The 56307-nt window shown below is 73.5% G+C and carries 50 protein-coding genes and 1 pseudogene (2 of these 51 cut by a window edge); 28 read left to right on the top strand and 23 right to left on the bottom strand.

Annotated features, from left to right (window positions below):
- From ACIBEA_RS03035 to ACIBEA_RS03025, 3 genes are all read right to left on the bottom strand, one after another.
- A protein-coding gene (locus ACIBEA_RS03035; RefSeq protein WP_399257275.1) for a beta-ketoacyl-[acyl-carrier-protein] synthase family protein crosses the window boundary here: on the bottom strand, positions 1-208 show its start. It extends 1064 nt beyond the left edge of the window; 208 of the gene's 1272 nt are visible here — the first part of the coding sequence; its start codon is at positions 206-208; its stop codon lies off the left edge, out of view.
- The gene (locus tag ACIBEA_RS03030) at positions 205-672 is read right to left on the bottom strand and encodes a cupin domain-containing protein (protein WP_399257273.1); all 468 of its coding nucleotides are present in this window, start codon (positions 670-672) and stop codon (positions 205-207) included. The genes ACIBEA_RS03035 and ACIBEA_RS03030 overlap by 4 nt, the downstream gene beginning before the upstream one ends.
- A gap of 155 nt (positions 673-827) precedes the next feature.
- On the bottom strand, positions 828-1934 hold the full coding sequence (locus tag ACIBEA_RS03025; protein ID WP_399257271.1) for a SchA/CurD-like domain-containing protein: 1107 nt from the start codon (positions 1932-1934) through the stop codon (positions 828-830).
- A 221-nt stretch (positions 1935-2155) separates the two neighbouring features.
- Here ACIBEA_RS03025 and ACIBEA_RS03020 point away from each other — a divergent pair, with 221 nt between their 5' ends.
- Positions 2156-3805, top strand: coding sequence for an FAD-dependent oxidoreductase (locus ACIBEA_RS03020; RefSeq protein ID WP_399257269.1), 1650 nt, complete (start codon positions 2156-2158; stop codon positions 3803-3805).
- A 62-nt stretch (positions 3806-3867) separates the two neighbouring features.
- Here ACIBEA_RS03020 and ACIBEA_RS03015 read toward each other — a convergent pair whose 3' ends face one another.
- Positions 3868-4098, bottom strand: a complete 231-nt coding sequence (locus ACIBEA_RS03015; protein WP_399257267.1) for an acyl-CoA carboxylase subunit epsilon — start codon at positions 4096-4098, stop codon at positions 3868-3870.
- A 163-nt stretch (positions 4099-4261) separates the two neighbouring features.
- Positions 4262-5065: a carbonic anhydrase gene (locus ACIBEA_RS03010; RefSeq protein ID WP_399257265.1), complete on the bottom strand. Its 804-nt coding sequence runs from the start codon at positions 5063-5065 to the stop codon at positions 4262-4264.
- Positions 5066-5307: 242 nt separating this feature from the next.
- On the opposite strand from ACIBEA_RS03010, the gene ACIBEA_RS03005 reads away from it, so the two are divergent.
- Positions 5308-7299 carry a galactose oxidase-like domain-containing protein gene (locus tag ACIBEA_RS03005; protein WP_399257263.1) on the top strand — a complete coding sequence of 664 codons (1992 nt, stop codon included), beginning with the start codon at positions 5308-5310 and terminating at the stop codon, positions 7297-7299.
- A gap of 86 nt (positions 7300-7385) precedes the next feature.
- On the top strand, positions 7386-9191 hold the full coding sequence (locus ACIBEA_RS03000; RefSeq protein ID WP_399257261.1) for a glycoside hydrolase family 15 protein: 1806 nt from the start codon (positions 7386-7388) through the stop codon (positions 9189-9191).
- A gap of 121 nt (positions 9192-9312) precedes the next feature.
- On the opposite strand, the gene ACIBEA_RS02995 is transcribed toward ACIBEA_RS03000, so the two are convergent.
- Entirely contained in the window at positions 9313-10686 is a 1374-nt protein-coding gene (locus tag ACIBEA_RS02995) for a hypothetical protein (protein WP_399257259.1), read from the bottom strand.
- A 497-nt stretch (positions 10687-11183) separates the two neighbouring features.
- Here ACIBEA_RS02995 and ACIBEA_RS02990 point away from each other — a divergent pair, with 497 nt between their 5' ends.
- The 3 genes and pseudogenes from ACIBEA_RS02990 to ACIBEA_RS02980 all read left to right on the top strand — a co-directional run bounded on the left by ACIBEA_RS02990 (position 11184) and on the right by ACIBEA_RS02980 (position 14613).
- Positions 11184-12473, top strand: coding sequence for a hypothetical protein (locus ACIBEA_RS02990; protein ID WP_399257257.1), 1290 nt, complete (start codon positions 11184-11186; stop codon positions 12471-12473).
- A gap of 187 nt (positions 12474-12660) precedes the next feature.
- Positions 12661-13543 (top strand): annotated as a pseudogene (locus tag ACIBEA_RS02985) (glycoside hydrolase family 19 protein); the annotation flags it as partial.
- Positions 13544-13944: 401 nt separating this feature from the next.
- Positions 13945-14613, top strand: a complete 669-nt coding sequence (locus ACIBEA_RS02980; RefSeq protein ID WP_399257255.1) for a hypothetical protein — start codon at positions 13945-13947, stop codon at positions 14611-14613.
- 51 nt (positions 14614-14664) lie between these two features.
- Here the strand turns inward: ACIBEA_RS02980 and cynS are convergent, their stop codons facing one another.
- Positions 14665-15135 carry a cyanase gene (gene cynS / locus ACIBEA_RS02975; protein ID WP_399257253.1) on the bottom strand — a complete coding sequence of 157 codons (471 nt, stop codon included), beginning with the start codon at positions 15133-15135 and terminating at the stop codon, positions 14665-14667.
- A gap of 44 nt (positions 15136-15179) precedes the next feature.
- Positions 15180-15797 carry a carbonic anhydrase gene (locus ACIBEA_RS02970; RefSeq protein WP_399257251.1) on the bottom strand — a complete coding sequence of 206 codons (618 nt, stop codon included), beginning with the start codon at positions 15795-15797 and terminating at the stop codon, positions 15180-15182.
- A 146-nt stretch (positions 15798-15943) separates the two neighbouring features.
- On the opposite strand from ACIBEA_RS02970, the gene cynR reads away from it, so the two are divergent.
- The 10 genes from cynR to ACIBEA_RS02920 all read left to right on the top strand — a co-directional run bounded on the left by cynR (position 15944) and on the right by ACIBEA_RS02920 (position 27491).
- Complete coding sequence (cynR, locus tag ACIBEA_RS02965) at positions 15944-16870, top strand: transcriptional regulator CynR (RefSeq protein WP_399257249.1); 927 nt, start codon at positions 15944-15946, stop codon at positions 16868-16870.
- Positions 16871-16978: 108 nt separating this feature from the next.
- Entirely contained in the window at positions 16979-17824 is an 846-nt protein-coding gene (locus tag ACIBEA_RS02960) for a methyltransferase domain-containing protein (RefSeq protein ID WP_399257247.1), read from the top strand.
- A gap of 273 nt (positions 17825-18097) precedes the next feature.
- The gene (upp, locus tag ACIBEA_RS02955; RefSeq protein ID WP_399257245.1) at positions 18098-18766 is read left to right on the top strand and encodes a uracil phosphoribosyltransferase; all 669 of its coding nucleotides are present in this window, start codon (positions 18098-18100) and stop codon (positions 18764-18766) included.
- On the top strand, positions 18763-19719 hold the full coding sequence (locus ACIBEA_RS02950) for an EamA family transporter (RefSeq protein ID WP_399257243.1): 957 nt from the start codon (positions 18763-18765) through the stop codon (positions 19717-19719). The genes upp and ACIBEA_RS02950 overlap by 4 nt, the downstream gene beginning before the upstream one ends.
- The gene (locus ACIBEA_RS02945; RefSeq protein ID WP_399257241.1) at positions 19716-23705 is read left to right on the top strand and encodes an amino acid adenylation domain-containing protein; all 3990 of its coding nucleotides are present in this window, start codon (positions 19716-19718) and stop codon (positions 23703-23705) included. Before ACIBEA_RS02950 ends, ACIBEA_RS02945 begins: the two co-directional genes overlap by 4 nt.
- A gap of 85 nt (positions 23706-23790) precedes the next feature.
- Positions 23791-24024 carry a hypothetical protein gene (locus ACIBEA_RS02940; protein WP_399257239.1) on the top strand — a complete coding sequence of 78 codons (234 nt, stop codon included), beginning with the start codon at positions 23791-23793 and terminating at the stop codon, positions 24022-24024.
- Positions 24021-24974, top strand: a complete 954-nt coding sequence (locus ACIBEA_RS02935) for a pseudouridine-5'-phosphate glycosidase (RefSeq protein WP_399257237.1) — start codon at positions 24021-24023, stop codon at positions 24972-24974. Before ACIBEA_RS02940 ends, ACIBEA_RS02935 begins: the two co-directional genes overlap by 4 nt.
- Positions 24971-25636, top strand: coding sequence for an HAD family hydrolase (locus ACIBEA_RS02930; protein WP_399257235.1), 666 nt, complete (start codon positions 24971-24973; stop codon positions 25634-25636). The genes ACIBEA_RS02935 and ACIBEA_RS02930 overlap by 4 nt, the downstream gene beginning before the upstream one ends.
- A 95-nt stretch (positions 25637-25731) precedes the next feature.
- Complete coding sequence (locus ACIBEA_RS02925) at positions 25732-26712, top strand: GlxA family transcriptional regulator (protein WP_399257233.1); 981 nt, start codon at positions 25732-25734, stop codon at positions 26710-26712.
- Positions 26713-26858: 146 nt separating this feature from the next.
- A complete protein-coding gene (locus tag ACIBEA_RS02920) occupies positions 26859-27491 on the top strand; it encodes an isochorismatase family protein (RefSeq protein WP_399257231.1) in 633 nt (210 codons plus the stop codon).
- A 92-nt stretch (positions 27492-27583) separates the two neighbouring features.
- Here ACIBEA_RS02920 and ACIBEA_RS02915 read toward each other — a convergent pair whose 3' ends face one another.
- Positions 27584-28447, bottom strand: a complete 864-nt coding sequence (locus ACIBEA_RS02915) for an NADPH-dependent F420 reductase (protein WP_399257229.1) — start codon at positions 28445-28447, stop codon at positions 27584-27586.
- On the opposite strand from ACIBEA_RS02915, the gene ACIBEA_RS02910 reads away from it, so the two are divergent.
- A complete protein-coding gene (locus tag ACIBEA_RS02910) occupies positions 28446-29594 on the top strand; it encodes a glycosyl hydrolase family 18 protein (protein ID WP_399257227.1) in 1149 nt (382 codons plus the stop codon). The genes ACIBEA_RS02915 and ACIBEA_RS02910 overlap by 2 nt on opposite strands.
- Positions 29595-29671: 77 nt before the next feature.
- Here ACIBEA_RS02910 and ACIBEA_RS02905 read toward each other — a convergent pair whose 3' ends face one another.
- Positions 29672-30901 (bottom strand): hypothetical protein, encoded by a 1230-nt coding sequence (locus tag ACIBEA_RS02905; RefSeq protein ID WP_399257226.1) that lies wholly within the window; start codon positions 30899-30901, stop codon positions 29672-29674.
- A 133-nt stretch (positions 30902-31034) separates the two neighbouring features.
- Here ACIBEA_RS02905 and ACIBEA_RS02900 point away from each other — a divergent pair, with 133 nt between their 5' ends.
- Positions 31035-31433, top strand: coding sequence for a hypothetical protein (locus tag ACIBEA_RS02900; protein ID WP_399257224.1), 399 nt, complete (start codon positions 31035-31037; stop codon positions 31431-31433).
- A gap of 94 nt (positions 31434-31527) precedes the next feature.
- Positions 31528-32157 carry an NPCBM/NEW2 domain-containing protein gene (locus tag ACIBEA_RS02895; RefSeq protein WP_399257222.1) on the top strand — a complete coding sequence of 210 codons (630 nt, stop codon included), beginning with the start codon at positions 31528-31530 and terminating at the stop codon, positions 32155-32157.
- A gap of 69 nt (positions 32158-32226) precedes the next feature.
- Here the strand turns inward: ACIBEA_RS02895 and ACIBEA_RS02890 are convergent, their stop codons facing one another.
- Positions 32227-32685 (bottom strand): MarR family winged helix-turn-helix transcriptional regulator, encoded by a 459-nt coding sequence (locus tag ACIBEA_RS02890; RefSeq protein ID WP_399257220.1) that lies wholly within the window; start codon positions 32683-32685, stop codon positions 32227-32229.
- 138 nt (positions 32686-32823) lie between these two features.
- Here ACIBEA_RS02890 and ACIBEA_RS02885 point away from each other — a divergent pair, with 138 nt between their 5' ends.
- On the top strand, positions 32824-33378 hold the full coding sequence (locus tag ACIBEA_RS02885) for a DoxX family protein (RefSeq protein ID WP_399257218.1): 555 nt from the start codon (positions 32824-32826) through the stop codon (positions 33376-33378).
- Positions 33379-33388: 10 nt separating this feature from the next.
- On the opposite strand, the gene ACIBEA_RS02880 is transcribed toward ACIBEA_RS02885, so the two are convergent.
- From ACIBEA_RS02880 to ACIBEA_RS02870, 3 genes are all read right to left on the bottom strand, one after another.
- The gene (locus ACIBEA_RS02880) at positions 33389-34450 is read right to left on the bottom strand and encodes a GNAT family N-acetyltransferase (RefSeq protein WP_399257216.1); all 1062 of its coding nucleotides are present in this window, start codon (positions 34448-34450) and stop codon (positions 33389-33391) included.
- A 94-nt stretch (positions 34451-34544) separates the two neighbouring features.
- Positions 34545-37313, bottom strand: a complete 2769-nt coding sequence (locus ACIBEA_RS02875; protein WP_399257214.1) for an AAA family ATPase — start codon at positions 37311-37313, stop codon at positions 34545-34547.
- Positions 37314-37570: 257 nt separating this feature from the next.
- Complete coding sequence (locus ACIBEA_RS02870) at positions 37571-39352, bottom strand: S8 family serine peptidase (protein ID WP_399257911.1); 1782 nt, start codon at positions 39350-39352, stop codon at positions 37571-37573.
- A gap of 570 nt (positions 39353-39922) precedes the next feature.
- Between ACIBEA_RS02870 and ACIBEA_RS02865 the strand changes: the two genes are divergently transcribed.
- From ACIBEA_RS02865 to ACIBEA_RS02840, 6 genes are all read left to right on the top strand, one after another.
- On the top strand, positions 39923-40957 hold the full coding sequence (locus ACIBEA_RS02865) for a DUF1996 domain-containing protein (protein WP_399257212.1): 1035 nt from the start codon (positions 39923-39925) through the stop codon (positions 40955-40957).
- Between the two features lie 106 nt (positions 40958-41063).
- Positions 41064-41690, top strand: a complete 627-nt coding sequence (locus tag ACIBEA_RS02860) for a sigma-70 family RNA polymerase sigma factor (protein WP_399257210.1) — start codon at positions 41064-41066, stop codon at positions 41688-41690.
- The gene (locus ACIBEA_RS02855; RefSeq protein ID WP_399257208.1) at positions 41687-42421 is read left to right on the top strand and encodes an anti-sigma factor family protein; all 735 of its coding nucleotides are present in this window, start codon (positions 41687-41689) and stop codon (positions 42419-42421) included. The genes ACIBEA_RS02860 and ACIBEA_RS02855 overlap by 4 nt, the downstream gene beginning before the upstream one ends.
- Positions 42422-42640: 219 nt before the next feature.
- Positions 42641-43573: an SCO0930 family lipoprotein gene (locus tag ACIBEA_RS02850; protein ID WP_399257206.1), complete on the top strand. Its 933-nt coding sequence runs from the start codon at positions 42641-42643 to the stop codon at positions 43571-43573.
- Between the two features lie 124 nt (positions 43574-43697).
- Positions 43698-43907, top strand: coding sequence for a DUF5302 domain-containing protein (locus ACIBEA_RS02845; protein ID WP_399257205.1), 210 nt, complete (start codon positions 43698-43700; stop codon positions 43905-43907).
- Positions 43908-44141: 234 nt separating this feature from the next.
- A complete protein-coding gene (locus ACIBEA_RS02840) occupies positions 44142-44636 on the top strand; it encodes a hypothetical protein (protein WP_399257202.1) in 495 nt (164 codons plus the stop codon).
- Positions 44637-44648: 12 nt separating this feature from the next.
- On the opposite strand, the gene ACIBEA_RS02835 is transcribed toward ACIBEA_RS02840, so the two are convergent.
- Together ACIBEA_RS02835 and ACIBEA_RS02830 are read right to left on the bottom strand one after the other, a co-directional pair.
- On the bottom strand, positions 44649-45356 hold the full coding sequence (locus ACIBEA_RS02835; RefSeq protein WP_399257199.1) for a hypothetical protein: 708 nt from the start codon (positions 45354-45356) through the stop codon (positions 44649-44651).
- Positions 45353-46090 (bottom strand): DUF1838 family protein, encoded by a 738-nt coding sequence (locus ACIBEA_RS02830; protein ID WP_399257196.1) that lies wholly within the window; start codon positions 46088-46090, stop codon positions 45353-45355. Before ACIBEA_RS02830 ends, ACIBEA_RS02835 begins: the two co-directional genes overlap by 4 nt.
- A gap of 169 nt (positions 46091-46259) precedes the next feature.
- Here ACIBEA_RS02830 and ACIBEA_RS02825 point away from each other — a divergent pair, with 169 nt between their 5' ends.
- Positions 46260-46787 carry a hypothetical protein gene (locus tag ACIBEA_RS02825; protein ID WP_399257194.1) on the top strand — a complete coding sequence of 176 codons (528 nt, stop codon included), beginning with the start codon at positions 46260-46262 and terminating at the stop codon, positions 46785-46787.
- Positions 46788-47073: 286 nt separating this feature from the next.
- Here the strand turns inward: ACIBEA_RS02825 and ACIBEA_RS02820 are convergent, their stop codons facing one another.
- A complete protein-coding gene (locus ACIBEA_RS02820; protein WP_385772531.1) occupies positions 47074-47295 on the bottom strand; it encodes a hypothetical protein in 222 nt (73 codons plus the stop codon).
- Between the two features lie 250 nt (positions 47296-47545).
- Between ACIBEA_RS02820 and ACIBEA_RS02815 the strand changes: the two genes are divergently transcribed.
- Positions 47546-48616, top strand: coding sequence for an RNA ligase (ATP) (locus ACIBEA_RS02815; protein WP_399257190.1), 1071 nt, complete (start codon positions 47546-47548; stop codon positions 48614-48616).
- Here the strand turns inward: ACIBEA_RS02815 and ACIBEA_RS02810 are convergent, their stop codons facing one another.
- From ACIBEA_RS02810 to ACIBEA_RS02785, 6 genes are all read right to left on the bottom strand, one after another.
- Positions 48617-49903 carry an SUKH-4 family immunity protein gene (locus ACIBEA_RS02810; protein WP_399257189.1) on the bottom strand — a complete coding sequence of 429 codons (1287 nt, stop codon included), beginning with the start codon at positions 49901-49903 and terminating at the stop codon, positions 48617-48619.
- A gap of 141 nt (positions 49904-50044) precedes the next feature.
- Entirely contained in the window at positions 50045-50836 is a 792-nt protein-coding gene (locus ACIBEA_RS02805; RefSeq protein ID WP_399257187.1) for a BTAD domain-containing putative transcriptional regulator, read from the bottom strand.
- Positions 50837-50949: 113 nt separating this feature from the next.
- Entirely contained in the window at positions 50950-52434 is a 1485-nt protein-coding gene (locus tag ACIBEA_RS02800) for a hypothetical protein (RefSeq protein WP_399257185.1), read from the bottom strand.
- The gene (locus tag ACIBEA_RS02795) at positions 52431-53894 is read right to left on the bottom strand and encodes a hypothetical protein (RefSeq protein ID WP_399257183.1); all 1464 of its coding nucleotides are present in this window, start codon (positions 53892-53894) and stop codon (positions 52431-52433) included. Before ACIBEA_RS02795 ends, ACIBEA_RS02800 begins: the two co-directional genes overlap by 4 nt.
- Positions 53891-55987: an ATP-binding protein gene (locus tag ACIBEA_RS02790; RefSeq protein ID WP_399257180.1), complete on the bottom strand. Its 2097-nt coding sequence runs from the start codon at positions 55985-55987 to the stop codon at positions 53891-53893. The genes ACIBEA_RS02795 and ACIBEA_RS02790 overlap by 4 nt, the downstream gene beginning before the upstream one ends.
- On the bottom strand, positions 55980-56307 hold the 3' portion of the coding sequence (locus ACIBEA_RS02785; protein ID WP_399257178.1) for a hypothetical protein. Its footprint extends 1475 nt past the window's final position; the window shows 328 of its 1803 coding nt (coding positions 1476-1803); its start codon lies beyond the right edge, outside the window; it ends in the stop codon at positions 55980-55982. Before ACIBEA_RS02785 ends, ACIBEA_RS02790 begins: the two co-directional genes overlap by 8 nt.

The raw sequence follows: 56307 nt of genomic DNA, 5'->3' as shown, positions 1-56307 counted from the left end.
GGGCCGCCGTGTCCTCGTCCAGGCCGTGCGCGGCGGGGTCGAAGTCCACCTCCGCGGCGATCCGGGAGCGGAATCCGGCCGGGTCGAAGAGGGTGATGCCCCGGGTCGCCGTGCGGCCGTGGGACAGCAGGTCCCAGAAGGCGGCCGTGCCGATGCCGCCGGGCGCGACGACGCCGACTCCGGTGACGGCCACCCGGCGGCGGGTCACGACACCACTCCCGTGCGGTCCGGCGGACGATCCCATTCGACGGCCGTCGTATGGGCCGACGCGTGCGCCGACGCGTGCGGGGATTCCTCGGTGTCGACGTGGCCCAGCTCCGGCCGGGGGGCGAGCGGGCCGAGGTGGAAGACCATCCGGGCCTCGGTGTCGCCGACGTTGCGGAAGCGGTGGCGCACGTCGAGGGGAACGAGCAGCCCCTGGTCGGTGCGCAGCGGGTGGGTCTCGCCGTCGAGGTCGACCTCCAGGTGCCCGGCGACCACGTACACGAACTCCTCGGAGTACGGGTGGTAGTGCTCGGCGATGGATTCACCGGGGGCCATCACGGCCAGGCCCATGAAACCGCTGGTGCAGCCCACCGAGGTCGGTGTGAGCACGGCTCGCACATCTCCTCCCCGCCGGGTGTTGGGCTGCGTCTGGCTGAGGTCGACGATGCGTGGGCGTTCTCTGGTCATGGCGGACTTCCTCCGGGCGGAGACGGAGCCTGCACGAGGCTGTCGTCGCTGGGGGCGGGTGGGGTGGAGCCGTGGAGCGGGTGTGGCGGGGGAGCGGGGAGGTGGAGCCGGGGGTGGTGCGGGGTCGGCCTGGCGCGGGCGGCGCCCCGGCCGGATCAGGACCGCGCGGGTGCGTGCCGGTCCGTGATCAGCTTCATGGGGTGGGGCGCGGCCGGGAAGTGGCCGGCCGGGCCCGCGAGCAGCCGGGCGAGGACCGCCGCCTTGCGCGGCCCTTCGATGCCGACGGCCGCCGCGGGGCGGGCTTCGGGCGGTCCGCTCACGTCCAGGAGGCGTACCACGACGTCGTCGCGCTGGAAGATGCTGCTGCTGCGCACCGCTCCGCCGGGGCGCCGGGCCGCGGCCTCGTCCTGTTGGGAGAGGAACCGGGCCAGGGCGGGCCCGCAGCCCGGCTTGCCGGGGTAGAGGACGGCGTGCCGGTGGACCTCGGCCGGGCCGGCCTCCCCGTCGCGGGCGGCGATGTGGTGGACCGCGGGGAGAGCGGCGCGCATGAAGAACATCCGGGCCGATTCGGGGTCGGCCAGGTCCCGGTCCTGTTCCAGGTAGGGGTTCAGGGCCTCTTCCACGGCACGGACCTCGGGCTGTTCGGACACGTGGCGCAGCGCCGCCATGAGGTCGCCCTGGACCTCGACCGTACGCACCACCCGGTTGCCGTGCATGAAGAGGGAGGTGCGGCACAGCCGCGTGTGGTCGTCGACGCGGGCGGCCGGGGAGGCGTAGGAGGAGAGGATCTCCGCCACGGCCGCCTCGCTGCCCGGCTTGACCGTGAAGGTGAGGCCGTGGCGGACGATGCCGGCGCCGAGCCGGGGCGCGGGCTGGAGCCGGGCCCGGACCTCGGGGGCCGCGGGGGCGTCGTAGCGCTTGCCGGTCTCGCGCAGGACCGTGAACTTCAGCGGTCGCATGGCGCGGGCGCAGGCGCCCAGCGGGCGGACCTGTTCGGCGTGCTCCTCGCTGTTGACCCAGGCGAGGTACTGCGGTGCGCTCTCCCACTCGCTGGTGATGAGCCATTGGGAGGGGTTCTCGAAGGACTGGCACAGCTGGTCGCCGAGGTGGCCCGGGACGGACGCGATGTCGTGCCGGAGCTGTTCGTACGCCTCGAAGAACCGCTGCTGGGTGCCTTCGTGGAGGTCCATCAGCAGGACGACCCGGAGCATCGAGCCGTCGAAGGCGGACTGTGACACCCGTTCGGCCAGGGTGTGGGTCATCTACTCACTCCTTCGTGAGGGCGTGCGGGCCAACGCGTTTCCGATGCGGGGGGTCCGCTGTCCCTCATGGTCATCCGGACCGGGACGAATCGCCACAACTCACAATCAAGCGGGTGACAAGCGGCGAATCGCCCGGGCTCTGTGACCGATCGGGGGCATAAAGGAGTTCACTCCCCCGCACGATCCGCAGGATCCGCACAGAAACCAGGAGCCCCTTGCCGATGGAAGAGAACCCCGATGTCCGCGTACCGGTCCTCGTCGTGGGCGGCTCCCTCGTGGGCCTGTCCACCTCGCTGTTCCTGAGCCGCCACGGGATCAGGCACCTGCTCGTCGAGAAGCACGCCGGTACGTCCGAGCACCCGCGCGGACGCGGGATCAACGCCCGGACCATGGAGCTGTTCCGCACGGCCGGCGCGGAACCCGCCATCCGGCGGGCCGCGGCCGCCCTGGCGGGCAACAACGGCATCCTGCAGACGGAATCGCTCACCGGCGACCAGCACAACTGGCTGGTCAAGGAGGTCGACCCGGGTGGGGCTCTGGCCCGCTTCAGCCCCACCGGCTGGTGCCTGTGCAGCCAGAACAACATCGAGCCCGAACTCGCCGCGCAGAGCCGGGCGCAGGGCGCCGACGTGCGGTTCTCCACCGAGCTGATGAGCTTCGACCAGGACGAGAACGGCGTGGACGCCCTGGTGAAGGACCGGGAGACCGGCGAGCACATCCGGGTGCGCGCCGACTTCCTGATCGCGGCGGACGGCCCGCGCAGCCCCGTCCGGGAGGCCCTGCGCATCCCCCAGACGGGTGGCGGCGAGCTGTTCCACAACGTCAGCATCACCTTCCGGTCCCATCAGCTGACCGAGGTGCTGGGCGACCTGCGCTTCATCGTCTGCTACCTGATCCGCCCGGGCGCGGACGGTGCGCTGCTACCGGTGGACAACGACACGCTGTGGGTCTTCCACGCCCCGTGGCACCCGGACCAGGGCGAGACCCTGGAGGACTTCACCGACGAGCGGTGCGTGCGCCAGATCCGCGAGGCGATCGGCGTCCCGGACCTGGACGTCGCGATCGGCGGGAAGGCACCCTGGCACGCGGCCGAACGGGTGGCGGTGCGGTACTCCTCCGGACGGGTGTTCCTGGCCGGGGACGCCGCCCACGAGATGTGCCCGACGGGCGCCTTCGGCTCCAACACCGGCATCCAGGACGCCCACAACCTGGCGTGGAAGATCGCGGCGGTGCTCGACGGTTCGGCCGGCATCGAACTGCTGGACACCTACGAGGCCGAACGGCTCCCGGTGGCCAGGGCCACCAGTGAGCGGGCGTCGGCGCGTTCGGCCGAGCACAGCCACCCGGGCTTCGCGCCGCCGCCGACGATGGGCAGCGGCCCCAAGAGCGGGGTGCTGCCGACCGCCATGGGGTACTGCTACCCGGTCGGCGCGGTCGTCGGCGGCGACCAGGACCGTCCGGTCATCCCGGACGGTCTGCGCCTGAAGGGCGACGTCGGCACGCGGGCCCCGCACATGTGGGTGACCCGGGCCGGGCAGCGCCTCTCCACGCTGGACCTGTACGAGCGGTCCTTCGTGCTGCTGACCTCCCCGGGCACCCCGTGGGCGGCGGCCGCCGGGAAGGTGGCGCGGCGCAGCGGCGCGCGCCTGGACTCCTACACGGTCGGGTCAGCCGGGTCGGGGGCCGACCTGGTGCAGGCGGACGACGCCGACTGGACCGAGGTGCACGAGCTGCCCGCCGGGGGCGCCGTACTGGTCCGCCCGGACGGGTTCGTGGCCTGGCGCACGGACGGCGGCGCGGGGGCACCGGAGTCCGGCGCTCCGGAGGCGGTCCTGCTCGACGTGCTGTCGAAGGTGCTCCGCACCGGCTGAGGCGGGAGCGGTCCGGGACCGGTCCGCGGGACCGGTCCCGGGCCTGTCCACGGGCCTGCGGGTCAGCCGCAGGCCCAGCACCCCGCCCAGCATCCGTGGGCACGCGGCGCCTGATGCCGGTGGCGGGGTGCCCGGGCGGGCCGGGCGGGGCCCCGGGCTTCGCGGACGGCGTGCGAGGCACGGCCCACGAGGCAGGCCACCACGACCGCGATCGCGGCCAGCTCCTCGGGTTCGGCGGTGCCGCGGTGGACCCGCAGCAGGCTCGATATCGGCGCGTCTGACTGCATCGACATGGCCTCTCATCAGGAGAGTTCACCGTGTCGGGCCGAGTGGCCCTGACGCTCACGACGCTACGAGCACCCCATCGCCTTGTCGTGCCGGGCGGCCCCGTCCACACCCATCCGGGCGACACGCCCGACGCCGGGGGCGATCCGCCGCGGCGCCGGGCGGCGCGGCTCAGGAGAGGGTGCGCACCCGCTGGTCGCGCAGCTCGTAGCGGGCCGCGACCACGGCCAGCCTGCCGGTGGCCACCCGTCGGGCCAGGTCGGGTTCCGCCGCCAACCGCTGCCGGGTGCGCCGGGCCTGCGCGTCGATGGTCGCGTCGACGCGGGCGGCGCCCTCCCGGGTGCGGTCGATGGCGGGTCGGATCTGGTCGGCCAGGTACTGGATGTGCGTCGGCAGCGGCTCGCCGCTCTCGTCGGCGTGCACGGCGGCGCCGACGGCCCCGCACGACTGGTGCCCCAGCACCAGCACCAGGGGGACGTCCAGTTCGAGCACCCCGTAGGCGACGCTCCCGAGCACCGCCTCGTCCAGCACCTCGCCCGCCGAGCGCACGGTCAGCAGGTCGCCGAGGCCCTGGTCGAAGACCAGTTCCGGCGGAACCCGGGAGTCCACGCAGCCGAGGACCACGGCGAAGGGATGCTGGCCCGCCACGAGCTGGAGCCGCACGGAGGGCGTCTCGTGCGGGTGCTCCTGGCGCTGCGCGGCCCAGCGCCGGTTGCCGGCCGCCAGGCGGCGCAGCGCCTCCTGCGGGGTGGTGGGGCGGGGCCCGGCCTCGGAGCGGTCCCCGGTCGCGGGGGCGGCCGAGGCGGGGAAGGCGGAGCCCAGGGCGAGGACGGATCCGGCGGCGGCCGTTCCGGCCACGGCGGTGCGCAGCAGGGCACGGCGGCTCGGCGGGGCGGGAGCGGGGGCGGGTATGACCGGGGCGGATATGACCGGAGCGGGTGCGACCAGGGCGGACGCCCGTCTGTTCGAATGCATGGCGGGACGCTAAGCCGTGGTCCGCCGTACCGGACCGACTACCGGGCGGTATTGGCGTGATCAGCCCGGGACTCGGCGCGATCGAGACCGCCGTCCCAAGGGCTGGACGGCCCAACCCCCGTGCCGCGCGCGCGGCACGCCCAGCAGGACACCCGTTTTCTCCTACTATGGGCGGCGACTCGGCCCGAGGGTGCGGGAGATCACCCGGTGGCGTCCCCTCCCCTCTCGCGTCCAGGAGCCCCATGCCCCGCGCACACCGGTCCGCCGCACGCTCCGCCGCTTTGCCCTCCGCCGCCTCGCCGGCCGCCTCCACCACCGCACGTTCCACCACCGCACGTTCCGCCGCCGCGTCCGCCGCCCGGTCGGCCCGCGCGGGCCTGGTCGCCCTGTCCGCCGTCGCCGCCCTGGCCGCCACGGCGACGGCCCATGCCCCCGCCACGGCCGCTCCCCGGGGCGCCGGGACCCCGCCGGCCGTCGCCCACCGGCACGACGACGGCGCGGCGGACCCCGCCCGGTCCGGGCCGGTACCGGACGCCGGTGAGGTCGCCCTGCTCGGCGAGGAGCACGCCCGGGAGCACGCCCGCCGGCGCCTCGCCGTCGGGAACACCGGCGCCGCCGAGTACCCGCAGGCCAAGCGCACCGCGAGCCTGGAAGCGCTGCGCACCTCCCAACGGACGGCCAACGCCTCCTTCGACGCCGCCACGTCCGGCCGCTTCACCGACTACTTCCCCTCCCCCGACTTCGGGGTCCACGTCGCGCAGTTGCCGACGGGCAAGGTGCTCCTCTTCTCCTTCGAGCGCGTCGGCACCGACCCCACCAAGGAGACCGGTCCCACCGACCGGATCGGCCGGACGAACGCCGGCCGCGCCTACCTCTGGGACCCGGCCAAGGGCACCGGAGCCCGCGCCTTCAAGAAGGTCGAGCCGCCGACCGTCCTGATGCCCGACGGCACCTACGCGCCCCGGCCCGCCCCGTTCTTCTGCGCCGGGCACGCCTTCCTACCCAACGGCATGGTCGCCGTGTTCGGCGGCAACGTGGGCGGCAAGGGCGGCACCGGCGCCAAGCTGTCCTTCGTCTTCGACCCGTGGACCGAGACCTGGTTCCGCAACCGCGACATGTCCGTGGGGCGCTGGTACCCCTCGGTGGTGACGGGCGCGGACGGCCGCCAGCTCGTCATGTCCGGCCAGTCGGAGCGCGGTACGGGCACGCCCACCCCCGTCGTGGAGCGCTTCCCCGCGCGCTCGCGTCCCGTGCCGTGGCGCACGTACGACATCCCCACCGACCTGCCGGTGGAGCGGTTCGGGGCGGACGCGCCCTTCCGCAACGACTACCCGCACCTCTTCTCGCTGCGGGACGGCATGATCTACGGGCTCGGGCGCGACGCGGACCAGCAGTGGCTCTTCGACCCGGTCAAGGAGACCCGCGCCGACCTGGCCCGGCGGCCCGCCGACTTCCGCGGTTACGGCTCGGCCGTACCACTGCCCGCCGGCTTCCGCGGCCCCGACTCGGTCCTCGTGCTCGGCGGCGACCCGCACGACCCGAACACCTACCGGCTCGCGGGCGGCGCGTGGACCACCGAGGAGCCGCGGGCCTTCGGCCGGACCCAGGACGACACGCTGATCCTGCCCGACGCCACCCTCCTCACGGTCAACGGAGCCCTGGACACCCGGGACTACGGCCACGGGCCCTTCAACCCGGAGGCGGACCTCAAGTACCGGCAGATCGAGACCCGCGGGGCGGACGGCCGTTGGCGGCTCGGGCCGGCCCAGCGCCTCCCCCGCGGCTACCACTCCAACGCACTCGTGCTGCCGGACGGCCGGGTCATGGTCACCGGCGACGAACTCCAGCAGATCGCCAACGACCCGGACGTCCGCGACGGCATGGACGGCAGCATCGAACTCTACGAACCCGCCTACCTGCACCGGGGCGCACGGCCCGCGCTCGACCGGGTGCCGGCCGGGAACCTCGGCTACGACACGGAGTTCCGGGTGGGCACCAGCACGCCCGGCGAGGTCCGGCGCGCGGTGCTCCTCGCCCCCACGACCGTCACCCACTCCGTGAACACCAGCCAGCGCCACCTCGAACTGCGCATCGTCGAGGTCCGGGGCGACACGGTCCGCCTGCGCACGCCCCCCGGCGCCGCCGACGCCCCTCCCGGCCACTACATGCTCTTCGTGCTCAATGCCCGGGGCGTCCCGAGCACCGCCCGCTGGATCACCCTGGGCACCCGCTGACCGACGGACGTCCCCGTTCCGGGGTACCGCGATCTCACCCCCGGTCAGCCCGCTTAGCCCGTTGATCACGGGGGAACACGAATCGCGTGAACCAACGCATCGAGGACTACGCGCTGATCGGCGACCTGATGACCACGGCCCTGGTCGGCAGGGACGGATCCATCGACTGGCTGTGCCTGCCCCGCTTCGACTCTGGCGCCTGCTTCGCGGCGCTCCTGGGGGACGAGGAGAACGGCCACTGGCGGATCGCACCGGCCGTCGCACCGGCCGGGACCGGATGCACCCGCCGGAGCTACGTGGGCGACTCGCTCGTGCTCGAATCGATCTGGGAGACCGACGAGGGCACCGTCAAGGTCACCGACTTCATGCCGCAGCGCGATGTCGCCCCCGATGTCGTGCGCATCGTCGAGGGGCTCTCCGGCGCGGTGCCCATGGCGGCCACGATCCGGCTGCGCTTCGACTACGGCGCCGTCGTGCCCTGGGTGCGCCGCAGCGACGGCCACCGGGTCGCGGTGGCCGGACCCGACTCGACGTGGCTGCGCAGCGAGCCGCCGGTGGAGACCTGGGGCGAGGACAAGAGCACCCGCTCGGAGTTCACCGTAGAGGCCGGCGAACGGGTGGCCTTCGTGCTGACCTGGCACGCCTCGCACGAACCGCGCCCCGACCTCATCGACCCGTACGAGGCGCTGGAACAGAGCCTGGAGGACTGGCGGGCCTGGTCCGAGCAGTGCCTGTACGACGGCCCCTACCGCGAGGCCGTCATGCGCTCGCTGATCACGCTCAAGGCCCTGACCTACGCGCCCACCGGCGGGATCGTCGCCGCGCCCACCACCTCCCTGCCGGAGGAGATCGGCGGGGTGCGCAACTGGGACTACCGCTACTGCTGGCTGCGCGACTCGACCCTCACCCTCGGGTCGCTGCTCCAGACCGGCTTCCTCGACGAGGCGCGGGCCTGGCGCGAGTGGCTGCTGCGGGCGGTCGCGGGCGATCCGGCCGACCTCCAGATCATGTACGGGATCGCGGGCGAGCGCCGGATCCCGGAGACGGACCTGCCGTGGCTGGCCGGGTACGAGTCGTCCGCGCCGGTACGGGTCGGCAACGCGGCGGTCGACCAGCTCCAGCTCGACGTGTACGGGGAGGTCATCGACTCCCTCTACCTGGCCCGCACCGCGGGGCTGCCCGCGGAGCCGCACGCCTGGCAGATCAACGTGGCGCTGCTGCGCTTCGTGGCGGACAACTGGCACCGGCCCGACGAGGGCCTGTGGGAGGTGCGCGGTCCGCGCCGGCACTTCGTGCACTCCAAGGTGATGGCGTGGGTGGCCGCCGACCGGGCGGTGCGCACCCTGGAGGCGAACCCGGAGATCGAGGGCAACATCGAGCGCTGGCGCACGATGCGCGACGAGGTCCACCGCGACGTGTGCGAGAAGGGCTTCGATCCGGTGCGGGGCACCTTCACCCAGTCCTACGGCTCCACCGAGCTCGATGCGGCGACCCTGCTGATCCCGCGGGTCGGGTTCCTGCCGCCGGACGATCCGCGGGTCATCGGCACGGTGGACGCGGTCCGTCGCGAGCTGGGCCACGGCGGGCTCGTGCGGCGCTACTCGACGGAGGGACCGACCGTGGACGGGCTGCCGGGGGCCGAGGGGACCTTCCTGGCCTGCTCGTTCTGGCTGGCCGACGCCCTGCTGATGACGGGGCGGGAGAAGGAGGCGCGCGAACTCTTCGAGCGGCTGCTGGAACTGCGCAACGACGTGGGACTGCTGGCCGAGGAGTACGACCCGGTGGGCGGGCGCCAACTCGGCAACTTCCCACAGGCGTTCAGTCACATCGGGCTGGTGGGCACGGCCCTCGCCCTCGGCGGCAGTTGGCCGGTGACGGCCGGCGGGCAGTAGGGTCCGCTCGCGGTTTCACCGACGCGGGCCGCCGGGTTCCATCATCCGCTCGTGGTGGAACCCGGCCTGCCGGTCTCAGAAGGCCACCGGGCGAGGTAGGGCGACGCCCACGGTCAGGGCATCAGCCGACGTTCACCCAGAACGGGTCGGCGGACGGGCCCGACGGAGTCTGGGAACCGCCCCCGGACAGCGTGGGCTGGTACCGCAGGATGCGGTCGTTCACATAGAACTCACCCAGCCTGTTACCGGCCGAACCGTTGTGCGATTTGTCGACCCACCGTACCGAGAAGTCATGGTCGGGGTCCGCGGCACCCTCCCAGGTACTGCCGAAGGGGTACTCGTCGCACTCCTGGTCGGGTGCGATCGTCGCGGGTAGCCCGGTGGCGGGGGTGTAGTACAGCGCCCACGGGTTGCCCTGCGTGGTGTTCTGCCCGCAGCCGGACCTCTTCCAGCTCTCGTTCGACCTGCCGAACTGGCCGTCCCGGTCGACACGGTGCAACGGCTCGGCGCGGTTGGAAGGGTCGGCCGACCACTTGCCGGGGATGTTCTTGGGGTGCGACTCCTTGGGGTAGGTGGAGTCCGGGGTGTTCTGCGCGTCGCGGATGTGCCGTGCCACCTGCCCGTTCTTGCTGTCGTCGGCGTTGTAGGTGAGGAACGGCAGGGCGCCGCGGTAGATGCAGGCGTAGGGGTATCGGTAGTTGCGCAGGTTGAAGTAGTCGGCCGAGTCGCAGCGGATACCGATCGGGGGGCCCTCACCGCGCCCGGTGCCCTGCTCGTATCCCGGGCTCGCGCCGTTCATGTAGAGACGCCACTGGTGGAAGGCGACCTTGTCCGGGCCCTCGCCACCCATGGAGGAGACGTCCCAGTAGACCCAGTCGGGGAAGTTGCTCCACTGGGCCCATTCCATCTTCGCCGGAGACCGCCCGACGCCGCACGTGGCACTGGTGGGCTGATTGGCACCCGGCACGCATTCGGGGGTGACCTCCAGCTTCAGGTTCGGGGCGACGGTCCGCTTCTCCAAGGGGTTCCATCCCTCGTATTTGACCTGACCGGTTTTGGCGCGGAAGAAGACGCGGGTGGCGCGGGTGTCGTTGTAGCCGATGGCGGCGACCTGGAACTTGATCGAGTTGGTGCCCTTCAGGACGGGCTTGCCGTCCACCCTCTTGTAGTACATGTTCTTGAATTCGTATTCCTGGCACCACTTGAACCGGTTGTAGACGCGGCCGCGGGGTTCTTGGGCATCCGAGGAACCGAGACAGTCGTTCAGCCACTCGGTGCCCGCGGGGTTGTCGGGGGATATCGGCATCTCCGCCGTCCCCTTGCCGTCACTGCTGGGCCGAGCACCGTCGCCGGGCTTGGCCGTGTACTCGATGCCCGGGGCCGACGCGGGGGGCTCGGGGCTTGCGGCGGCGGCCGATAAGGAGCCCAGGGCGAGCAGGGCTGCGGTGAGGGCGAGTGCGGCTATAGCCGCCAGTATTCGACTGGCACGTTTCAAAGGTGGTCCCCCCTGTTTTTTCGGTGATATGTGAATCCAACGAGCTTCTGCTCTCCCATGGTTGATAAGCCCGTTCCCGCTGGCGCGCAATCATGCAAGGCGCCACGGCAGCCGAAGGCCCTCGTTTTCGGAATGCGCAAAATGGCCGAATACCGTGATGGCTCGGTGGCAGTCGGCCGCGCCGACGGACGATGAATCCGTTCTGGCAGCCGCTGGCCGTCGAGGCGGCCAGCGGAATCACGACCGAGACAGCCCATCTGTGCGACGGCGGTGGCGGATCATAGCTCCGCGGATGAAATCCTGATGAAATCCGGCAGGTCAAGACTGCCCAACAGTCAATGAAAGGCACTGAGTTCCGTCTCGGAACGGCTGGTTCCGTCATCGTCACCGCATCGCCGCCGACGCTAAATTCGCCTCAATCGACCACCGCTCCCCACCACATATCGGGCAGGGTTCCGACCCGGGGCTTCATCGCGCCCGGCCAACGAAAGGGCATGATGAGCCACTCAAGAATTTCCGGCCGCCGGGCCAAAGGGCTGATCGCCCTCATCACAACCGCCGCATCGACGCTCGCCGCCACAATTGCCGTGGCCGGCCCCGCCGCCGCCGCCCAGGGAGCCACCCCCGCCGCCAACGCCGGCGCCGTTCAGGCCGGGCAGTCCTGCACGGCGGCCGACCTGGGCAAGCGCCACCCGTTCATCAAGTCGACCGAAGTCGTCCCGACGATCACCCACTTCAAGGGCTGGTTCGTCACCGCGGGCTCGACCGGCTACCAGAACGTCACCACCAGCACCCAGACCACCATCTCGGTCTCCGTCGGCCTCAACGGCGAGATCAAGGGCGATTTCGCCGTCGAGGCCCTCGGCAGCGTCGGCGCGATGCTGGGCCTGAACGTACAGGTGAACTACTCCTCCACCAGCAGCGAGTCGACCTCGGTCAGCTGGAACTTCAACGACCCCGGCTACTACGGCGTCTACAAGGGCACCAAGAAGGTCACCGGCACCTACGGAAGCCTCAACTGCAACCGCGCCCAACAGGGCGACGGCAGCTGGGCGCTGAAGTGGATCGAGGGGCCCGACAGCGGCAGCTACACCACCTACACCACCCTCGAAGAGGGCGCGGTGCGCTGCGAGGACAAGGTGCCCGCCAACAGCATCATGCGCAAGGCGCAGGGTCTCCTGGACTGCGAGACCCCGCCCCGGGCCGGACACGCACCGGGGCCGGTGGCCTCCGCCAAGGCCACCGCGGCCAGGAACGCGGCAGCGAAGGACACGGCGAAGGGCGCAGCGGGCACGGCGGCCACCGCGCGGACCAGTGCGCCCGCCACGCGGGCCGCCCTGAACTGCCAGTCCGACGTCTACCGGATCCACGTCCCCGGCAAGGCCCTGAACTGGAGCGCACCGGCCCTGGCCAACGACGGCGTCCGGCTGCGCGAATCCAACTGGACCAGCGCCCACCTGGACAACTGGCGGCTGTGCAACGTGACGGAGCGCAACGGGGTGATCGAGGCGTCCCTGTGGAACTGGGGCAACGGCGGGTGCGCGACCATCCCGGCCAACATCGCCAACCAGGAGCAGGCCTACCTCACAACGGCCGCTTGCGGGGAGGACGACCTCCAGCGGTTCTACATCTATCGCGACGTACCTGGCGGCTCGAAGGTCGGCCTGCAGAACAAGTACACCGGCTCGATGCTGGGCCACGACCGGTACGCGGACGGGGAGTTGATCCGTCAGTACTCCAGCGGCAGGCCGGACGGTACGGGTACGTACGACCTGGTGAGGGTCTGACCCCTCCCCGCCGGAGGCGGTCCCTCTGACGGGGGGATCGTCGGGGGCGCACATACGCCGAAGCTGGTCTAGACCTTGACAGGTCCAGACCAGCTTCGCTTGAGTGGCAGTAGTCGCCCCCCACGGCAATTCCCCCCACCCAAGGAGCAGTTCCGTGATCCGTGCGCTACGTCGCCGCTCCCTCGCCCTGGCTTCCGCCGCGGCCGTGACCGCCGCCCTCGCCATCGCCCTGCCCGCCACCCCCGCCGCCGCGGCCGCCGCGTGCGCGGGTCCGTGGGCCTCCTCCGCCGTGTACACGAACGGGATGGCCACCTCGTACGGCGGTCACAACTGGCAGGCCAAGTGGTGGACGCAGGGCGAGACCCCCGGAACCACCGGCCAGTGGGGCGTCTGGTCCGACCAGGGCGCCTGCGGCGGCGGTCAGGACCCGGACCCGGGCCCCGGGCCGGGCCCGTCCGGATTCGTGGTCTCCGAGGCGCAGTTCAACCAGATGTTCCCGAACCGGAACCCGTTCTACACGTACAACGGCCTGGTCGCGGCGCTGTCGGCCTACCCGGGCTTCACGCACACCGGTGACGTCACCACCCAGCGCCGCGAAGCCGCCGCCTTCCTGGCCAACGTCGCCCACGAGACGGGCGGGCTGGTGTACATCGTCGAGCAGAACACGGCCAACTACCCGCACTACTGCGACGCGTCCCAGCCCTACGGCTGTCCGGCCGGACAGGCCGCCTACTACGGCCGCGGTCCCATCCAGCTCAGCTGGAACTTCAACTACAAGGCGGCGGGCGACGCCCTGGGCATCAACCTGCTCGCGAACCCGTACCTGGTCGAGCAGGACCCGGCGGTGGCCATGAAGACGGCCCTTTGGTACTGGAACACCCAGAATGGCCCGGGCACGATGACCGCCCACACCGCCATGGTCAACGGCGCGGGCTTCGGCGAGACGATCCGGTCCATCAACGGCTCGCTGGAGTGCAACGGGGGCAACCCCGCGCAGGTCCAGAGCCGCGTGGACAAATACCGTTCCTTCCCGCTCTCCGGGGGCGACCCCCGGGGCCACCCAGTCCCCGGCCCCCCGCGCCCCCCCCGCCGGGCGCCGGGGGGGGGGCCGCCCCCCCCCCGGGGGGGGCCCGCCCCGCGCGGCGGGCAGCGGGGCGGACCGACCGCTCACACGACTTCCGGCCAATCGCACCGGAGCGCTGTCCTCCCCCGGGGCGGGTGCTTACGATCACCGGCACCGAGCGGCCCCGGGGAGGCTGAGTCGATGTCAGGGCAGTGGCAGCAACACGGAGGGGGCCGGCAGCCCCACCACCCGGGCCGGCAGCCAGGCCAGCACCCCGGCCGGCACCCCGGCTGGCAGCCGCCCCCGCGATGGCCCCCGTCCTCCGGAACGTATCTGCGGGAGGCGTCGCGGATCCTGGCGAGCACCTGGCGCCCCCTGTTGGGGGCGCTGCTCCTGGCAGAGCTCGCGATGTTCGTCGTGGTCGTGGCCGGGTCCATCGGCGTCCGCGAACTGACCCACCTCCCGGCCAGCGGCATGAGCCGGCAGTCCGCCGACCTCGTATCGCTCACGATCAGCGTCTCGCTGATCCTCTACATGTTCACGGGCGTCCCCGACGCTCTGGCCGCCACCTTGTCCGAGCGGCGGACCCGAAACCAGCCGATCACCGTGCGCGGGCTCCTGCGAGAGGGCGTACCCCGGATGATCGGCTCGGGCAGTGGCTCGGTGCCGCCCGTGGTGCTCGCGTGCGTTCCGCCCCTGGCCGTCCTGCTCTGGGTCCTTTTCGTCTTCGTTCCGGCGGTCAAGACGTACGAGGGCCTCGGCGCGGTACGCGCCATGGGCCGTTCGGCGACCCTGGTCAAGGGAGCCTGGGGGCACGTGTTCAGGACGCGGGTGCTCGCCGTGGTGGTCACGTACGGCGTGTGGATGGCGGCCATGTCGGTCCTGACCCTGTCCGGTGCGCTGCTGGGCCTGGACGTGAGCGGCGACGTCGGCGAACTGTCGCCCCTGGGCATCGGATTCGTGGTCGTGGTGATGCTCGTGGGCTTCGTAACGCTCATGTTCCAGTCCGCCTACGCCGAGCTGGTCATCGTCGAGATGTACAAGGCACTGCGCAGCCGCCACCCGCCCGTGGCCTGACCCGCGACACCTCGACCCGGGGCACGCCGGCCGGCCCATCGCACCGGCCGCTCAGAAGGGCTTGGTGGGGAGGTACTTGCCGTCGAGGGTGATGACGGCGCGCTCGCCGCCGTCCGGGTCGGCGACCTTCTTGACGTCGAGCCGGAAGTTGATCGCGCTGATGATGCCGTCACCGAACTGCTCGTGCACCAGGGCCTTGAGGGTGGTGCCGTACACCTGGAGCATCTCGTGGAACCGGTAGATGGTCGGGTCGGTCGGGATGCCGCCCGGGATCGATCCGCGGGTCGGGACGGTCTGGAGCAGGCGCACGGCGTCGGCGTCCAGGTCGAGCAGCCCGGCGACGGCGACGGCCGCGTCGGCCGGCAGCGGGTGCTGGCCGAGCAGGGCGGCGGTGACGAAGGCGACCGAGAGGCCGGTCACGTCGGCGATCTCCTGCCAGGACAGGTCCTTGCGGGTCTTGGCGTCGACGGCCGTGATCGCGAGGGCCTGTCGGGCGGAGGGGTCGAACTGGGCGTGCAACATGGGGGCTTCTTCCTTCGGTAGGGGTGGTGGTGGAGGGGGAGAGATCAGGCCGCGGGGGCGAAGTCCTCGACGGTTCCGGTGGGGATGTCGTAGACCCAGCCGTGCAGCGCGAGCGTGCCCGCGGCCAGGGCGCGGGCCACCGACGGGTGGGTGGCCAGGTTGGCCAGTTGGGCGCTGACGTTGTCCCGGATCAGGGCCCCGACCCGGTCCGCGGCCGCGTCCCCGTCCGCACCTGCGCTACGGGCGCTACGGGCGCTACGGGCGCTACGGGCCAACGACGCGTCGGCATGGCGCAGCCAGCGTGCGACGGCGGGCAGGTCGGTCAGGTCGTGACCCTCGGCGAGCGCCGTCATGGCGCCGCAGGCGGAGTGTCCGCAGACCACGACGGAGCTCACGCCCAGGGCGGCGACGGCGTACTCGATGCTGGCCCCGACGCCCTCGTCCCCGGGGGCGTAGGCGGGCACCAGGTTCCCGGCGGTCCGGATGACGAACAGCTCCCCCGGCTCCTGCTGGGTGATCAGCTCGGGCACGACACGGGCGTCGGAGCATCCGATGAACAGCGTGTGCGGCCGGTGGGTGGTCGCCAGGCGTGCGAAGAGCCCGGCCTTTGCGGGAAAGACGTCCTGCTGGAAGTGCGCGACACCCGCTGCGAGATCGTGCATGGCCACTCCTTTCGGTGTGCGTCGGCCTCCGTCGATGGTGACGGGCTGACGAGATCCACCATGCATGACCTGCACCTATAGCGTCCAAGTCGTATCCGGCATGATCGATATTGCTGCCATCTATACCTCGGCCTATCCTGGGGTCCATGGCCCCGGAACTGCGTCACCTCCGCTATCTGCTCGCCGTCGCCGAGCAGGGCAGCTTCACCCGCGCCGCCGAAGAGCTGCGGGTCTCCCAGCCGACGCTGTCGCAGCAGATCAGACAGCTGGAGCGCAGTGTGGGCGTCCAGCTCCTGGACCGCAGCGGGCGTACCGTACGGGCCACCGACGCCGGGGCGGCCTACCTGCACTACGCCCGGCGCGCCCTGCGGGACCTGGCCGCGGCCGAGCGGGCCGTGCTCGACGTGGCGGACCTCTCCCGGGGCGCCCTGCGGCTCGCCATGACCCCGACCTTCACCGCGTACCTGCTGGGTCCGCTGGCGGCGCAACTGCACCGGCAGCACCCCGGGATCGGCCTGGACGTCAAGGAGATGACGCAGGCCCAGCTGGAGTCCGGGCTGCTCGCCGACGAGCTGGACCTCGCGATCGCCTTCGCCGGGCCGCACCTCGCGGGCATCGGGGCCACGGAGCTCTTCACCGAGCGCCTCGGCCTCGTCGTGGGCGACTCCCACCCGCTCGCCGGACGCACCGCGCCGCTGCCGGCCGCCGACCTCGCGCGGTGCGATCTCGCGCTGCTGAGCGGCGAGTTCGCGACGCGCTCGCACATCGACGGTTACTTCGCCGCGCAGCGCGTCGCGCCCCGGATCGCCGTGGAGGCGAACTCGCTGGGCGCCCTCACCGAGATCGTCCGGCGCACCCCCCTGGCCACCGTGCTGCCCGACGCCCTGGCCCGCGACCGGCCCGACCTGCACCCCGTGGACCTCGCCCCCGCCCTGCCCGTGCGCACCGTCGTACTGCTGCGCCGGGAGAGCGCGTACGAGAGCGCGGCGGCCCGCGCCTTCACCGCGCTCGCCCTCGCGTGGGGCGGAATCCCGGCCGCCGGAAATTCCGGTGCGGCGGCGCGGCAGACGTGATGGGGTCAGGACGGCCCCGCGCCGGCGCTCCGAGCGCTCCGAGGGCCCGAGCGTGATACGTCGTACCGCGTACGGGCCCCCTCCCCCACCCAAGGATCCGAGGACCACGTGCCCGACACCCCGCCCGACCGCATCGCCGCACTCACCACCGCGATGGCCGCCGCCGACCGGGACCGCGCGGTCCAGGAGGTGCAGACCCGGCACCGGGCGGAGCTGGTGCGGCACTGGGACATCGCGCCCGGCGCCCGGGTGCTGGAGGTCGGGTGCGGTCAGGGCGACATGACCGCCGTGCTCGCGGACGCCGTGGGGCCGCACGGCCACGTGCTCGCCGTCGACGTCGCCGAGCCCTCCTACGGCGCGCCGGTGACCGTCGGCGACTCCGCCGCCCGGCTCGCGGCCGGGCCGCTCGGCCCGCGCATCGACTTCCGCTTCGGTTTCGACGTGCTGGACGAGGAGGCGACGGCGGGCATCGCGGACGGTTCCTTCGACCACGTGGTGCTGGCGCACTGTTCCTGGTACTTCGGCTCGACCGGGCAGCTGGCCGACACCCTGGCCCGGGTGCGCCCGTGGGCCCGTACGCTCTGCTTCGCCGAATGGGACCTCACCCCGCGCTCGGCCGACCGGATCCCGCACCTGCTCGCCGTATTGGCCCAGGGTCAGGCGGCCGCGTACGGGCACGGCGAGGGGGCCAATGTACAGACGCCGATGTCCCGTGACGCGCTGCGCGCCCTGCTCGGCCCCGCGGGCTGGCGGACCGTGGCGGAGCAGGGTGTGGAGACCACCGGCCTCCAGGACGCGGACTGGGAGATCGCCATCTGCCGGGACATGTACGCCGCCCTCGCCCCGGACTCGGCGGTCGCCCGCGCCTTGCGGCCCACCCTGGACACCCTCGACGCGCTCGCCCGCCCCCGGGCCAACCCTCCCCTCGACGCTTACGTCCTGACCGCGCGCTGACGGCCGCCGGGAGCGGCCCGGGCCGCTCCCCGTGCGACCGGATCCGGCCAAGGAAGGGAGCGCCGGGGGCGAGGGCGGCCCGGGGCGGGGAGCGGTCGGAGGTGCTGGTCGGGTCGATGGGGGGTGCGGGCGGCGGCGCTGCGGGCCGTCGGTGGTGGGGGCACGCACGGCGGAATTCGGTCAGGCGTGCGGAAGCGGGACCCTTGCGGACACCAAGTCACAGAGTGTTTGCTCTGTTTCCGTCCGCGTCCCCACCGACGAAGAGCAGGACCCATGTCGACGACCCCGAAAGTCCACGAACTCCCCCAGACCAACCAGCTGCGCGCCCTGCACACGGTCATCCGGGACCGCGGCGCCACCCGCGCCGACTTCGTCCTGTACTCCCGCCGCGTGATCCGATTACTGCTCGAATCGGCCCTGGACCTGCTGCCCTTCGACAAGCACGAGGTGATCACGCCGGTCGGCGAGACCTACCACGGGCTCAAGTTCACCGGGAAGCTGTGCGCCGTCCCGGTGATCCGGGCGGGGGACGCGATGGCCGAGGCCCTGCGGGAGTTCATCCCCGGCATCCGGATCGGCAAGATCCTCATCCAGCGGGACAAGACCACCAAGCAACCGCACCTGCAGTACTGGCACCTGCCCGACGACATAGCCGAGCGGCACGTCCTGCTGCTGGAGCCGATGCTGGCCACCGGCGGCAGCGCGAACGCCGCGATCGGGGTGCTGACGGACGCCGGGGTGCGCGAGGAGAACATCGTCCTCGTCGACTTCCTCGCCGCGCCCGAGGGGATCGCCGCCGTCCACCGCGAGCACCCGGCCGTCACCATCATCACCTCGTCCATCGAGGAGTGCCTGAACCCGAACGCCTTCATGATCCCCGGCATCGGGGACTTCGGGGACCGCTTCTTCGGCACCACCGACTCGGCCGTGGCCGCGCGGTGAGCGGCCACCGGGTCGCGGCGGACTCCGCCGTCACCGCCCTCGCCCCCGCCGTGTGGGGGTCCACGTACCTGGTGACGACCGAATTCCTGCCCGCGGACCGCCCGTTGCTCGCGGCCACGGTCCGGGCGCTGCCCGCCGGATTGATCCTGCTGCTGATCGGGCGCACGCTGCCGCGCGGGATCTGGTGGGCCCGCGCGCTGGTCCTCGGCGTGCTGAACATCGGCGCGTTCTTCACCCTGCTCTTCCTGGCCGCCTACCACCTGCCCGGCGGGGTCGCCGCGCTGGTGGGTTCGGTGCAGCCGATGTTCGTGCTGATCCTCTCGGCCCTCCTGCTGGGGGACCGGATCAAGGGCGTGCACCTGGTGGCCTGCGCCCTGGGCGCCACCGGGGTCGGACTGCTCGTGCTCCAACCGAACGCCGGGCTCAACGCCACCGGCGTGACGGCCGGCCTGTTGGCCGCGGTCAGCATGGCCTGCGGCATCGTGCTCACCAAGCGCTGGGGCCGCCCCGAGGGGGTCGGCCTGCTCACCTTCACCGGCTGGCAGCTGACCGTCGGCGGGCTGGCCCTCGCCCCCGTCGCCCTGCTCGGCGAGGGTCTGCCGGACACGATCACCGGGCGGAACCTCGCCGGCTTCGGCTACCTCGGCTTCGTCGGCGCGCTGCTGGCCTACGCCGTCTGGTTCCGCGGGGTGGAGCGGCTGCCCGCGCTCGCCGTCTCCTTCCTCGGCTTCATCTCCCCCCTCGCCGCGACCGCGCTCGGCTACCTGGCCCTGGGCCAGACCCTGCGGCCGCTCCAACTGGCCGGTGCGGTCGCGGTCGTCGCGGCGGTCGTGGTCGCCCAGCCGCGCGGCGGGCGACGTGAGGCACCCCTGCCGTCGCCCGTCGAAGCTCCCCCCGTGTCCACCGGACCTCCGGCGCCCGCCGCGTCCCGCCCGTCCGGAGTGGCCAGATGACCGCACAGCAGATCAGCGAGCGAGCGGATCCGATCAGCGCGTGGGCCGCCCCTTCGACCGTCCTCTCCGACCTGCTCGCCGAGCAGGTCCGGGTCCGGCCCGGGGCGGTGGCCGTCCGCTGCGCCGATCACCAGCTGACCTACGCCGAACTGGGCTCGGCAGCAGCCCTGTTGGGGCGTCGACTGCGCCGGGCGGGGGCTAGGGCCGACGCCCCGGTGGGCCTGTACGCGGAGCCCTCCCTCGACCTGATGACCGCGGCGTGGGGCATCCTCGACTCCGGCGCGGCGTACCTGCCGCTGTCGCCGGACTACCCCGAGGACCGGCTGCGCTACATGATCGAGGACTCCGCCATGGAGATCGTCGTGACGCAGCGCCATCTCGTTTCCAAGGTGCGGGAGTTGGCACCGATCGGGACCACCGTCCTGGCCCTGGGCGGCGAACCGCCCCGGACCTCCGGCGAGCCGGAGCGCAGGGGCCGGCGCCCCGGGAGGCAGCCGGCCGCCCGCCCGGGCGACCTCGCGTACGTCATCTACACCTCCGGCTCGACGGGTCGCCCCAAGGGCGTGCTGATCGAGCAGCACAGCATCGTCTCCCAGTTGGGCTGGCTCCTGGACCAGGGCCACCTCGGCCCCGGCACCACCGTGCTCCAGAAGACGCCCATGAGCTTCGACGCCGCGCAGTGGGAGATCCTCGCGCCGGCGGCGGGCGGCCAGGTCGTCATGGGGGCGCCCGGCTGCTACCGGGACCCGGAGGACCTGGTCGACACGATCACGGCGCAGGGGGTGACCACCCTCCAGTGCGTGCCCACCTTGCTCCAGGCGCTCCTGGACACCGAACGCCTGGCCTCCTGCGCCTCCTTGCGGCGAGTGTTCTCGGGCGGTGAGGCCCTGACGGTGAAGCTGGCCCGCGCCTTCGCGGCGCAGCTGCCGGACACCCGACTGGTCAATCTGTACGGGCCCACCGAGTGCACCATCAACGCCACCGCCCACACGGTCGATCCCGCGGCCCTCGCCGGACAGGACGCCTCGGCGATCGTCCCCATCGGCGTACCGGTGGAGCGCACCCGGTGCTTCGTCCTCGACGGGGACCTGCGCCCGGTGGTCGGCGCCGACACGAAGGGCGAGCTGTACATCGGCGGGGTGCAGCTGGCACGGGGCTACCTGAACCTGCCCGAGCAGACCCGGGAGCGCTTCCTCACCGCTCCCTTCCTGCCGGACGAACGGCTCTACCGCACCGGTGACCTCGCCTCGTGGAACGAGGACGGCACGATCCGCTTCCACGGGCGCGCCGACACCCAGGTCAAACTGCGCGGATACCGCGTCGAGTTGGAGGAGATCACCTCGGCGATCGAGGAGCACGATTGGGTCCGGCGGGCCGCCGCGGTGGTCACCGACGATCCGCGCACCGGCTTCCAGCAGCTCATCGCGCTCGTCGAACTCAACCCGCGCGAGGCCTCCTTGATGGACCAGGGCGCGCACGGCGCGCACCACCAGTCCAAGGCGAGCAAGCTCCAGGTCAAGGCCCAGCTCTCCAACCCGGGCCTGCGTCCCGCCGCGGCCCTCGAAGGGCGCCCCGTGGCCCTGCTGCCCGGCCGGGAGGCCACGGGCAGCCAGCGGCAGGCCGCCTTCGCCCGCAAGACCTACCGCTTCTACGAGGGCGGCAAGGTCACCCGCGCCGACCTGCGCGAGCTGCTCGGCTCCCCCACCGCGGCCGACCGCGGGCAGGGGCACGAGCACGGAAGCGGGCCGGCGCGGGACCGCGGTCCCGCGCGCTCGGCCGCCGACCTCACGCCGGAGCAACTCGGCGCGCTGCTCCGCTGGTTCGGCCCCTTCGGCAGCGGCGAGCGGTTGCTTCCGAAGTACGCCTACGCCTCCCCCGGCGCGCTCTACGCCGTCCAGATGTACCTGGAGACCGGAGGAGGCGTCGCGGGACTCGCACCGGGGATCCACTACTTCCACCCCGTCGACCACACCCTCGTCCGGATCGGCGACGGTCCGGCGGGCGCCGCGGCGGCCGGCCGCGGCACCCTCCGGGTGCACTTCCTGGGACGCCGGTCCGCCATCGAGCCGGTGTACAGCACCAACATCGAGGAGGTGCTGGAGTTCGAGACCGGGCACATGCTGGGCGTGTTCGAGGAGGTGCTTCCGGAGTACGGGCTGACGGTGGCGCCCGCTCCGCACGGCGGGACGGCGGTGAAGTCCGCCCTGGACGCGGCCGACGAGGACCACTTCGTCGGGAGCTTCGAGCTGGTCCCCGACGACCGCCCGGCGCAGCCGGACCCGGTGGACCTCTTCGTCCAGGCGCACCCGGGCCGGGTCCTCGACCTGCCGGGCGGCCTCTACCGGCTCGACGGGGCGGAGTTCACCCCCGTCGCCACCGAGACCGTCGAGAAGCGGCACGTCATCGCCATCAACCAGGGCGTGTACGAGGCCGCGAGCTTCGGCGTCAGCGCCGTCAGCCGGATCGAGGACGAGCGGCTCGCCTACGTGGTCCTGGGCCGCACCCTGCACCGGCTCCAGCGCAACGGCCTGCGCCTGGGGCTGATGTCGTCCGGCTACTCCTCCCGGTCGGGCCATCCCCTGCCCTCCGCCCAGCGGATCGACGCGGTCCTGGCCGACGCGGGCATCCCCTCGGGTCCGTCGTACTTCTTCCTCGGCGGGAAGGTCAGCGAGGAGCAGGTCTCCTCCACCGGGATGCGCGAGGACTCCGTCCACATGCGGGGTCCGACGGAGATGATCCGGGACGATCTGGCCCGGCTGCTGCCCGACTACATGATTCCCAACCGGGTCCTGGTGCTGGACGCGCTGCCGCTCACCGCCAACGGGAAGATCGACTACGCGACCCTGTCCGCCCGTTCCGAACTCACCGCCCCCGCACGGGGTTCCGGCGCTCCGGTACCACCCCGGACCCGGACCGAGCGGCTGCTCGCCGGGGCCTGGGGCAAGGCGCTGAAGTACCGGGACGCGGACGGCGTGTCGATGACGGACAGCTTCTTCGCGTCCGGCGGCAACTCACTGATCGCGATGACCCTCACCCGCTGGGTCAACCGGGAGTTCGGGATCTCGCTGCCCATGCAGACCCTCTTCGGCCACCCCCGACTGGCGGACCTCGCCGACCGGATCGCCGACGCCGATCCCGAACCCGCCTCCCGGCTGGTGCTGTTGCACGACAGCGGCCCGTCGGACGGCCGGTACGCGCAGGGCCCGGGCTCGCCGGTGTTCTGCTGGCCCGGGCTCGGCGGCTACCCGATGAACCTGCGGCTGCTGGCCCGCGAGGCCCGTACTCGGGGCCCGTTCTACGGGGTCCAGGCGGCGGGCATCAACGCGGGCGAGGCGCCGTACCGGACCATCGGGGAGATGGCCGCCGCGGACGTGGCGGAGATCCGGCGGCTCCAGCCCGACGGCCCCTACACGCTGTGGGGCTACTCCTTCGGGGCCCGGGTGGCCTTCGAGAGCGCCTGGCAGCTCGAACGGTCCGGGCAGCGGGTCGCCGACCTCCTGCTGATCTGCCCGGGCAACCCGAAGCTGCGGGACCCGAACGGGCGGCCGTACCCGCGCGAGTCCTCCTACGCCAACCCCGGCTACGTGACCATCCTCTACTCGGTCTTCGCGGGCGCCATCGGCCACGGGCCGGACCTCGACGCGTGCCTGGCGGCGGCCCGGGACGAGGCCACCTTCGTGGAGTTCGTGGTCGGCCGGTTCCCGGAGCTGGACCCGGGGACGGTCGGGCGGATCACCCGGATCGTCGAGGAGACCTACGAGTTCGACTACACCTTCCACGAGATGGCCGAGCGGTGCCTGAGCGCACCGGTGACCATCGTCCGGGCCGCCGGCGACGACTACTCCTTCATCGAGGGCCGGTCGGGGTACTCCGCCGCCCCGCCGGTCGTCATCGACCTGCCCGCCGACCACTACCAGGTGCTGCGTCCCGAGGGCATCGACGCCCTCGCCGCAGCCGTCCTTACCCGGACCCCGCCCGACGCCTGAGGTCCGTCCGACGCGACGGGCTCCGCCCGCCGCCGTGCCCGTCCGGCTCCGCCCCCGTGCGAGGCCGACCGAAAGGAGGGGCTCCGTGCCCCACGTCCACGTCCGTCACTTCCCCAAGGACCTCACGCCCGAGCGGCTCGCCGCCTTCGACGCGGCGGTCACGGCAGCCGTGACCGCGACCTTCGCCGTCGACGAGGAGGTCGTGTCGATCTCCCTCGAACCGGTGGCGCCCGAGGACTGGGACGAGCGGGTCGTCACCGACATCGCCGCCCACCGCGAGCTGCTGCTGAAGGCGCCGGGCTACTGGGACGGCGCATGAGCACCGGCTCGGGGGTCCCCCTCGTGTACACGGAGGAGGTCCGCGAGGCCCTCCACGAGGGCCGGGCCGTCGTGGCCCTGGAGAGCAACGTCATCACGCACGGCCTGTCCTACCCGGACAACGCGGCCACGGCCCGCAAGGTCGAGGACGCGGTCCGGGCGGGCGGGTCGGTGCCCGCGACGATCTGCGTCGAGGACGGCGCGCTGCGGATCGGCATGACCGACGCCGACATCGAGCGGTTCGCCTCCCGCACGGGCATCCCCAAGGTCTCCAGCAGGGACCTCCCGGTGATCCTCGCCCGGGGCGGGCCGGGGGCCACCACCGTGGCATCGTCGCTGGTGGCGGCCGAGCTGGCGGGGATCCGCTGGTTCTCCTCGGCCGGGATCGGCGGGGTGCACCGCGGCGCCCAGCAGACCTTCGACGTCTCCTCGGACCTGATCCAGTTCACCCGGTCCCGGGTCGCGGTCGTGTCCGCGGGCGCGAAGATGATCCTGGACCTGGGCCTGACCCTGGAGTACCTGGAGACGCACTGCGTGCCGGTGGTGGCGTACGGCTCGGACGACTTCCCCGCCTTCTACTGCCGTACGAGCGGCCACCGCGCCCCGCACCGGATCGACGACCCGGAGGTCCTGGCGCGCGCCGTCGAGACGCACCGGGCGCTGGGCACCCCCACCGCCTTCCTGATCACCACCCCGGTCAGCGAGGCGGACGCCGTCGACTCGGCGGAGGTGGAGGCGGCCATCGCGCGGGCGGTGACCGCGGCCGAGCGGGACGGGGTCTCGGGGCAGGGGCTCACCAGCTACCTGATGCGCGCCGTGGACGCCGCGACCGACGGTCGGGCGGCGCGGGCCAACATGGCCGTGCTCGTGACCTGCGCCGAGGCGGCGGGCCGGCTGGCCGCCGCGCACGGTGCGCTCCGCGGCGGCTCGCCGGTAGGTTCGACGTCATGATCAGACTCGCTGTTTTCGACCTGGACGGAACGCTCGTCGACTCGCCGCGCGCCATCGTGGCGACCTTCGGGGCGGCCTTCGACGCGCTCGGCGTCACCCGGCCCGCGGACCTCGCCGTACGGGCCACCATCGGGCTCCCCCTGGAGCGGGCCTTCGCCCTCCTGCTGGAGCGGGAGGTGGAGCACGCCCAAGTGGCCGAGGCGGTCCTGCTCTACCGGAAGTTCTTCGACACCATAGTGCTCCCGCAGGCCCCGGACCTGGTCTTCCCCGGGGTCGCGGAGGGGTTGGCGCAGCTGCGCGAGGGCGGGGTGGCGCTCGCCGTCGCGACGAGCAAGTTCCACGGCCCGGCGGACGCCCTGCTCACGGCGGCCGGGCTGCGGGAGTACTTCGCCGTCGTGATCGGCGCGGACGAGGTCACCCGGCCCAAGCCGGACCCCGAGTCCGGGCAGGTCGTCCTCGACCGGCTGGGCCTCACGGCGGAGCACGCCGTCATGGTCGGCGACACCACCCACGACCTGTTGATGGCGCGGGCCGCCGGGATGCGTTCGGTGGCCGTCACCTACGGGGTGCACTCCGCGGCCGAGCTGGCCACGGCCGAGCCGACCTGGGTGGTCGACAGCTTCCCGGAGGTCGTCGCACACCTCTCGCCCGTCACGGCGTGAGCCGTCCGGACATGCGCGCCTCCAAAGGCGCGCATGTCCGGATGTGACAGAGAACCGTCATTGCGGCCACCGGAGCGGGCGGTGAGGATGGACGCATGCCCACTCCCCACCGTGTCGTCATCGCGGTCTTCCCGGACGTCGACCTGCTCGACGTCACCGGCCCCGCCGAGGTCTTCGCGCTGGCCAACCGCGAGTCGTCCACCCGGGCCTACGAGGTGCGCCTCGCGGGTCCCGAACCCGGCCAGGTGACCACCTCGGCCGGGGTCCGCCTCGCCGTCGACCTGACGTTCGCCGAGGTCGGGGCGGCGGTGGACACGCTGCTGGTACCCGGGGCGGTGGAGCTGGGCCCGGAGGGCCCCGTACCCCGCATCGACGACGCGGTGGTCGAGTGGATCAGGGCCACGGCCCCGCACGCCCACCGGGTCGCCTCGGTGTGCGTGGGGGCGCACCTGCTGGCCGCCGCGGGGCTGCTGGACGGGCGGCGGGCGACCACGCATTGGTCCACGGCCACGCGCCTGGCGGCCGACCACCCCCTCGTCCAGGTCGACCCTGACCCGATCTTCGTCCGCTCCGGGCGGGTGTGGACCGGCGCCGGGATCAGCGCCTGCATGGACCTGGCGCTCGCCCTGGTCACGGAGGACCTGGGCGAGGAGATGGCTCTGGCCGTGGCGCGCCACCTGGTCATGTACCTCAAACGGCAGGGCGGCCAGAGCCAGTTCAGCGTCCCGCTCAGCCGCCCCGCGGCCGCGCGCCGGGACATCGACGAGCTGTGCGCGTACATCGCCGATCACCTCGACGGCGATCTCTCCGCGGCGGCGCTCGCACAGCGCATGTGCGTGAGCGAGCGGCACTTCGCCCGGACCTTCCGCCGGGAGACGGGCGTCGGCGCCGCCGGATACGTCGAGGCGGCCCGGGTGGAAGCCGCCCGGCGGTTGTTGGAGACGACCGACGAGCCGCTCGAACGGATCGCCGCGGCCGCCGGGTTGGGCTCGGTGGAGACCCTGCACCGCGCCTTCCGCAAGCAGATCGCCGCCACCCCGGCCGCCTACCGGCGCCGCTTCCGCTCGGCCGGCTGAGCCGGCCTCCCGCTCGACCCGGCTGATTCCTCAGCCCTGTCGCCCCCGCGTCCCTGTTGACCCGGCGCCGCCGTGTCCGCGGCTTCGCCGTGCCCTTTTCCCGTGCGCCGCACGGGTTCCCGCGAAACGAACGAGAGGACCTTCCCATGTCCGTCACCACCGTCACCACCGTCACCCCGTCCGCCACCCTGCGCACGCTGTCCGGGCTCGACCCCGCGCTCCCCCGGCTCGGCGCCACGACGACCCTGATCATGATCGACTTCCAGCAGACCTACCGCACGGGGGTGATGGAACTGGAGGGCGCTGAGGCCGCTCTGGCGGCGGGCGCCCGCCTGCTCGCCGCCGCCCGCGCCGCGGGCTCTCCCGTGGTGCACGTCGTCAACGACGGCGGTGAGGGCGGCCCGTACGACATCCGCGCCGAGATCGGCTCGATCAGCCCCGAGGTGACGCCCCGGGACGGCGAACCCGTCGTGGTCAAGACCGTCCCGAACGCCTTCCACGCCACGACGTTGGAAGAGACCCTGCGCGGGCTGGACTCCGGCCAGGACCTGGTGCTCGCCGGGTTCATGACGCACATGTGCGTCACCTTCACCGCCCAGGGCGCCTTCAACCTCGGATACCGGCCCGCCGTGGTCGCCGAGGCCACCGCGACCCGCACGCTGGCCGCGCCCGACGGCGCCGTGGTGCCCGCCGCGACGCTCCAGAGCGCCGCCCTGACCACCATCGGGGACCTCTTCGGCGTGGTGGCCGCCACCGTCGCGGACCTCACGGCCCGGTAGGTCGCAGTCCGGTAGGCCGCAGCCCGGTAGGTCGCAGTCCGGTAGGCCGCAGCCCGGTAGTTCGCAGTCCGGTAGGTCCCGGCCCGCCCCGGTCAGCCCTGGTAGCGGAAGCCGTCCTTGCGGACCGGGGAGGCTTCGGCCAGCGCCTCGGTGACGGCGTCGACGCCCGCGCGCAGCCCGTACACGGGGGTTTCGGGCTGCTGGCGCCAGGAGTCGTCGAGGCCGCCGGCGTCGACGGAGTCGAAGCCGAGTTCGTCGATGAGGGCCCGGACGGTCGCCTTCGCCGCGTCGTCGTCCCCGGCGACCGGCAGGGCGAGCCGGTCCGGGGCCCCGGCCGGGAGGGGCCGGGTCAGCAGGTCCTCCGCGTAGGTGCCGTTGAAGGCCTTGACCACCGGGTGGCCGAGGTGCCCCTCGGTCCAGCGGCTCTCGGTCTGCCCGTCGTCCTCGATGGCCGCGATCCGGCCGTCGCGCTGCTGCGGGTAGTAGTTGCCGGTGTCGATCACGACGAACCCGTCGGCGGCCCCGTCGAAGAGCCCGGAAGGCAGGTCCGGCACGTTCTTCAGGGGGATGGTGACGACGACGACCTCCGCGCCGCGCGCCGCTTCGGCGACGGTGACGGGGGTGGCCCCGGTCTCCTGTGCGAGCGCGCCCAGCGTCTGCGGGCCGCGCGAGTTCGCCACGGACACCTCGTGACCGAGGGTGGTGAGACGGCGCGTCAGGTTGCCGCCGATGTTGCCCGCACCGATGATGCCGATCTTCATGGTCTTCTCCCTGCATGCGGATGGTCGGGTCTCGCGATGATCCGAACCGCCTGCCCGCGCCCCGCATTCCCGGCCCGGGCACACCGTCCCGTTCCGCGTCCGGGGGACGCCGGGTGGGCCGATCGGTGCGGGGTCGACCGCTTTCGGCGCGTCCCGTGCTCCCGGAGCCCGCGGTTCGCGCCAGGTTCGGACCATGACGACCGCACGCTCCTCGACCTGGCCCCCGTCCCGGGCCCTGGCCCTTCCCGTGGCCTTGCGCTGCGCCGCCGCGCTGGCCGCCGTGCTCCTGCTGACCGCGAGCGCGCCCGCCGCGCGCACCGGTTCCGGGGCCGGAACCGGATCCGCGCCCCCGTCCGCGTCCGCGTCCGCCGACGGGGGGCGCGCGGGCGTCCGTACGAGCTCCGCGTGGCTGCCCTACTGGGACACCGAGGTCGGTTACGCCTCGGCCCTGGCCCACGCCGACCAGCTGCACACCGTCAGTCCGTTCTGGTATACGGCGACGGACACCGACACCGTCAAGGGCGAGGCGGGCGCCGGGGACCGTCGGATCATCGACGGTCTGCACGCCAAGGGGATCAAGGTGGTCCCGACCGTGATCGAGACCCCGGGGCCGGCGGAGATGGCCGAGCTGCTGGGTGATCCGCAGGAGCGCGCGACGCACGTGGACGCCCTGATGGAGGTCGTGCGGAGCCGGTCCTACGACGGCCTCGACCTGGACTACGAGCGGATGGCCGAGACCACGGACCCCGCGCTGGTCGAGCGGGTCCGCACCGGGTACGACCGGCTGGTCGAGGAGTTGTGCACCCGGCTGCACGCCCAGGGCAGGACCTGTGTCGTCACCGTCATGCCCCGGGTCGACGGGGCGGGGCTCGCCTTCGACTACGCGCACCTGGGCAAGGTCGCCGACACCCTGCGGATCATGGGGTACAACCTGCACAACGCCTTGGCGGAACCGGGCCCGCTGTCCTCCCTGGAGTGGTACGACCGGTTCCTGACCTACGCCGTCGGCGTCGTGCCGCCCGCGAAGCTGGAGGTGGCGCTGCCCGCGTACGGCTGGGACTGGAAGGTGGGCTCGACCGACCGCGCGGGCCACGTGACCAGCCTGGAGGCGGAGGCCCTGCGCGAGCGGATGGGCGCGGAATACGTCTTCGACGAAGCCTCCGGCACTCCGCACTTCGACTACACCGACGACGACGGCGAGGAGCACGCCGTCTGGTACCAGGACGCGAAGGGCTCCGCCGCGCACCTGGCCGTGCTGGGACGCCACGGCGTCCGCGGCAGCGGGCTGTGGGCCCTCGGCTTCGAGGACCCGGGCGTGTGGACCGCCCTGGGGGGTGTCTGACGTCCGTCGGACACCCCCTGAGGCGCTGACCGCCGCCGGGGCGGCCGTCAGCGCGCGGTCTGGGTCGGTCGGGAAGGTCAGGAGGGGTTCAGCTTGATGGCGAAGGCGTTGAAGATCGACCACACGTCCACCCAGGCCAGGCCGGTGCTGCATTCCTGGGAGGCGTTGCAGCCGTAGCCGTAGCTGACGATGCCGTTGAGCTGGCGGGAGTTCTGGTCGTTGATGAAGATGACGGGGCCGCCGCTGTCGCCGCCGCGGCCGACGATGCCCCCGTAGTGGGGGACGCCGTAACTGCCGTTCACCGTCGTACCGTTGACGTTCCAGCTGGCGTTGCCCGCGTAGACCGTCCTGATGTTGCAGAAGACCTTGGTGTTGTAGCCGAGCTGGCAGGTGAAGTCACCGACGGCGACGTTGCGCACGCCGTTGAGGTAGCGGGTGTAGCCCGTGGCGTCGAGGCCGTCCCAGGTGTAGCGGTTGGTGGGCGCCTCGATGAACGCCGAGTCGACCGCGGGGAGTTTGTACTTGACCTGCCCGATGTAGTTGCCGCCCATCGTGTAGACGTTGTCGTTGACGTTGTGGCAGTGGCCCGCGGTGACCAGCCACTGCCGGCCGTCCCAGGTGCTGATCGCCGGGATGCCGCTGGTGCAGTGGGCCTTGCCGCCGATGTTGGGGCCGAGCGCCGCTCCCGCGTAGAAGGGCGAGGTGTCGTTCTCCCGGGTCAGCGGCCGGGAGGGGGGCGCCTGGGTGATCTGGACGGCGGTGGCTGCGCTCGCGGCCCGTCGCTCCTTGACGGCCGTCGAGGCGAGGTACCCGCGGGCCGCCGTCGGGTCGTCCACGGCGAGCTGGATGGATCCGCCGTCGGGTGTGCTGCCCGCGAGGGCCACCTTGAAGGGGAGATCGGCCCGGTCCGTGATCTCCGCGATCTCCTTCTTCAGCTGTTTTCCGGATTTCTTTCCCTGGACGATGCGAATCAGCCCGGTGTCCACCTTCGGATTCACCTTGTGGACCGCGGAAAGGAAATCACGGCCCTGCGCGACATCGGTCAGATAAACATTGACCGAACGATAGGTGGGTGCGAGTTCGACCTGGGTGTAGACGTCCGCCCGCGCCCCCCGCCCCACCTGCGCCACGGCATCGGCCGCCAGCCTCAGCGGCCCCAGCACTTCCGCCTGTCGCTCCGGTGTCATCGAGGCCACCGCGTCGGCGGACAGCGGAGCGGAGGTTTCCGCGTTGGCGGAGATCGTCATGAGCGGGAGGACGGCGAGGGCCCCCGCGAGTGCGATGGAGCGCCGAATTCCGATCTTCATTTATCCCCCTTGTCGACCCCGTACGTGCGGGGTCACGACCTGGACGCGGGAGACATTAGTCAGACGACCGTGAAGCGATAAGGCCAATTACGGCCTCATTCTGGATTCGTACGCCTGTGTTTTAATAGGGCGGGTGATCGAGTTCGCATTCTTCGCAATCGTGGCGGGCGGCGCCGGCTGGCTCCTGCGGCGCAAGCACCTCCAGCGCGTGGCGGCGGGGCCCGACGCCGCCCCGGTCGGCATTCCCGGCATGGCGCGGCTGCCCGCGGGGCGCGGGCGCTGGCGCATGGGCCGGGTGTGCGGCGGGCCGGGGGCGGTGCGCTGGGTGCCGGAGCGCGGGGAGCCGGTGGCACTGGACGGGGCCCGCGCCACCGGGGTGCGCACCCCGTCCGTGCGGGAGGCGATGGTGATCAACCCCGGGTCCCGGATCGTCTCCTGCGTCTTCGCGGGCGGCAGCGCCGACATCGCGGTGATGGCGCTGGACCTGGCCGAATTGCGCGCCTGCGTACCGCAGGCGCCGGAGCCCGACTGACCGAGGTGCGCGCCCCCGCGCCCGGGAGCACGCTGGATACGAGCGCGCGTTCCGCAGCCGCCTGATGGGGGAACGGAATCGAAGGCTGGTCCCCGTGGAAGAACCGACGACCCCGCGTCGACGTACCGGGCGCGGCCTCACCCTCCCCGCGTGCGCGGCCGCCGCCGTCCTGGCGCTCCTCGCCGCCGGCAGCGCCCATGCCGCCGGGCCCGACGCCCCGGCGGGCCCGGGTGACCCGACCGCCCCACCGACCCCGCCCGCCACCCGGTACCTGGCCGACCTCGACCCGCTCGACTCGTCGGGGCTGGGAACCGGCTCCGCCGATGTGAACGGAAACCCGTACGCGCGGAGCGTCTTCCTCGCCGTGGACAAGGGCTCCAGAGCGCAGGGCTCCGCCGAGTACGACCTCGGGCGCGACTGGCGCACGCTGACGGCGACCATCGGCCTGCGCGACGACTCGCCGACCGGGTGCGCACTCCGCTTCGAGACCGTCGCGGACGGAAGGACCCTCGACAGCAGGACCCTGGGCATCGGGCAATCGCAGGAGATCACGCTCGACGTCGCCCACGTGCTGCGCGTGCGGCTCCAGGCCGCATACGCGTCGCCGGCGGACGTCACGCGGTACTGCCACGCCGTCTGGGGCGACGCCCGCCTGACCGGCGCCGGGCCGGACACCCCGACCGCCGAGCGGCCGACGACGACCGCGAGGTCCGGCCGACCCTGAAGCCCGCGTCGGCCGCGCACGGGTACGCGCTCCCCGACTGACCGGGCGGGCCGACCGCGCCCGGTCCGGTCAGGCCTCGCGGAGCCTGCGGGCGACCTCGCCGAGGCCGTCGGCGACGGCGCCGAGCTGCTCCGGGGTCAGGACGTCGATCAGCGCGTGCCGGACCGCCGCGACGTGGCCGGGCGCCGCCTCGTCGAGCCGGGCGCGGCCCGCCTCCGTGAGCACCGCGAAGATTCCGCGCACGTCGGAGGGGCAACTGCGCCGCCGCACGAGGCCGGCCTTCTCCATCTGCGTGACCTGGTACGTCAGCCCGCTCTTGGAGTTGATCAGCCCGTGGGCGAGCTCGGTCATCCGCAGCTCGCCGTCCGTGGCCCGGGCGAGCCGGACGAGGATCTCGTACTGCGCGTGCGAGAGGCCGGAGTCGTCCTTCAGCTGCTGGTCGAGGCGCCGGTTCACCAGCGCTGAAGCGGCGAGGAAGCCCTGCCAGGCGCGCATCTCGTCGTCATCCAGCCATCTCGTTTCAGCCATGTCTCCAGCTTACGCCAAGTTGTTCCAATTTGAATCAGAGGCTAGGGTCTGATCCGGTCGTTCAAATTCGAAGGACCCTCTCGACTCCCTCGCACTCATCTCTTCTACGGACAGTCCCCACCGGGAAGGATCTCCCCGATGACCCCCACCCCCACGCCCACCCTCACCCCCACGCCGTCCCCCACGGCCCCCGCCGCCCCGCACGCACACCCCTTCGCGGGCAGCGGACTGCTGCTCCTGCGCCTCGTCCTCGGCCTCACCATGGCGGCCCACGGCTCCCAGAAGCTCTTCGGCTGGTTCGACGGCGGCGGCATCAGCGGGACCGGCGCGTTCTTCAGCGCGAGCGGCTACCCGTCCGGCGAGGCCATGGCGGTCGTCGCCGGTCTCTCCGAGACCCTCGGCGGCCTCGGCATAGCGGCCGGACTGCTGACCCCGCTGGCCGCGGCCGCCGTGGTCGGCACCATGATCAACGCGATCGCGGTCAAGGGCACCGGCTCCTTCTTCGCCCCCACCGGCATCGAGTACGAGCTGCTGCTGACCGCCGCCGCCGCGTCCCTGGCGCTGACCGGCCCGGGCCGGTTCGCCCTCGACCGGTTCGTGCCGGTGCTGCGCGCCCACCGCCCGGTGTACGGCGCGCTGGCCGTGGTCCTGGGCGTCGTCCTCGCGGGCGGGGTGCTCCTCGTACGTTCCTGAGCCCCGCGGCTCAGTCGGCGGTGCGGGTGTAGTGGACGTCCCCTTCACCCGCGCCGCTCCTCGCGAACCCGGCCCGGGCGATGACCGCGTGCGAGGCGAGGTTGTCGTCGTCCACGGTGGCGTGCAGCGTGGTCAGGCCGTCCTGCGCGAGGGCCCAGGCCGACAGGGCCCGTACCGCCTCGACGGCGTAGCCGTTGCCCCGCGCCGAGGGCACGATGTCGTAGCCGATCTCGGCGTTGCCGTCGCCGTCGGGCGCCGTGTGGAAGCCGATACCGCCCACCGCGAGGCCGTCGGCGGCGCGGACGATCGCGTACGCGCCCCAACCCGGCCGGTAGGTACCCGCCTCACGCGCCTTGACCACCATGCCCGCGGCGAACCGGGTGCCCTCGAACGGCCCGTCCTCGGCCCACGCGAAGCCGCCCGTGCCACCGGCGTGCAGGTCGGCGCCGGTCACCGGGGAGATCTGGCAGAGCACGAGCCGCTCCGAACGGATCGGGTCGGCGTGCCAGCGCCAGGCCCCCAGGCGGGGCAGACCCGGCAGCTCGGTCCGGCCGGTCGCCCACAGCAGCGTCGGCCACGGGGCGTGCGTGCGCGGCGCGTGCGGGAAGAGCCGGTCCAGGGCCACCGCGCACAACTCCGCGGACGGCTCCCAGTCCTTGACCCCCAGGGCGCTGACGACGTCATGGGTGTGCACGAGCGCCTCCAGGACGGCCATCGCGGCGAAGGCGTCCGCGCCGCCCGAACCGGACGGGTGCCAGCCCCGGACGTCGGCGGCGCTGGTGGCCACGACGGCCGAGAGGAGACCGCCGGTCGCCTCGATGATCTGGATCAGCCCGGCGGGCGTGGTCCCCGGATCGGCGGTGATCTCGAAGGGCACCCACCCGTCGGCCGCCCGGGCCGTCAACTGGCCGGCGTAGCACGTGAAGTCACCCGCCATGTGGACGACGGTGTCGTAACAGCTCCACTCCAGCCCGCCGGCCGGGACCGTCCAGTCGAGGTCCGCGACGCCGCGCAGGGCCCGCGTGGTGAGGGACACCGCTTCGTCTATGTGCTGGGCACTCATGAGCGTCATGCGCGCACCCTAGGGCCGCCGGCCGTTCCGGGCCAACCGATTACGACCGCCCCGGCGCGCCCCGCCCGAGGCCCGGCCCGCCCTCACCGCGCCCTCACCGCGCCCGCAGCGCGGTGGCCAGCTGCGCCCGGGAGCGCACGTCGAGCTTCTGGTAGATCCGGGTCAACCGCGCCTCCACCGTCTTGACGCTCACGAAGAGCCGGTCGGCGGCCTCCTGGTTGCTGGCGCCCTGGCCGACGAGCAGCGCGAGGCGGGTCTCGGCCTCGGTGAGCGCCGCCGCGCCGGGGTGCCCGGAGCCGCCCTCGGGGCCGGCCCCCGGGCCCGGCGGGGCCTCCGTGGCCAGGTCCGTCCAGGGCTTCGCCCCGGCCTGCGCGAAGATCTGGGCCGCCGTGCGCAGGGCGGCGCGGGCGGGCGCCCGGCGCCGGCGCCGGCGTTCCACCCGGGCGAGGGCGAGCAGCGTCCTGCCCCGTTCCAGGGGCAGTTCGAGGGCGTCGAAGCGCTCCGCCGTGGCCTCCAGCAGGGCGACGGCCTCGTCGGTCTCGCCGCGTGCCGAGTGGGCCAGGGCGCCGGCCCGGTCCAGGGCGGCGACCACGCTCGTCCGGCCGAGGTCGAGGGCGACCGTACGGACGGACGCGACCAGTTCGGCGGCCTCCTCGGGTGCGTCGGCGGCCACCAGCGCCTCGGCCAGCTCCCCGTGCCAGCGCAGGATTGAGGGGTCGACGACCTGCTGGGCGGCCTCCAGCCGGGCGACCCGGCGCAGGGTGGTCACGGCCTTGGTGGTCTCCCCCGTCGCCAGCTCGACCTGGCCGAGGGCGAAGAGGCTCCGCGAGAGGAACACCTGGTCCTGTTCCTCCTCCGAGGCCTGTATGCCGCGTCGGGCGTAGCCGGTGGCCCGCGCGAAGCTGCCGGCCATGGCCTCCGCGGTGGCGGCGACGTACCAGGCCGGGCCCGGCGAGAGGCCCGCCTCGATGGTCAGCTCAAGGGCGCGCCGTGCGTGGGCGCGGCCCGTCGCGCAGCGGCCGCGGCGCAGTTCGACCTCGGTGAGGCTGCGCAGCACCTCGAAGACGTCCTCGGCGGAGCCGGTGCGCTGGACGGCCGGCAGCAGGACCAGGAGCTGTTCGCGGGCGTCGGCGAGCCGGTCGTCGAAGAGGGCGTGGCGGACGGCGAGGTACTGCGGGGCGTTGCGCATGCCGAGCGGCACCTCGGGGGCGGGCAGGGTGAGCGCTTCGGCCAGGATGTCCTCGGCGTCCGGGTCCCCCAGGATCCGGCCCATCCGGGCCCGTACGGTCAGGGCCATGGCCTCGGCGACCTGGTCGCCGCCGGTGGCCGCCAGCACCCCGGCCTCCGCCGCCGCGGCGCAGGAGCGGACGGGGTCGCCGTCGCTCAGGTTGAGCTTCCAGGCGACACGCAGTTGCACGGCGGCCTGGAGCGAGGGGTCCGCGGCGGCGTCGTCACGGGCGTAGGCGAAGGTCTCGTCGAGGTCGGCGAGAGCCTGGCCGGCCGCGTCGATGACGGCGAGCCGGGCCCGTACCCGGTCGGCCGGCGAGGCGTCGCGGGCCAGGACGGCGCGGGCGGCGCGGCGGGCGAGGTCGGCGCGACCGGCCCAGCCGGCGTCCTCGGCGGCGCCGACCAGGCGTGCCAGTTCGGCGGCGGGGTGGCCCGGCGGGGTGCGCTCGGCGGCGAGCAGTCCGAGCTCGGCGGCCAGGGCGCGCCTGCCCCCGCGGCGGCTGGCCGCGGCCGCCTCGGTGATCTCGGCGGCGAGGTCCTCGTCGGGGGTGTCCACGGCGAGGGCGCGGTGCCGGACGGCCTGCACGGGGTCGTCGACGGCGGCGGCCAACGCGGCGTGCCCGGCGGCCCGTTCGGGCCAGCCGGCGTCGGCGGCCAGGGCCGTGGGCAGGGCGCCGGCGGTGAATTCGACACTGCCGTCGTCGCGTACGGTCACCAGCGCGGCCCGTTCGGCCTCGGCCAGCTCGGCCTCCGCGTCGGGGCGTCCGGCCCGGCGCAGCAGGGCGGTGGTGGGCCGGGCCGCGAGGGCGGCGAGGAGCAGGGTGCGGTGCGCGCGGGCCGGTGCCTCGGCGAGCAGCCGCCGGGCCACCTCGCGGGCCTGTCCGGACAGCGGCAGGGTGTCGGCGTGGTGCGCGGCGCCGTCGCGGGCCTCGGCCAGGGAGTGGCCGAAGGCCAGGGCGAGGCGCGGGTTCCCGCCGCTGGCCTGGTGGATGCGGCCGGCGAGGCGGGCGGGCAGGCCGTGGCGTACGAGGAGTTCGGCGACCTCGTCGGCGCCGAGCGGTGGCACCCGCACCGTCGGGGCGCCCGGACCGCACAGGGTCTCGGCCACGGGGGCGCCGCCCTGCACGCATTCGGCGACGAGGACCCGGACGCCGCGGGGCGTCAGGCGCAGGGCGAAGCGCAGCAGGTCGGTGGTCTCGGCGTCGAGCCACTGGGCGTTGTCGAGGACGAGGAGCACGGGGCTGCGTTCGGCGAGGATGCGCAGCACCTCGACGACGCCGAGGCGCAGGGCGACGTGGTCACGGCCGGCCCGGGGGGCGTCGGCCTCGCGGCGCAACAGGGCGATGGCGGTGCGCTGGGGAGGGGCGAGGCGGTCCAGGGCGGTGCGCGGGACGGAGGCGAGGAGGGCGGCCGCGGCGGCCTCGGGTATCCACTGGTCGGCGGCTTCCGGAGCGAACCGGAGCACGCGTTCGCGGCGGCCGAAAGCGGCCGCCGCGACGGCGAGCAGTACTTCGGTCTTGCCCGAGCCTGCCGGTCCGGTGAGGACGGCGCGGCCGTGCGTGGTCAGCGCGCGGTCCACCGCCTCGATGAGTTCACCGTGTCCGACGGTCGTGTCAGCGTTCCCCGTCGCCGCCACGCACAGCCACCAGCCTCTCGGTCCCCAGTTCCTGTGCTGCTCCTGTGAGCGCGACAATACGAGGTCCGCCGCCGGACGGACCCGGATTGTGACGCAGAAATCAGTCAGGTGACAGGAATACCCGCCGGACCTGCCGATACGAGCCGTATCAGCAGGTCCGGGGGCCGGCTTGGTCCGTACTATCGGCCCGTCAGGCCCGGGTGGTCAGTCCGGACCGGTGACGCGCGGCCGATCGTGCGTACCTCGCCCGCACCGGTTCAGAAGCCGAGGCTCCAGGAATCGATGTAGCCGGTGTCGGCCGCGGCGACGTCCTGGACCTTCAGCTGCCAGGTGCCGTTGGCCGGGAGCGCCGAGGCGTCGACGGTGTAGGTGGTGAGGACGTTGGCGCTACTGTCCCCGGAGGAGTTCTGCAGGCGCTTGACCACGGCGCCGCCGGGGCCGACGAGGTCGATGACGAGGTCACCGCGGTAGGTGTGCTTGATGTCGACGGACACCTTGAGGGTGGCCGGGGCGTTGCCACTGCGGCCGGAGACCGTGATGGCGGAGGTGACGGCGCCGCCGTTGTCCGGGATGGCGACGTCGGTGGTGTTCTCGTAGGCCGGGGCCGGAGGCGTGGAGGTCACGGCGGTCACGGCCGCGGCCGCGTCGGCGAGACCCGTTCCGCAGCCCCCGGTGCACGTGCCGGCCAGCGGGCGCGCACTGGTCTTGATGGCCGACTCGACCTGGGCCGGGGTGAGGGAGGACTTGGCCGAGACGAGGAGCGCGGCGAGCCCGGCGACGTGCGGGGCGGCCATGCTGGTGCCCTGGTAGGGCTTGTAGATCTCGGCGCCGGGGGTGGTGGTGCCCGCGTTCAGCGTGGAGAGGATGCCGTTCTCGGGGGTGGTGACGGTGCCGGGGGTGTCGGTGGCGCGGCGGGTCTCGCCGCCCGGGGCGGCGACGTCGACGGCCGGGCCGTAGTTGGAGTAGAAGGAGCGGTCGCCGGTCCGGTTGGTGGCGGCCACGGAGATCACGTTGTTGCAGCTGGCGGGCGAGAAGCCGCTGGCGTCCGCGTTGCTGTTGCCCGCGGCGACGACGACGGTCGTGCCGCGCCCGACGGCGGCGTTGATGGCGTTCTGGTAGCTGGTGCCGCAGGCGCCGGAGCCGCCGAGGCTCATGTTGATGACCTTGGCGGGGGTGGTGTTGGCCGGGATGCCGGGGACGGAACCGCCGGAGGCCCAGGTGATGGCGTCGACGATGTCCGAGGTGGCGCCGCCGCACTTGCCGAGCACCCGCACCGGCTGGATCTTGGCGCCGTAGGCGATGCCCGCGATGCCCTTGCCGTTGTTGGTGGCCGCGGCGATCGTGCCCGCCACGTGGGTGCCGTGCCAGGAGGAGTCGCTGGCCTTGGCGTCGGCGGCGCACTCGCCGGCGGCGCTCCAGTCGCCCTGGTCGGCCGGGTTGTTGTCGCGGCCGTTGCCGTCGCGGGCCGCGCTGGAGCTGGAGATGAAGTCGTAGCCGGGGACGATGTTCGCGGCCACGTCGGAGTGGGCGACGTAGCCGGTGTCGATGACGGCGACGGTGACTCCGGTGCCGGTCGCCTTGGCCCAGGCGCCGGGGACGTTCATGCCCGCGGTGGGCTCGAAGAGGTCCCACTGCTTGGCGTACTCGGTGTCGTCCGGGGTCGCCATGGCGTAGGCGCGGGAGTCCGGCTCGACGTAGGCGACGTCCGGGTCGGCGCGGAACTGGGCGATCACCGCGGCCGCCTCGGACGGGGCCACGGCTCCGCCGAGGTTGACCAGCGCGGCGCCGGTGCCGAGGCGGCGCTCGAACTTCGTCTTCTTGCCGCTCTTGTGGCCCTTGGCGACGGCGTCGTCGGCAGCGGCCGTGTTGGAACTCGCCTCGGTGGCCGAGGACTTGTAACCGACGATCAGGTTCTCGACCGGAGCGACCGGCAGGACCTGGGTGGCCGGGGCCACGGGAGCCGGGGCGGCCGGGGCCGCGGCCGGGCGGCCGAGGGCCATCGAGGTGGTGGCGCTGCCGGCGAGCAGGGTGACCGACATGGCCACCACCGATATGAGTCGACGTCTGGATGCGTGCACGGTGTTCCCTTTCGCGGGCCGTCCCCGGCAGACCGGGGACGGCCGGTGTGGTGCTGTGTGGGAGGTTGCGTGGGGGGGGTGGGCATCGGGGAGGAGGCACGGTCCCCGCACGGCGGTGTGCGGGAGGGGACGGAAGTACGGGATGCGCGGTGCGCGAGAAGACGGCGGAACGGGGAGGGGTGTGTGGGGCGGGCCCGCCGCGAGCACGGCGGCGGCCGGAGAGGGCTCCTCCGCACGCCCCGGCCACCACCGCTCGTCGTGACCCCGCCCGCGTCGACGAGGAGGGGTACCGGCGGTACCGGGGAAGCGCCGGGTCGCGGAGCGCCGCGCCAAGTGGGGTTGGCGGGGCGGACGTTCGACCCGGACGAGACCGCCGGTGGGCAGACAGTAGGCAACGCCGGGATGAACTCGATACGGGGAAAACCCTTGCTCACCCCCTGCCACTGCCCTCACGACCCCCGCACGGGGGTCCGGCGCCCCGCCCGTGAGACGCGGTTGACCGGGCCGCCGGCGAGCGGCGACCGTGACCCCATGGGGAACGAACGCCGACTGTTCGCGCTGCTGATCTGCCTGCTGCTCGGCGGCGGGCTCACGGCCGCCGTCCTGGGGGCTTCGCGGGCGGCGGACGCGGCGCGACCCGATCACGCCACCGCCGCCACCACCGGCACGGCGCACTCCGGTACGGCGCACTCCGGCCCGGCGTCCGGCGACTTCGTGGACCTCCGCGACGTACCGCCCGGGCCCGCCGATCCCCCGCCGACCCGACCGGGCGGCTCCGCCGGGACGGTGCGGGTGGACTGCGGCCGCGACGAGGAGGGCCACTACAACGAGGACAACCTCGTCGTCTCCCCCGGCCTGCGCGCGGGCGCGCACCACACGCACGCGTACGTCGGCAACCTGTCCACGGACGCGATGTCCACGGACGACACCCTGGCCGCGGCCGCCACCAGTTGTCGCGGCGGCGATCGCTCCACGTACTACTGGCCGGTCCTGCGCCTCCCGGACCGGCCCGCCACGCAGCCGCGGGAGGCGGCGGCGGGCCACGGCAACGCGGGCGCGATCCTGCCGGAGGCGAGCGTGTCCGTGGAGTTCTCCGGCAACCCGGTGAGCCAGGTGGTGCCGATGCCCCGCTTCCTGCGCGCCATGACCGGCGACCCGGTGGCCGCGACGGCGGACGACGAGGCCGACGTGCGGGCCCGCTGGGGCTGTTCGGGCTCGCCCGACCGGTCCACCACCCGCTACCCCCGCTGTCCGGCGGGCCAGCGCCTCACCCGCACCCTGGTCTTCCCCAGCTGTTGGAACGGCCTGGACACGGCCTCCTTCGACCACCGCTCGCACCTGTCGTTCCCCGGCGCGGGCGGGATCTGCCCGCAGGGCACCTTCCCGGTGCCGCGACTGCGGATCTCCCTCGCCTACGACGTGCCCCCGGGCGCGGCGATCGCCCTCGACTCCTTCCCCGAGCAGCGGCACAGCCCCAGGACGGACCACGCGATGTTCGTCGACGTGATGACCGACGCCGCGATGGCGCAGGTGGTGGCCTGCCTCAACAGCAGCCGCCGCTGCTGAGCACCCCCCGCACCCCAAGGTGTGACGCAGGACACATGAACCGGGGCCCGCCGTGCGGCGTGTACGGACCGCACCACGCACGCGAGGAAGACGGAGAGGGTGTGAGATGGCCGGACCACTGTGGCCCCGCAGTCGGCGGGGCTCGACCGACGAGGCACTGATCAGGTCGGTGTACGAGGAGCACGGCCACGCCCTGCTCGCCTACGCGACCCGACTGACCGGGGACCGGGCCGCCGCCGAGGACGTCGTCCAGGAGACGGTCATCCGCGCGTGGCGGCACGCCGAGATCCTGGTCAACGGAAAGGGCTCGGTGCGCGGTTGGCTGCTCACCGTGGCCCGCAACATCATCACCGACCGCTACCGGGCCAAGGCGGCCCGACCGCAGGAGGTCTCCGGATCCGCGGCCACCCCGCCGGTGGAGCCGGACCACTCCGACTCCGTCGTCGACTCCATGACCGTCCTGGGCGCCCTGGACCGACTGACCCCCGAACACCGGGACGTCCTGACGGAGTTGTACTACCGCCAGCTCAGCGTGACGGAAGCCGCGGACGTCCTCGGCATCCCGGCGGGCACCGTCAAGTCCCGCTCGCACTACGCCCTCAAGGCACTGCGCGAGGCGTTCCGGGACGGCGGCGCGGGCACCGGCGGGGAAGGCAGGAACAATCGGGGCAGACGAGGCAACCGACCGGGCAGGCCGCCGCAGCAGCCCGGACTGCAGGAGGTGGTGGCGTGAACCGGGAATTGCACGAGGAGGAACTGCTCGGCCCGTACGTGCTCGGCGTCCTCGACGGGGCCGAGCTCCGCCGCGTCGAAGAGCACGTGAGCGGCTGCGTGCGGTGCCGCGAGGAGGTGGCCGCGTTGCGCGAGATGGAGGCGGCGCTCGGGGAAGTGCCCGAGGAAGCGTTCTTGGAAGGACCCCCGGACGGCGGCGACCTGCTGCTCCAGCGGACGCTGCGGCAGATGCGGGGCGAGCGGTCCGGGCAGGCCCGGCGCCGGACCGTCGTCGCGGGTCTGGCCGTTGCCGCGGCGCTGGCGGCGGTGTTCTGGGCCGGTGCGCAGGTCGGTGCGGGAGACGCCCGGGACGTGGCCGACGGTCCCCCGCCGCCACCCCCGACGGCGACGGCGACGCCCTCGCCGCCACCGCTGGGCACCAAGGTGGCGTCGGCCACCGACGCGCGCAGCGGCGCGCGGATGACCGTACAGGTGACGCCCGCCGCGCGGTGGGTGCGGGTGCACGCGGCGGTGACCGGGCTGCCCGCGGGCGAGCGGTGCCTGCTGGTGGTGGTCGCCCGGGACGGTACGCGCACCACGGCGGGCAGTTGGGTGGTGGGCGGCCAGGAGAACGGCGCGGGCAAGGGCGCCGCCCTGGACGGATCCGCGGCCGTCGACCCCGCCGACGTGAAGGAGGTCGTGGTGCAGAACGAGGCGGGCAGGTCGTTCGTGTCCGTGCCACTGCCGGCCTGAGCGGCGGCGTGCGCGAGGCATGCGCACCGGGCACGCGCCCGACGCGAAGGCGCCGGTCGGGGGACTCCCCTCCCCCGACCGGCGCCTTCGCGCGTGCCCGGCGGATCCACGGCGGCCGGCGCCGCAGAAATCTCCGCACGAGATTGAACCGGCCCGTGGGGGGTCGCGTGTCTGCGGTGCCGACAGTTTCAAACGAACCACCGGATTACGGGAGTTGTCATGACGAACCTGCGCAAGCTCACCCTCGCCGGAGCTGCCACCGCGCTGCTCCTCGGCGCGACGGCCTGCGGAACGCAGGCGAGCGGAAAGACGGACGCCGCCGCCGTCGGCGCCCAGGTCCCCGCGGCGGCCGGGTCGGGAGCCGCCGACCCGTACGCGAAGGGCGACGGCGCGGCGGCTCCCGCCGGCGCCGCCTCCGGCGCGCTGGTGGTGCGTACCGACCCCAAGCTCGGGCAGGTCGTGACGGACTCCGCCGGATTCACCCTCTACCGCTTCGACAAGGACACGGCGAAGCCCGCCTCGACCTCCGCCTGCTCCGGTGACTGCGCGAAGACCTGGCCCCCGGCCCCGGCCCAGGGCGTCGCGGCGGGCGCCGTCCCCGCCGCCGCCCTGGGGTCCCTCAAGCGGCAGGACGGATCGGAGCAGATCACGATCGCGGGCTGGCCCGTGTACCGCTTCGCGAAGGACACGGCCCCCGGCCAGACCAACGGGCAGGGCGTGGGCGGCACGTGGTTCGCCGTCACCCCGGAGGGCAAGAAGGCGGGCGCCGCGGCGCCGGAGCAGGCCGCCCCGGCGGCGCTGCCCGCCCTCTCCGCCGCGGACGACAAGACGCTCGGCAAGATCCTCCGGGACGCCAAGGGCCGTACGCTCTACCGCTTCACCAAGGACACCGCGTGGCCGATGAAGTCCAACTGCGAGGGCGCCTGCGCGGAGAAGTGGAAGCCCGCCCAGCCGGTCGACGCGAAGGCGATCGAGGGCGTCGACCCCAAGCTGCTCAGCACCTACACCCGGTCGGACGGCGCGAAGCAGCTGGCGATCGACTGCTGGCCCCTGTACTGGTTCACGGGCGACCAGAACCCCGGTGACACCGCAGGTCAGGGCGTGGGCGGCACATGGTTCACCGTCACCCCGGAGGGCAAGCTCGTCAAGTGACGGCGGCGTCGGGGACGGGGTGTCCTGTGCCAGACTGAGGAGCGCCGCCCTTCGGGAAACGCGCTGGTCAGCAAGCGCACTGGCTGACAGACTGAATCGGTTTCAGATCAACCCAGGAGGACACATGGCAGACACCTCGGACACCCCGGAGACTCCGGAGACCCCGGAGGACACCTCCCCCGCCGCCGAGGCCAAGCGCAAGTTCCGGGAGGCCCTGGATCGCAACGAGCGCAACGCGCAGTCCCAGCAGGCGCACCAGAGCCGCGCCAAGATCTCCGGCACCAGCACGGGTGGCGCGGGGAAGAACAAGAAGGTCCGCCGCAAGACTGGCTGACCCGTGGCCACGGCCCGGTCCCCATTGAGCGTGGGGGCGCTGCCGCTCCGGTTCCCTACGGGCCCCCGGAGCGGCACACGCGTGCCGGTGGCGCCAGTAGCGGATTCCCGGACAGAGCAGCCGGTTTTTGGCCATTTCGGGTGACCTGAGAACCGTTCGGCGCGATGACCGCGTCGTGGGGTGCAGTGACAGTGACCACACTGCCCGCACTCGCAACGGGGAAAGGTACGGCCCATGCTCCAGCGCCCGACCACGCGCACCGCCGCCATCGTCTTCGCGGCCACCGCCGCCACCGCGGCCCTCTCCTTCGCCTTCGTCACCACCGCCTCCGCGTCCGCCGACGGGTCCGCCCCGAAGGCCGCCCCGGCCGCGGCCGCGGCCCTGCCGTCCGTGTCCGGGAGCCCCGAGGCGGCGTTCACGCGGATCGCCGACTTCTACGGCGCCTACATCGACGCGGTGTACGACGGCGACGGCAGGACGGCCGACCAGCTGCGCTCCTTCTACCTCGCCAAGCCCCTCCAGGCCGAGTTGAAGAAGTGGGAGGAGACCAACCACGCGAACGGCGTGCTGCGCGCGCAGAACGTGCCGTCGCAGTGGAAGGTCACCTCCACCGGCAGCGGAACGGGCAAGACCAGCGCCACGGTCACCCTGACGTGGGGCGGCTCCACGACCGAGATCCACGTCCAGGCCGACCTGGCGACCAAGAAGATCACCTCGATCAAGGACTGACCCGGACCCGCCCTAGCTGCGCGGGTCCACCCACAGTGCCTCGCCCACGGCCATGACCTCACCGTCGGCCGTGGCCAGCGCCGTGCCCACCCGGTGCTTGCGGCCGGACTCGCCGAGCAGCCAGGCGTAGGAGACGAGCCCCGCGGCGGCCGGCACCGGGCCCAGCAGCCGCGCCGTGAGCGAGGCCGTCACCGCCCCGGCCCGCTGGGTGCCCAGGAGCCGCCCGGCCGCGTTCCCCGGGCAGTCCAGCGCGGCCCACACCAGCTCGGGCGGCAGGGCGCCGTCCGCGTCGAGGAGCCCCGCCCCGGGGGTCCAGGCGGCGGCCACCAGCTCGCGGCCCGGCACCCGCCCGCAGTGCAGCCGTAGCCCCGTGTCCGGTGTCCGGCCCAGTCCGCAGCCGAAGCAGTCGGCCACGTCCTCGGGCGGCGCCGCGCGGTAGGCCTCGGCCGCGGCCCGGGCCTGGTCCCAGGTGGGCGCCGGCGGGGCCTCCGCGTCCGTCTCGACGGGCGTGGCCACGGCCAGCACCAGGACCCCGTTCGTCAGCTCGCTCCCGCCGTCCGCGGTCTCGGCGAGGCCGAGCGGGGTGCCGGTGGGCGTCGGCCGCCGGAAGTCCACCCGTACGGTCTTCGCGGCCGCCCGCCCGGCCAGGACGCCCGCCACGTACCCCCCGAACGCCACCCCGGGGTAGCCGTGCAGGGCGGTCGGCACCGTGAGGATCACAGCTCGCCCCGGTCTCTGAGCCGCCGGAAGTAGGTCCAGCTGGTCTCGTTCGGCTCGCTCCACGCGTCCGGGGCGTGCGCGAACTCCGGGTGGTGCGCGGCGATGTACGCGCTCGTGCGCTCGGGCACCTCGGCGTAGGAGCCGAGCTTGCGGCCGCGGCAGTGGAAGGTGAGCCCACCGGGACGCTGCCCCTGCTCCATCCAGGGCAGCCAGGGCGACTGCCGGGTCCACGACATCGTCGCCGGCACGCTCGGCGCGTCGGTCTCGAAGACGGATTCCGGGGCGAAGAACTGGAAGAGTTCGAGCGCCCGGTAGGTGTCGTCCGCCGAATGGTCCGGGAACTGCTCGACCGGCAGCGGGGACGGATAGGCGAGCGGGATCTCCAGGCTGAAGCAGACCTGGTCGCCCAGCCGGGTCAGCGGGACGGGGAACGGCCGCCACCGCTGGTTCGCCGGATCGTTCCAGACGTGGACGACCGGCTTCTTCTCCCACGTCTCCAGGATCTCCCGGGTGTCGGGGTCCAGGTAGAAGGCGGCCTCGCGCGTCAGCAGTTCGTAACCGGTGTCCGTGGTGACGAGGCGGGCCACGTTCACCCCCTCGAAGCCGAACAGGCGCTGGTAGGGCTGGTCGGGGGACCAGCCGAACACGTTGCCGGACCACCAGAAGGTCACCTCGGCTCCGTCGAGCGAGGCGCGGGTACGGGCGAAGGCTTGGAAGAGATCGGCCGGAGTCATGGCGCCCACTGTGCAAGGTCACCCGCGCACTCGGCAAGCACCTCCGCACGGCCACCTGTGCCACCCGCACGGGTGACGTCCGCGCCGGCGGGCCGCGGTGCGGGGGGCCGCGGCCTAGCATGTGCGCCGGGCGGCCCGGCCGGCCCACGCCTCACAGGGGAGGGTCACCGTGACACTGCCAGTGCCCACGGACCGTACGGAACACACGGCCGAGCGGCGGCCCGACTATCCGCCGCGCACGCCCCCGCCGCCGCGGAGACCGGTCGAGTCGCCCCGCCCGGAGCGCGCCTTCACCGTCGTGAACCAGCGCGCGGCGAACTGGGCCCTGGAGGCGCGACCCTGGGCCGCGACCCGGGTCCGGCGGCTCGTCGTCGACCGGCTCACCGCCTGGCGCTACCTACCCGACCCCGACCAGGTGGGGGCGGTGGTCTCGGCATTGGTCGCGGCCGCCGTCCAAGACGGCGGGCGACGGATCAGCCTGCACCTCGCGGCAACGCAGGGGCAGGCCTGCATCGCCGTGCTCAGCCACCTCGCCGGTGTCCGCGCGGAGGCGCACCCGGGCACGCTGGGAGGGGTCGCCGACCTTCCCGGCCTGCGCGGCTGCGGATCCGAGGCGGATCCGGACGGTCACCGGCTGTGGGCGGTCATCGACGTGCCGCTGCGCGAGGACGTCGTCCCCGATCAGCGTCGTGCGTAGGGCGGCCGTGCCTACGGGGTGAAGGGGTCGCTCAGCTCCCCGCCACCGTGATCCGTGTCCGAGAAGGGGTCTTCGGGGCCGAAATCGGGGGCCCTGAAGGGGTTCGTCGTCGCCGGGAGCCGCGATGCGGGCGTGGTGACGTGGGTCCGTGCCGATTCCGGCGCGGAGAACAGCGGTGATGCGTCGATGGGGGCGCGCCGCCTTTCGTGGTTCGGAGATGCCTGGATCGGGTGGGAGCGGACGGAGACGTGGTTGATCGCCACGCCTCCGCCCGACCCTCACCGTCTCAAAGAGTGGTCATCTTGGTGTACGGGCTCAGGATCCGCATGCGCGACGAGCCGAAATCGACGAGAACCGCGATTCCGTCCTCGATCGCGATGACACGGCCCAGGCCGTGCTGATCGTGTGTGACCCGGTCGCCGACGGCAAACACCCTGAGTGGCGGAGCGGTCGCGGCCTTGAACGGGCTTGCTGGCAGGTGGCGCCGGGTTCCGGCTGACTTTGTCATTGTCACCAGTATGCGCCTGTCGGGCCGCTGTGCCGCCCGGTGTGAGCCTCTCTCTGGTTGCGCCCTGATAACGCCGGTGCCGGATTCTGCCGGTTGGACCCGATCGGTCCGCAAGCTCGCGGCCGGTGTACGGCGGGGTGAGGGGGGTCTGTGCGGCCGGCGAGGCTAGCAGACCGATATCCACTGGCCCACGGAAATTCCGGTCGCCGAGAGTGACCTGCGAGGAGAACCGCATCCGAGGAGAGCTGACATGTCGACGCTGCGCGTCACCGCCGAACCACTGACCGTCCACACCCATCCGAACGCCGACGCCCTCGAACTGGCCCAGGTGGGCCTGTACCGCGCCGTCGTCGCGAAGGGCGCCTACCGGACCGGCGAATTCGCGGTGTACATCCCGGAGCAGGCGGTCCTCCCGGCCGGGCTGATCGACGAGCTCGGGCTGACCGGACGGCTGTCGGGCAGTGGGGCGGACCGGGTCAAGGCGGTCAGGCTGCGCGGCGAGCTCTCCCAAGGCATCGTGTGCCGACCGGCGGTGCTGGCGGACGTGGACCTGGTCCGTGCGGCCGGCGACGGGACGGATTTCGCGGAGCTGTTGGGCATCACCAAGTGGTCGCCGCCCGTACCGGCCAGGATGAACGGCGCCGTCGAGGCCGCGCCGGACCTGCTGCCGTGGGTCGACATCGAGAACCTGCAGCGCTACCCGGACGTCTTCACCCCCGGTGAGCCGGTCGTGCTCACCGAGAAGCTGCACGGCACCGCCTGCCTGACCACCTACGTCGTCGAGGGCGGCCGGACCCACGTCTCCTCGAAGGGCTACGGTGCCAGGGGTCTGGCCCTGGTGGAGGATCCGCGCAACCTGTACTGGCGGGCCGTCCGCTCCCACGACGTGCCCGCCGTCGCGGCCCGGCTCGCCGAGCGGCTGGGCGCGACCAGGGTCGGCATCTTCGGCGAGGTCTTCGGGTCGGGGGTGCAGGACCTGACGTACGGGGCGGACGGGCGCAGCGAGCTGCTCGGCTTGGCCGTCTTCGACGTCTCGGCGGAGATCGACGGACAGGTGCGGTGGCTGGACCCCGCCGCCGTGCTCCTCGACGGCGAGCTGCCGCTGGTGCCGCGGCTGCACGAGGGGCCGTACGACCCCGACGCCGTGCTGGAGCTGGCCACGGGCCGGGAGACCGTCTCGGGGAGCGCCCTCCACCTGCGGGAGGGCGTGGTGATCCGGCCGGTCACCGAGCGGTACAGCCCGGTGGTGGGCGGCCGGGCCATCGCCAAGGCGGTCAGCCCCGCCTACCTGACGCGCAAGGGCGGCACCGAGTACGAGTGATCAGTAGCCGTCCACGCCCAGCTCGGTGATGGACGCGAAGAGGTGACCCCAGGCGTCCCCGCCGGGGGTCGCCTCGTCGAGGGCGTCCGGTGCGTGGGCGGACACCTCGGCGCGGAAGTCCCGCTGCCCGTCCTCCGCCGGATACGGGTCCCAGCACGCGCCCATGAAGCGGCGCACGGCCTCCAGCAGGCGCAGGAAGGTCTCCGTGTCGCGGGCGAAGGGGAACGGGGCGGGGGGCGCGTCGTCGTCCGGGTCCCCCCGCGTCAGGGAGACTGCGCCCGTCTCCGGGTGGAGGAGGACCTTTCCCTCGTCGGCGTAACCGAACTCGAAGGTGCCCAGGTGGAGCAGCCCCTCGGCGTCCGTGGCCGGCGCCCAGGGCTCCTGCTCGCCGAAGGCGAGCGCGAAGCCGCTCACCCCGGCCGCCCAGTGCCGGGGCAGCCCCACGGCCGTCAGGAGGTCCCGGGTGGGCCGGTGCGCCAGCGCCGCGGGCAACCGCTGCTCGGGGAGCGGGATCACCAGGTCACCGAAGACGGCGTCCACGCGGGCCGCGTCCAGGGGTGCGCCCGACGGGGAGGGGGCGACGAACCACGGCGTCGCGGTGGCCTCCTCCCACGAGCCGTGATCGGCGCCTCCGGTCGGCCAACCCGCCTCGACCACGGCCTCGTTGCGCTCCACGACCGCGATGCCCCGCGCCTCGACGATCAGGAAGCGGCCCCCGCCCAGCGCGACCGGCTCCTCCCAGGTGCCCGGGCAGTGCAGGGCCCACGCGTCCTCGTCCGTGTCGAAGAGGAACGGCCCGTCGTCCTGCGCCTCTTCGTCGCGCTCCGCGAACTCCCCCGGGGCGGGTGCCGGGCGAGGCGCTCCGGTCTCCAGGTCGAACCAGCGCTGCGCGGTCCACAGCGACCAGACCGCCAACAGGGGTCCCCGGTCGGCGGTTCCCTGCGCCGGATCGAAATCCACCGGATCGAAGACCGTGGCCGACCGGTCCCCGCTCAGGTTGGGCTCGGCGCGGTGCGCGCCGACCGGTCGCCACCAGGCCCACACCGTCCGCCAGGGCAGGCCCGGTTCGGCGGCGGCCACCTGGTCGGCGTACGCGTCCCGCCCGAGCACCTTGGCGGCGAAGTGCAGCCGGGAGGCGAATTCGGCCCGTACCACCTCCACCGGCCCGAAGACGGCCTCGGCCTGGGTGAAGACCTCGTACCCCTCCCCGGATCGGGTGGAGTCGGTCAGTTCGCGGGCACGGCCCTGGCCGAGGGAGAGCAGGGCGGCGGGATCATCACAGGTCACGGGCCCATCCTGCCACCGGCCCGGATTTCGACCACACCAAGGGGTGGTCCCGACGGACCGGACCGTCAACTACCCCTTCCACCCGCCCTCCCGCGCCGTGGATCGCTCTGCGCGGGAGGGTGGGCACGGCGGTGCCGCGGGTCAGTTGTGGCCGGCCGCCTGCCTGGCCCGCAGCCGCGGGGTGGCGGTGCGGCAGAACCTCGCTATCAGCTCGGACAGTTCGCGGCCCGGATCCACCCCCAGCTCCCGCCGCGTCAGTTCGCGGTAGGCGTCGTACGTCCGCATCGCCTCGATCAGATTGCCCTCCGCCAAGTGGGCCTCGATCAGGGCCCGCTGGGCGCTCTCCCGCAAGGGCTCCGCGCCCACCGCGACGAGCGCGGATTCGACCGCCTCCGCATGGCGCCCGGCCCGACCCAGCTGCCGGCTCAATGCCTCCAGCGCATGCAGCAGGCGTTGACGGACCCGCTCCCGCTCCAGCAGCACCCAGTCGTCGTACCAGCCGGGCAGTAGATCGAGGGCGTCCGTACGCCACTTGAGCGCGGACAGGTCCTCGCCGGTGGCGGTACCCCCGATGAGCCGTCCCGCCCAGCCGTAGAGGACGTAGAGGTCGACCACGGTGTGCTCGCGCATCGCGAGCGAGCACTTGTCGGAGTCGAGCAGGTCGATCCCGGCGGCCTTGAGCCGCCACAGGGCCGAGCGGAGGTTGCCCGCCGCCCTCAGGTCGTCGCCGGACGGCCACAGCGTGCCCGCTGCGTGCCGACGCTCGACCCGGCCCCCGTTGAGCGCCACGAAGGCCAGCAGCCGCTTGCTCCCCTCCGGAACGTCCAGCCGTCTTCCCCGGTGCACCACGCGCGGACCACCGATGAGGTGGAGGGTCGGTGTGTCCCCTTGCCCCGGTACCCGGGCCACCGACTCGCGGAACTGCGTGGTCAACGTACTCGTCGTATGCAACGTGCTCGGCGTATTCATAGGCGGTCCCCCTGCTAGAAAGCCCGCCATGGATACTATGTGCACTGCGTCACGGATCAGTCACCGACTGCTACAGGTCATTCGGTCGAGTGGGTCCCGGCCGCCGCGCCGGTCACCTCCCCCGGGCTGTAGCAGAAGCGCTGCTGACGCCTGACGAAGGCGACCCAGTTGGTGAGGGGACGGCCCTGTTCGTCAGCCGGGACCAGGACGTCGACGGCGGCGGGGCGGTCCAGCGGGATCCGGTCGCGGTGCTGGGCCTCCTGCACCGCCTGGGCGACATCGGCCGTGCCGCACCAGCAGTACCGCACCTCCACCTGCGGCCCCAGGAAGCTCTCGATCCGACCGAGCGCGGCCGCGGACAGGAAGGTCGGGGAGGACGGCGAGGATGGAGAGGTCGGAGAGGGCGAATCGCTCCCGCCGTCGCCCTCGGGGGCCAGCGGCAGATAGCCCGCGGGCGGCAGTTCGGTGATCCCGAGCCGCTCCAGGGTCTCCGGCTCCGGCACGTCGACCGCTCCGGGGCCCCACAGCCGCCCCGCGTCGATGCCCTCGACGAGCAGGCCCAACTCCCGCCCCAGCTGCTCCTTGGTGTGGCTCTGCAGGAAGGTCTGCCGGCCCAGCCGGGCCAGTTGTTCCAGCAGCGGCTGGAGATCCGTCCGGGGCGCCGCCCTGGCGGCCGTCAACTCCGCCAGCTGGCACTGGAACTGGAGGATCTGGGCCATGAACACGTCCCAGGGCCGCATCCCCGTCCGCGCCTGCCAGTACCGGTACGGCGGGGGCGCGCCGCGCTCGCGGCGGGCGGTCCAGGTGTCGACCTCCCAGGCGGCGGTCGTGCCCGGGGCGCGGCTGAGCACGGCGAGCCTGACGCCCTTCGCCTTGCCCGTGACCGTGGGCGGTGTCCAGCTCTGCGGCAGGTCGACGGCGCCCGGTCCGTAGGGCCAGGCGGAGCGTTCGGTGCGCTCCGTGGCGAAGAGGCGGGAGGCGAGCCAGTTGCGCCGGTGTTCCGCGGGCCGGTTGTCCAGTCCGGGCTCGGTGGCCTCGGTGAGCCGGATGCGCACGCCCTCGGCGCCGTAGGGGCTGCGCGTGGTGCCCGCGCCCGAGCAGGGGTCGTCGCAGTAGCTGCCCTGGACCGGGGCGTCGCCGTAGGCCCAGGAGGCGGGGACGGCCTCGACGTACCAGAAGGCGTGGGGTCCGGGGGTGAGGCCGCCGAGCGGGAGGGTGATCAGGCGCTGGGAGCGCAGCGGGCGGCCGTCGGGGGCGACCGCGAGCCCACCGCCGACGCGCAAGGTGGCGTCCTTGACGCTGACCTCGTACCCCTCGGCGACGCCGGGACCGCCCGCCTCGCCGACGGCCAGGGCCAGTTCGCGGGCGTAGTCCTGGATCCGGTTCAGGTGTTCGGCGCGCAGGAACAGGCCGTCGAAGGCGGTCAGCCGGTCGATGCCGCCGCCCGCCGTCGCGGGGGTGCCGTCGGACGCCGGGGAGCTCGGGCCGGCGGCGACCGGTCCCACCGGCGGGGCGGGCGGGGGCGTGACGGGGGACGGGGGCGTGCCCTCGGTGACGGTCATTCCTCGCTCCTCCCCGTCGCCGACACGCGCGGCAGACGTACGGTGATGATGGCGTCGTTCCCTTCGTCGGCGGTGCCCGGCGGCCCCCCGACCACTCCGGCGAACGGCACGGCCGGGTCCTTCCCGTAGAGCGGTTTGGAACCGGTGCCGCGGACCCGGATGCGGACGGTCTCGTAGGCGGGCCGTTGGTCGAGGTCGACCTTCACCCGGTGGCCGTCGGTGGAGATCCGGATCCCCGCGACCTCGTCGTCGGCCCAGCCCCGCCCCGCGTCCGACAGCGAGCTGATCTCCACCCCTTCGGGTTCGGCCGACCCCGGGGTGAGCGGGGCCGTGACGTCGAAGCTCAGCACGGTGTGCTCCCGCGACCAGGTGAGGGAGTCCGGGACCAGCCGCGGACCGCCGGCGTCCGGCGCGGCGGGGGCCCCGATCAGGCCGGGGGCCAGGGCGCACAGCAGTTCCTGGACCGTGGTGGTCGGCAGGATCGCGGTACGGACCCCCGCGTCCAGGGTGACGGCGCCGATCCGGACGCACTCCTCGTACTGCGTGACCTCCACCGTGAGGCGGGCCAGCACCACCGCGGCGTGGTCCTCCGTCACCGGGGCCCCGGGCACGCACGCGTCGCCCTCCGCCCGCTCCGGTGCCTGCGCGGTGGCGTCCAGCGCGGCGAGCCGCCGGAAGGCTTCGAGCAGGGCCGGGGCGCGGCGCGCCTCGGGCACCCGCGCCACCTCGGCCGCGGCGCGCCGGGCCTCCTCGCCCGCCCGGTCGCCCGGCAGGACCTCGTCCAGCCCGAGCAGGACCCGTACCCGGTGGTACGGGCGCCAGGGGGCCGGCGCCTTCGAGCGGATCGTGATCCGCGCCGTCTCGACGATCCGGGAGAAGTCGTCGTGGCGCCGCGTCACGTCGCAGGGGTCGGCGAGTGCGGGCACCGGCCGGTCCGGGCAGGTCGCGAACTCGGCGAGGACCCACGCCTCGACGGTCCTCGCCGCGGGAGGGCAGGGCGGGGGCTGCGCGGGCACGCCCGGCACCGGGTCGGGTGGTGCGTGACCGGGATCCGGGTGGCGTGCGGCCCAGGCCGCGGCCCATTCCGTGAGGGAGACGCACCAGGACGTCTCCAGGCTCAGCTCGCGCCCGAGCCCGTCCACGGCGAGTCCGGGCACCACGCGCAGTTCCCCGCCCTCGCGCCGCACGCCGAGGCCCCACACCACGCCGGGTCCGTGCAGCCAGGCGTTGTGCAGCATCTGTTTGCCGCGCGGATTCCCCATCAGGACGCGGAAGTCGTCCTCTCCCAGCAACATCCCGAAGGCCACGCGCAGCGCGAGGAACGGGTTCGCCCCGACCTCGTCCCCGGCACAGGGGCCGGGGTCGCAGGCCGTGCCGCGGGGGTCGTCGGTGGGCAGGTCCGGGGCGGACGCGCCGCCGCAGCCGCACGGGCTGGTGCTGCCGGTGCCGAGCGCCGTCATGATCTCTCCTCCTGAGGGGGTTCCTGCGGGGGCCTGCGCCGATCGGACTCCTCGACGGGCACGGTCGGTTCGGCGGCGGCCAGGGCGGTCGCGGCCCGGCGGTCCACGGGCGTGCCGCCCGGGTCGGGGCCGCCCCCGGGGAAGGGCCGGCCGGCCTTCGCGTACTCGCGCCGCATCGCGTCGAGGAGGTGGTCCTGGTGGATCGCTCTGCCCTGGTCCGCGGCGCGGAAGGCGCCGCCGATGGCGGCGTTGCGGATCCATCCGCCCGGTACCGGACAGCGTCGTGCGAGCGCGGCGAGGTCGACCTCGGGGTGCAGGAGGCCCGGCGGCAGGTGGATCTCCCACAGCCGACGGCGTCCTTCCGCCTCGGGGAACGGGAAGTCCACGACGAAGTCCATCCGCCGGGTGAAGGCGGCGTCGATGTTCTGCCGCAGGTTGGTGGTCAGCACCGCGAGGCCGTCGAACCGGTCCAGCCGCTGGAGCAGGTAGGCCGTCTCCATGTTCGCGAAGCGGTCGTTGGACCCGGAGACCTCCGTCCTGGTGGCGCAGAGGGCGTCGGCCTCGTCGAGGAGGAAGACCGCCTGGGTGCGCTCGGCGACATCGAAGCACGCGGCGAGGTTCTTCTCGGTCTCGCCGATGTACTTGGAGACCAGCTCGGACCCGTCGACGACCAACAGGTCGCGCCCCGCCTCCGCCGCCAGGACCTCGGCGGCCAGTGACTTCCCGGTCCCGGAGGGCCCGGTGAGCAGCAGCCGCACCCCCCGGGCCGCCCGGGCCGCTTCCCGCAACCGCCAGTCGTCCAGGACGAGGGCCTGGTCGCGCAGGCGCGCCACGGCGTCGCGGAGCTGCCGGCCGGACTCCCCCGCGAGCACCAGCCGGGACCAGCCGGCGCGCGGGGTGAGCAGCTCGGTGCCCGGAGGCAGCAGCGCGGCGGCCCGGGCCCGGATGGCACCGCGGACGTCCTGCTCGACGCCCTCGTCCCGCACCCCGAGCGCGGCCCGGCTGTGGACGTCGAGCGCCACCTGCGCCGTGAGCGCGGGGTCCAGGGGGTGCCGCGCGGCCAGCTCGGGGGCCCGCTCGGGGGCATCGGGCAGGGCGGCGCGCCACGCCGCCCGCCGGTCCCGGGCACCGATCGGGCCGACGGGCACGGTGAGTACGGGCCACTGCGGGCCGGGTCGGACCGTCCCGGGTGCGGCGCAGACGAGGAGCGGGCCCGGCAACCGGTCCAGGGCGGGGACCACCGGACCGCAGCCGCTGGACGGCGGCGGTGCGATCAGCAGGGGCACCGCGCCGCGCACCGCCGCGTGCAACCCCAACAGCCCCATGGCCACGGGGTCGTCGGGGCGGGCACGGGCGGCGGTCAGTCCGAGCCCGGCCGCCCGGGCGAGCGCCGCGCACCGGCTCAGCGCGATGGTCTCGTCCCGGTCCGGCACCAGCAGGACGCGGGGTTCGGCGGAGCACAGCGCGGCCACGGCCCGGGCGGTCTCGGGGCGTTCGAGCCAGGCCTCCAGACCGGCGACCGCTGGGCCGGGGTCGACCGGGGCGAGCGCGGCGGGCCAGGCGGGATGCCCGTGCAGCGCCTCCCACACCTGGTCGGCGAGGGTGAGGGAGCGTTCGTGGAAGGGGCCCTCGCCGGTGAGCACGAGGACGCCGCCGCGCACGGCTGCGCCTTCGTGGAACAGCCTGCGCAGCACCCCCCGGGCCGGGACCCCGCCCCCGCCGTCGTCGCCCGGGCGGTCGGTGAGCAGGCAGGCGAGGCCGACGCTGGGGTGCGGGGCGCCGCCGGGATGCATGGCGCGCAGCGTCCGGGCCAGGCCCTCGTGTTCCTCGGGGAGCCCGGCGAGCAGGACGAGTTCGCACTCCAGCGGGCTCAGTCCGAACCGGTCCACCAGGCGCCCGAAGGGGGTGGCGAACAGCGGGACGGCCGGGTCGCCGATCACCGCCCGGCTCGCGGCGCCCTCGGCCCAGGCCCGGAGGAACGCCGAGGGCGCACCGCCCGCCTCGGTGCTGCACGTACGGTCCAAGAGGTCGGCCAGCCGGACGGCGACGGTGGCCGCGCGCGCCGACAGGTCGCGGCTGGTGCGGTCAGACATAGCGGTACCTCACGACCGCGCCGAGCCAGCCGAGCCAGCCCGGATCGAGGTCCAGTCCGGCGCGGCGGACCGCGGGATCGGTGGTGGCGACGGACAGCGTCGCCTCGATCCAGCCGGGCTCGGCGGTGATCCGTCCGTCGCGGCGGGCCATTGCCGCGACCGCCGCCACCTCCTCAAGGGGAGTTCCGCCGGTCCGCTCGCCGTGCAGGCGTGCGGCGGTGACGCGGGCCCAGTCCGCGGCGAGTTCGGCGATCCGGGCCCGCTCGGCCGGGGTCGCGGGGGCGGCGGCCGTGACGGTGGCGGCGCGGTCGGGTCCGAGC

Source organism: Streptomyces sp. NPDC051555 (assembly GCF_044454405.1).
Lineage (GTDB): Bacteria > Actinomycetota > Actinomycetes > Streptomycetales > Streptomycetaceae > Streptomyces.
Note: the sequence above shows the minus strand (reverse complement) of the source record. Positions and strands in the feature narration are given on the sequence as shown.

What these genes read in the sequence shown, in the direction of transcription:
- ACIBEA_RS03030 (WP_399257273.1), bottom strand. Translation starts at nt 672, where the DNA reads ATGACCAGAGAACGCCCACGCATCGTCGACCTCAGCCAGACGCAGCCC.
- ACIBEA_RS03025 (WP_399257271.1), bottom strand. Translation starts at nt 1,934, where the DNA reads ATGACCCACACCCTGGCCGAACGGGTGTCACAGTCCGCCTTCGACGGC.
- ACIBEA_RS03020 (WP_399257269.1), top strand. Translation starts at nt 2,156, where the DNA reads ATGGAAGAGAACCCCGATGTCCGCGTACCGGTCCTCGTCGTGGGCGGC.
- ACIBEA_RS03015 (WP_399257267.1), bottom strand. Translation starts at nt 4,098, where the DNA reads ATGTCGATGCAGTCAGACGCGCCGATATCGAGCCTGCTGCGGGTCCAC.
- ACIBEA_RS03010 (WP_399257265.1), bottom strand. Translation starts at nt 5,065, where the DNA reads ATGCATTCGAACAGACGGGCGTCCGCCCTGGTCGCACCCGCTCCGGTC.
- ACIBEA_RS03005 (WP_399257263.1), top strand. Translation starts at nt 5,308, where the DNA reads ATGCCCCGCGCACACCGGTCCGCCGCACGCTCCGCCGCTTTGCCCTCC.
- ACIBEA_RS02990 (WP_399257257.1), top strand. Translation starts at nt 11,184, where the DNA reads ATGAGCCACTCAAGAATTTCCGGCCGCCGGGCCAAAGGGCTGATCGCC.
- ACIBEA_RS02980 (WP_399257255.1), top strand. Translation starts at nt 13,945, where the DNA reads ATGTTCGTCGTGGTCGTGGCCGGGTCCATCGGCGTCCGCGAACTGACC.
- cynS (WP_399257253.1), bottom strand. Translation starts at nt 15,135, where the DNA reads ATGTTGCACGCCCAGTTCGACCCCTCCGCCCGACAGGCCCTCGCGATC.
- ACIBEA_RS02970 (WP_399257251.1), bottom strand. Translation starts at nt 15,797, where the DNA reads ATGCACGATCTCGCAGCGGGTGTCGCGCACTTCCAGCAGGACGTCTTT.
- cynR (WP_399257249.1), top strand. Translation starts at nt 15,944, where the DNA reads ATGGCCCCGGAACTGCGTCACCTCCGCTATCTGCTCGCCGTCGCCGAG.
- upp (WP_399257245.1), top strand. Translation starts at nt 18,098, where the DNA reads ATGTCGACGACCCCGAAAGTCCACGAACTCCCCCAGACCAACCAGCTG.
- ACIBEA_RS02945 (WP_399257241.1), top strand. Translation starts at nt 19,716, where the DNA reads ATGACCGCACAGCAGATCAGCGAGCGAGCGGATCCGATCAGCGCGTGG.
- ACIBEA_RS02935 (WP_399257237.1), top strand. Translation starts at nt 24,021, where the DNA reads ATGAGCACCGGCTCGGGGGTCCCCCTCGTGTACACGGAGGAGGTCCGC.
- ACIBEA_RS02930 (WP_399257235.1), top strand. Translation starts at nt 24,971, where the DNA reads ATGATCAGACTCGCTGTTTTCGACCTGGACGGAACGCTCGTCGACTCG.
- ACIBEA_RS02925 (WP_399257233.1), top strand. Translation starts at nt 25,732, where the DNA reads ATGCCCACTCCCCACCGTGTCGTCATCGCGGTCTTCCCGGACGTCGAC.
- ACIBEA_RS02920 (WP_399257231.1), top strand. Translation starts at nt 26,859, where the DNA reads ATGTCCGTCACCACCGTCACCACCGTCACCCCGTCCGCCACCCTGCGC.
- ACIBEA_RS02910 (WP_399257227.1), top strand. Translation starts at nt 28,446, where the DNA reads ATGACGACCGCACGCTCCTCGACCTGGCCCCCGTCCCGGGCCCTGGCC.
- ACIBEA_RS02915 (WP_399257229.1), bottom strand. Translation starts at nt 28,447, where the DNA reads ATGGTCCGAACCTGGCGCGAACCGCGGGCTCCGGGAGCACGGGACGCG.
- ACIBEA_RS02905 (WP_399257226.1), bottom strand. Translation starts at nt 30,901, where the DNA reads ATGAAGATCGGAATTCGGCGCTCCATCGCACTCGCGGGGGCCCTCGCC.
- ACIBEA_RS02890 (WP_399257220.1), bottom strand. Translation starts at nt 32,685, where the DNA reads ATGGCTGAAACGAGATGGCTGGATGACGACGAGATGCGCGCCTGGCAG.
- ACIBEA_RS02885 (WP_399257218.1), top strand. Translation starts at nt 32,824, where the DNA reads ATGACCCCCACCCCCACGCCCACCCTCACCCCCACGCCGTCCCCCACG.
- ACIBEA_RS02880 (WP_399257216.1), bottom strand. Translation starts at nt 34,450, where the DNA reads ATGACGCTCATGAGTGCCCAGCACATAGACGAAGCGGTGTCCCTCACC.
- ACIBEA_RS02870 (WP_399257911.1), bottom strand. Translation starts at nt 39,352, where the DNA reads ATGTCGGTCACCCTGCTCGCCGGCAGCGCCACCACCTCGATGGCCCTC.
- ACIBEA_RS02865 (WP_399257212.1), top strand. Translation starts at nt 39,923, where the DNA reads ATGGGGAACGAACGCCGACTGTTCGCGCTGCTGATCTGCCTGCTGCTC.
- ACIBEA_RS02860 (WP_399257210.1), top strand. Translation starts at nt 41,064, where the DNA reads ATGGCCGGACCACTGTGGCCCCGCAGTCGGCGGGGCTCGACCGACGAG.
- ACIBEA_RS02850 (WP_399257206.1), top strand. Translation starts at nt 42,641, where the DNA reads ATGACGAACCTGCGCAAGCTCACCCTCGCCGGAGCTGCCACCGCGCTG.
- ACIBEA_RS02845 (WP_399257205.1), top strand. Translation starts at nt 43,698, where the DNA reads ATGGCAGACACCTCGGACACCCCGGAGACTCCGGAGACCCCGGAGGAC.
- ACIBEA_RS02840 (WP_399257202.1), top strand. Translation starts at nt 44,142, where the DNA reads ATGCTCCAGCGCCCGACCACGCGCACCGCCGCCATCGTCTTCGCGGCC.
- ACIBEA_RS02830 (WP_399257196.1), bottom strand. Translation starts at nt 46,090, where the DNA reads ATGACTCCGGCCGATCTCTTCCAAGCCTTCGCCCGTACCCGCGCCTCG.
- ACIBEA_RS02820 (WP_385772531.1), bottom strand. Translation starts at nt 47,295, where the DNA reads ATGACAAAGTCAGCCGGAACCCGGCGCCACCTGCCAGCAAGCCCGTTC.
- ACIBEA_RS02815 (WP_399257190.1), top strand. Translation starts at nt 47,546, where the DNA reads ATGTCGACGCTGCGCGTCACCGCCGAACCACTGACCGTCCACACCCAT.
- ACIBEA_RS02800 (WP_399257185.1), bottom strand. Translation starts at nt 52,434, where the DNA reads ATGACCGTCACCGAGGGCACGCCCCCGTCCCCCGTCACGCCCCCGCCC.
- ACIBEA_RS02795 (WP_399257183.1), bottom strand. Translation starts at nt 53,894, where the DNA reads ATGACGGCGCTCGGCACCGGCAGCACCAGCCCGTGCGGCTGCGGCGGC.
- ACIBEA_RS02790 (WP_399257180.1), bottom strand. Translation starts at nt 55,987, where the DNA reads ATGTCTGACCGCACCAGCCGCGACCTGTCGGCGCGCGCGGCCACCGTC.